The sequence below is a fragment of the Mycobacterium sp. PS03-16 genome (assembly GCF_004570325.1).
Taxonomy (GTDB): Bacteria; Actinomycetota; Actinomycetes; order Mycobacteriales; family Mycobacteriaceae; genus Mycobacterium.
Window position 1 is genome coordinate 113,545 of the sequence record NZ_SPQO01000010.1, and the last position, 55,475, is coordinate 169,019.

53 protein-coding genes (1 of these 53 running past the window's edge) are annotated in these 55,475 nt (G+C 70.6%); 29 read left to right on the forward strand and 24 right to left on the reverse strand.

Annotated features, from left to right (window positions below; translation table 11 throughout):
- Positions 1–2,299: the 3' portion of a preprotein translocase subunit SecA gene (secA, locus tag E4P42_RS11375; protein WP_135126166.1), read on the forward strand. The gene continues 524 nt to the left of window position 1, outside the view; the window shows 2,299 of its 2,823 coding nt (coding positions 525–2,823); its start codon lies off the left edge, out of view; its stop codon occupies positions 2,297–2,299.
- 1 nt (position 2,300) lies between these two features.
- Here the strand turns inward: secA and E4P42_RS11380 are convergent, their stop codons facing one another.
- Positions 2,301–2,792 (reverse strand): Rv3235 family protein, encoded by a 492-nt coding sequence (locus E4P42_RS11380; protein WP_245233978.1) that lies wholly within the window; start codon positions 2,790–2,792, stop codon positions 2,301–2,303.
- A gap of 174 nt (positions 2,793–2,966) precedes the next feature.
- On the opposite strand from E4P42_RS11380, the gene E4P42_RS11385 reads away from it, so the two are divergent.
- The 5 genes from E4P42_RS11385 to E4P42_RS11405 all read left to right on the forward strand — a co-directional run bounded on the left by E4P42_RS11385 (position 2,967) and on the right by E4P42_RS11405 (position 9,162).
- The gene (locus tag E4P42_RS11385; protein WP_135126167.1) at positions 2,967–4,373 is read left to right on the forward strand and encodes a wax ester/triacylglycerol synthase family O-acyltransferase; all 1,407 of its coding nucleotides are present in this window, start codon (positions 2,967–2,969) and stop codon (positions 4,371–4,373) included.
- A 60-nt stretch (positions 4,374–4,433) separates the two neighbouring features.
- Positions 4,434–6,173 carry a BCCT family transporter gene (locus tag E4P42_RS11390; protein WP_135126168.1) on the forward strand — a complete coding sequence of 580 codons (1,740 nt, stop codon included), beginning with the start codon at positions 4,434–4,436 and terminating at the stop codon, positions 6,171–6,173.
- A gap of 13 nt (positions 6,174–6,186) precedes the next feature.
- Entirely contained in the window at positions 6,187–6,687 is a 501-nt protein-coding gene (locus E4P42_RS11395; RefSeq protein WP_135126169.1) for a hypothetical protein, read from the forward strand.
- A 39-nt stretch (positions 6,688–6,726) separates the two neighbouring features.
- Positions 6,727–7,857 carry a ferredoxin reductase gene (locus tag E4P42_RS11400; protein WP_135126170.1) on the forward strand — a complete coding sequence of 377 codons (1,131 nt, stop codon included), beginning with the start codon at positions 6,727–6,729 and terminating at the stop codon, positions 7,855–7,857.
- Positions 7,858–7,926: 69 nt separating this feature from the next.
- On the forward strand, positions 7,927–9,162 hold the full coding sequence (locus E4P42_RS11405; RefSeq protein WP_135126171.1) for a fatty acid desaturase: 1,236 nt from the start codon (positions 7,927–7,929) through the stop codon (positions 9,160–9,162).
- 81 nt (positions 9,163–9,243) lie between these two features.
- On the opposite strand, the gene E4P42_RS11410 is transcribed toward E4P42_RS11405, so the two are convergent.
- The 4 genes from E4P42_RS11410 to aroA all read right to left on the reverse strand — a co-directional run bounded on the left by E4P42_RS11410 (position 9,244) and on the right by aroA (position 13,112).
- On the reverse strand, positions 9,244–10,092 hold the full coding sequence (locus tag E4P42_RS11410; RefSeq protein ID WP_135126172.1) for an aldo/keto reductase: 849 nt from the start codon (positions 10,090–10,092) through the stop codon (positions 9,244–9,246).
- Between the two features lie 85 nt (positions 10,093–10,177).
- The gene (locus tag E4P42_RS11415; protein ID WP_135126173.1) at positions 10,178–10,828 is read right to left on the reverse strand and encodes a class I SAM-dependent methyltransferase; all 651 of its coding nucleotides are present in this window, start codon (positions 10,826–10,828) and stop codon (positions 10,178–10,180) included.
- Positions 10,825–11,805, reverse strand: coding sequence for a ribosome small subunit-dependent GTPase A (gene rsgA, locus E4P42_RS11420; RefSeq protein ID WP_135126174.1), 981 nt, complete (start codon positions 11,803–11,805; stop codon positions 10,825–10,827). The genes E4P42_RS11415 and rsgA overlap by 4 nt, the downstream gene beginning before the upstream one ends.
- Positions 11,802–13,112, reverse strand: coding sequence for a 3-phosphoshikimate 1-carboxyvinyltransferase (aroA, locus tag E4P42_RS11425; RefSeq protein WP_135126175.1), 1,311 nt, complete (start codon positions 13,110–13,112; stop codon positions 11,802–11,804). The genes rsgA and aroA overlap by 4 nt, the downstream gene beginning before the upstream one ends.
- Positions 13,113–13,182: 70 nt before the next feature.
- Here aroA and E4P42_RS11430 point away from each other — a divergent pair, with 70 nt between their 5' ends.
- Both E4P42_RS11430 and E4P42_RS11435 read left to right on the forward strand, forming a co-directional pair.
- Positions 13,183–13,953, forward strand: coding sequence for an SOS response-associated peptidase (locus tag E4P42_RS11430; protein ID WP_167759454.1), 771 nt, complete (start codon positions 13,183–13,185; stop codon positions 13,951–13,953).
- On the forward strand, positions 13,950–15,467 hold the full coding sequence (locus E4P42_RS11435) for a class I SAM-dependent methyltransferase (protein ID WP_135126176.1): 1,518 nt from the start codon (positions 13,950–13,952) through the stop codon (positions 15,465–15,467). Before E4P42_RS11430 ends, E4P42_RS11435 begins: the two co-directional genes overlap by 4 nt.
- Here E4P42_RS11435 and E4P42_RS11440 read toward each other — a convergent pair.
- A complete protein-coding gene (locus E4P42_RS11440; protein ID WP_135126177.1) occupies positions 15,452–16,306 on the reverse strand; it encodes an NAD(P)-dependent oxidoreductase in 855 nt (284 codons plus the stop codon). The genes E4P42_RS11435 and E4P42_RS11440 overlap by 16 nt on opposite strands.
- A 10-nt stretch (positions 16,307–16,316) precedes the next feature.
- Positions 16,317–16,808 (reverse strand): aminoacyl-tRNA deacylase, encoded by a 492-nt coding sequence (locus tag E4P42_RS11445; protein ID WP_135126178.1) that lies wholly within the window; start codon positions 16,806–16,808, stop codon positions 16,317–16,319.
- 242 nt (positions 16,809–17,050) lie between these two features.
- Here E4P42_RS11445 and E4P42_RS11450 point away from each other — a divergent pair, with 242 nt between their 5' ends.
- Positions 17,051–17,677 carry a sigma-70 family RNA polymerase sigma factor gene (locus tag E4P42_RS11450; RefSeq protein WP_167759460.1) on the forward strand — a complete coding sequence of 209 codons (627 nt, stop codon included), beginning with the start codon at positions 17,051–17,053 and terminating at the stop codon, positions 17,675–17,677.
- A complete protein-coding gene (gene rsrA / locus E4P42_RS11455; RefSeq protein WP_135126180.1) occupies positions 17,674–17,967 on the forward strand; it encodes a mycothiol system anti-sigma-R factor in 294 nt (97 codons plus the stop codon). The genes E4P42_RS11450 and rsrA overlap by 4 nt, the downstream gene beginning before the upstream one ends.
- Positions 17,968–17,997: 30 nt before the next feature.
- Here rsrA and E4P42_RS27675 read toward each other — a convergent pair whose 3' ends face one another.
- Positions 17,998–18,072: a 50S ribosomal protein bL37 gene (locus tag E4P42_RS27675; RefSeq protein ID WP_011728008.1), complete on the reverse strand. Its 75-nt coding sequence runs from the start codon at positions 18,070–18,072 to the stop codon at positions 17,998–18,000.
- A gap of 153 nt (positions 18,073–18,225) precedes the next feature.
- Between E4P42_RS27675 and E4P42_RS11465 the strand changes: the two genes are divergently transcribed.
- Both E4P42_RS11465 and E4P42_RS11470 read left to right on the forward strand, forming a co-directional pair.
- A complete protein-coding gene (locus tag E4P42_RS11465) occupies positions 18,226–18,441 on the forward strand; it encodes a biotin/lipoyl-binding carrier protein (protein ID WP_059089178.1) in 216 nt (71 codons plus the stop codon).
- Between the two features lie 47 nt (positions 18,442–18,488).
- Complete coding sequence (locus tag E4P42_RS11470; protein WP_135126181.1) at positions 18,489–19,979, forward strand: sensor histidine kinase; 1,491 nt, start codon at positions 18,489–18,491, stop codon at positions 19,977–19,979.
- Positions 19,980–20,064: 85 nt separating this feature from the next.
- Here E4P42_RS11470 and whiB1 read toward each other — a convergent pair whose 3' ends face one another.
- A complete protein-coding gene (whiB1, locus tag E4P42_RS11475) occupies positions 20,065–20,319 on the reverse strand; it encodes a transcriptional regulator WhiB1 (protein ID WP_003893300.1) in 255 nt (84 codons plus the stop codon).
- Positions 20,320–20,565: 246 nt separating this feature from the next.
- Positions 20,566–21,519 (reverse strand): diacylglycerol kinase family protein, encoded by a 954-nt coding sequence (locus tag E4P42_RS11480; RefSeq protein WP_135126182.1) that lies wholly within the window; start codon positions 21,517–21,519, stop codon positions 20,566–20,568.
- A gap of 39 nt (positions 21,520–21,558) precedes the next feature.
- Here E4P42_RS11480 and E4P42_RS11485 point away from each other — a divergent pair, with 39 nt between their 5' ends.
- Positions 21,559–21,981: a hypothetical protein gene (locus tag E4P42_RS11485; RefSeq protein WP_135126183.1), complete on the forward strand. Its 423-nt coding sequence runs from the start codon at positions 21,559–21,561 to the stop codon at positions 21,979–21,981.
- Here E4P42_RS11485 and E4P42_RS11490 read toward each other — a convergent pair.
- Genes E4P42_RS11490 through E4P42_RS11500 form a run of 3 tightly spaced genes read right to left on the reverse strand, consistent with a single transcriptional unit; the run spans position 21,936 to position 24,132 of the window.
- Positions 21,936–22,415, reverse strand: a complete 480-nt coding sequence (locus E4P42_RS11490) for a GNAT family N-acetyltransferase (RefSeq protein ID WP_135126184.1) — start codon at positions 22,413–22,415, stop codon at positions 21,936–21,938. The genes E4P42_RS11485 and E4P42_RS11490 overlap by 46 nt on opposite strands.
- On the reverse strand, positions 22,412–23,536 hold the full coding sequence (locus tag E4P42_RS11495; protein ID WP_245233979.1) for an isochorismate synthase MenF: 1,125 nt from the start codon (positions 23,534–23,536) through the stop codon (positions 22,412–22,414). Before E4P42_RS11495 ends, E4P42_RS11490 begins: the two co-directional genes overlap by 4 nt.
- The gene (locus E4P42_RS11500; protein WP_135126186.1) at positions 23,521–24,132 is read right to left on the reverse strand and encodes an acid phosphatase; all 612 of its coding nucleotides are present in this window, start codon (positions 24,130–24,132) and stop codon (positions 23,521–23,523) included. The genes E4P42_RS11495 and E4P42_RS11500 overlap by 16 nt, the downstream gene beginning before the upstream one ends.
- Before the next feature lie 51 nt (positions 24,133–24,183).
- Here E4P42_RS11500 and E4P42_RS11505 point away from each other — a divergent pair, with 51 nt between their 5' ends.
- Positions 24,184–24,999: a ParA family protein gene (locus tag E4P42_RS11505; protein ID WP_167759455.1), complete on the forward strand. Its 816-nt coding sequence runs from the start codon at positions 24,184–24,186 to the stop codon at positions 24,997–24,999.
- 10 nt (positions 25,000–25,009) lie between these two features.
- On the opposite strand, the gene E4P42_RS11510 is transcribed toward E4P42_RS11505, so the two are convergent.
- Both E4P42_RS11510 and E4P42_RS11515 read right to left on the reverse strand, forming a co-directional pair.
- A complete protein-coding gene (locus tag E4P42_RS11510) occupies positions 25,010–26,227 on the reverse strand; it encodes a hypothetical protein (RefSeq protein ID WP_135126188.1) in 1,218 nt (405 codons plus the stop codon).
- A 17-nt stretch (positions 26,228–26,244) separates the two neighbouring features.
- Positions 26,245–27,720, reverse strand: a complete 1,476-nt coding sequence (locus E4P42_RS11515; protein ID WP_135126189.1) for a DEAD/DEAH box helicase — start codon at positions 27,718–27,720, stop codon at positions 26,245–26,247.
- A 264-nt stretch (positions 27,721–27,984) separates the two neighbouring features.
- Here E4P42_RS11515 and E4P42_RS11520 point away from each other — a divergent pair, with 264 nt between their 5' ends.
- Positions 27,985–28,689: a ferritin-like fold-containing protein gene (locus tag E4P42_RS11520; RefSeq protein ID WP_135126190.1), complete on the forward strand. Its 705-nt coding sequence runs from the start codon at positions 27,985–27,987 to the stop codon at positions 28,687–28,689.
- Positions 28,690–28,692: 3 nt separating this feature from the next.
- On the opposite strand, the gene E4P42_RS11525 is transcribed toward E4P42_RS11520, so the two are convergent.
- A complete protein-coding gene (locus E4P42_RS11525; protein WP_135126191.1) occupies positions 28,693–29,544 on the reverse strand; it encodes a hypothetical protein in 852 nt (283 codons plus the stop codon).
- Positions 29,545–29,803: 259 nt separating this feature from the next.
- Between E4P42_RS11525 and E4P42_RS11530 the strand changes: the two genes are divergently transcribed.
- A complete protein-coding gene (locus tag E4P42_RS11530; RefSeq protein WP_135126192.1) occupies positions 29,804–30,055 on the forward strand; it encodes a DUF3107 domain-containing protein in 252 nt (83 codons plus the stop codon).
- Here the strand turns inward: E4P42_RS11530 and E4P42_RS11535 are convergent.
- Positions 30,042–30,725, reverse strand: a complete 684-nt coding sequence (locus E4P42_RS11535; protein ID WP_135126193.1) for a TetR/AcrR family transcriptional regulator — start codon at positions 30,723–30,725, stop codon at positions 30,042–30,044. The two genes, E4P42_RS11530 and E4P42_RS11535, sit on opposite strands and share 14 nt — an antisense overlap.
- A 164-nt stretch (positions 30,726–30,889) precedes the next feature.
- On the opposite strand from E4P42_RS11535, the gene E4P42_RS11540 reads away from it, so the two are divergent.
- The 3 genes from E4P42_RS11540 (at position 30,890) to E4P42_RS11550 (ending at position 34,203) form a co-directional block, all read left to right on the forward strand.
- Complete coding sequence (locus tag E4P42_RS11540) at positions 30,890–31,963, forward strand: DUF3152 domain-containing protein (protein ID WP_135126194.1); 1,074 nt, start codon at positions 30,890–30,892, stop codon at positions 31,961–31,963.
- Between the two features lie 110 nt (positions 31,964–32,073).
- Positions 32,074–33,261: an adenylyltransferase/sulfurtransferase MoeZ gene (gene moeZ / locus E4P42_RS11545; RefSeq protein WP_135126195.1), complete on the forward strand. Its 1,188-nt coding sequence runs from the start codon at positions 32,074–32,076 to the stop codon at positions 33,259–33,261.
- Between the two features lie 87 nt (positions 33,262–33,348).
- Positions 33,349–34,203, forward strand: a complete 855-nt coding sequence (locus tag E4P42_RS11550) for a TIGR02569 family protein (protein WP_135126196.1) — start codon at positions 33,349–33,351, stop codon at positions 34,201–34,203.
- Positions 34,204–34,210: 7 nt separating this feature from the next.
- Here E4P42_RS11550 and E4P42_RS11555 read toward each other — a convergent pair whose 3' ends face one another.
- Both E4P42_RS11555 and E4P42_RS11560 read right to left on the reverse strand, forming a co-directional pair.
- Positions 34,211–34,507, reverse strand: a complete 297-nt coding sequence (locus E4P42_RS11555; RefSeq protein WP_135126197.1) for an MGMT family protein — start codon at positions 34,505–34,507, stop codon at positions 34,211–34,213.
- 2 nt (positions 34,508–34,509) lie between these two features.
- Positions 34,510–35,361, reverse strand: a complete 852-nt coding sequence (locus E4P42_RS11560; RefSeq protein ID WP_135126198.1) for an alpha/beta fold hydrolase — start codon at positions 35,359–35,361, stop codon at positions 34,510–34,512.
- Positions 35,362–35,367: 6 nt separating this feature from the next.
- On the opposite strand from E4P42_RS11560, the gene E4P42_RS11565 reads away from it, so the two are divergent.
- Positions 35,368–38,508 (forward strand): ATP-dependent DNA helicase, encoded by a 3,141-nt coding sequence (locus E4P42_RS11565; protein WP_135126199.1) that lies wholly within the window; start codon positions 35,368–35,370, stop codon positions 38,506–38,508.
- Positions 38,505–41,747, forward strand: coding sequence for an ATP-dependent DNA helicase (locus E4P42_RS11570; protein WP_135126200.1), 3,243 nt, complete (start codon positions 38,505–38,507; stop codon positions 41,745–41,747). Before E4P42_RS11565 ends, E4P42_RS11570 begins: the two co-directional genes overlap by 4 nt.
- Positions 41,748–41,751: 4 nt before the next feature.
- On the opposite strand, the gene E4P42_RS11575 is transcribed toward E4P42_RS11570, so the two are convergent.
- Entirely contained in the window at positions 41,752–42,147 is a 396-nt protein-coding gene (locus E4P42_RS11575; RefSeq protein WP_167759456.1) for a hypothetical protein, read from the reverse strand.
- 46 nt (positions 42,148–42,193) lie between these two features.
- On the opposite strand from E4P42_RS11575, the gene E4P42_RS11580 reads away from it, so the two are divergent.
- Both E4P42_RS11580 and nudC read left to right on the forward strand, forming a co-directional pair.
- Entirely contained in the window at positions 42,194–43,288 is a 1,095-nt protein-coding gene (locus E4P42_RS11580) for a TrkA family potassium uptake protein (RefSeq protein WP_135126202.1), read from the forward strand.
- Positions 43,285–44,211, forward strand: coding sequence for an NAD(+) diphosphatase (nudC, locus tag E4P42_RS11585; protein ID WP_135126203.1), 927 nt, complete (start codon positions 43,285–43,287; stop codon positions 44,209–44,211). Before E4P42_RS11580 ends, nudC begins: the two co-directional genes overlap by 4 nt.
- Before the next feature lie 15 nt (positions 44,212–44,226).
- Here the strand turns inward: nudC and mrx1 are convergent, their stop codons facing one another.
- Positions 44,227–44,481 carry a mycoredoxin Mrx1 gene (gene mrx1, locus E4P42_RS11590; RefSeq protein ID WP_135126204.1) on the reverse strand — a complete coding sequence of 85 codons (255 nt, stop codon included), beginning with the start codon at positions 44,479–44,481 and terminating at the stop codon, positions 44,227–44,229.
- Between the two features lie 82 nt (positions 44,482–44,563).
- Here mrx1 and E4P42_RS11595 point away from each other — a divergent pair, with 82 nt between their 5' ends.
- The 3 genes from E4P42_RS11595 (at position 44,564) to E4P42_RS11605 (ending at position 47,450) form a co-directional block, all read left to right on the forward strand.
- Entirely contained in the window at positions 44,564–46,678 is a 2,115-nt protein-coding gene (locus tag E4P42_RS11595; RefSeq protein WP_209305752.1) for an ATP-dependent DNA helicase UvrD2, read from the forward strand.
- 131 nt (positions 46,679–46,809) lie between these two features.
- The gene (locus tag E4P42_RS11600) at positions 46,810–47,022 is read left to right on the forward strand and encodes a hypothetical protein (RefSeq protein ID WP_135126205.1); all 213 of its coding nucleotides are present in this window, start codon (positions 46,810–46,812) and stop codon (positions 47,020–47,022) included.
- 143 nt (positions 47,023–47,165) lie between these two features.
- Positions 47,166–47,450, forward strand: coding sequence for a WhiB family transcriptional regulator (locus tag E4P42_RS11605; protein WP_135126206.1), 285 nt, complete (start codon positions 47,166–47,168; stop codon positions 47,448–47,450).
- Between the two features lie 19 nt (positions 47,451–47,469).
- Here the strand turns inward: E4P42_RS11605 and E4P42_RS11610 are convergent, their stop codons facing one another.
- Entirely contained in the window at positions 47,470–48,804 is a 1,335-nt protein-coding gene (locus E4P42_RS11610; RefSeq protein ID WP_135126222.1) for an AarF/ABC1/UbiB kinase family protein, read from the reverse strand.
- Positions 48,805–48,846: 42 nt separating this feature from the next.
- Entirely contained in the window at positions 48,847–49,692 is an 846-nt protein-coding gene (locus tag E4P42_RS11615) for a cyclodehydratase (RefSeq protein ID WP_135126207.1), read from the reverse strand.
- A 120-nt stretch (positions 49,693–49,812) separates the two neighbouring features.
- Between E4P42_RS11615 and E4P42_RS11620 the strand changes: the two genes are divergently transcribed.
- Positions 49,813–50,043 carry a hypothetical protein gene (locus E4P42_RS11620; RefSeq protein WP_135126208.1) on the forward strand — a complete coding sequence of 77 codons (231 nt, stop codon included), beginning with the start codon at positions 49,813–49,815 and terminating at the stop codon, positions 50,041–50,043.
- A gap of 10 nt (positions 50,044–50,053) precedes the next feature.
- Here the strand turns inward: E4P42_RS11620 and E4P42_RS11625 are convergent, their stop codons facing one another.
- Positions 50,054–51,457 carry a zinc-dependent metalloprotease gene (locus E4P42_RS11625; protein ID WP_371287016.1) on the reverse strand — a complete coding sequence of 468 codons (1,404 nt, stop codon included), beginning with the start codon at positions 51,455–51,457 and terminating at the stop codon, positions 50,054–50,056.
- A 73-nt stretch (positions 51,458–51,530) separates the two neighbouring features.
- On the opposite strand from E4P42_RS11625, the gene E4P42_RS11630 reads away from it, so the two are divergent.
- Together E4P42_RS11630 and E4P42_RS11635 are read left to right on the forward strand one after the other, a co-directional pair.
- Entirely contained in the window at positions 51,531–52,559 is a 1,029-nt protein-coding gene (locus E4P42_RS11630; protein WP_167759457.1) for a PDZ domain-containing protein, read from the forward strand.
- Positions 52,560–52,645: 86 nt separating this feature from the next.
- A partial coding sequence (locus E4P42_RS11635; protein ID WP_135126210.1) for a UPF0182 family protein occupies positions 52,646–55,475 on the forward strand: 2,830 nt, incomplete at its 3' end.

The following is a 55,475-nucleotide window of genomic DNA, read 5'->3' on the forward strand; positions in this document are numbered from 1 at the left end:
CAACGAGTTCGGCTTCGACTACCTGCGCGACAACATGGCCCACCGGCTCGAAGACCTGGTGCAGCGCGGCCACAACTTCGCGATCGTCGACGAGGTCGACTCGATCCTGATCGACGAGGCCCGTACCCCGCTGATCATCTCGGGTCCGGCCGACAGCGCGTCCAACTGGTACCCGGAGTTCGCCCGCCTGGCGCCGCTGATGGAGAAGGACGTCCACTACGAGGTCGACCTGCGCAAGCGCACGGTCGGTGTCCACGAGCTCGGCGTCGAGTTCGTCGAGGATCAGCTCGGTATCGACAACCTCTACGAGGCCGCCAACTCGCCGCTGGTCAGCTACCTCAACAACGCGCTCAAGGCCAAGGAGCTGTTCACCCGCGACAAGGACTACATCGTCCGCAACGGTGAGGTCATCATCGTCGACGAGTTCACCGGCCGCGTGCTGATGGGCCGCCGCTACAACGAGGGCATGCACCAGGCCATCGAGGCCAAGGAACGCGTGGAGATCAAGGCCGAGAACCAGACCCTGGCCACGATCACCCTGCAGAACTACTTCCGGCTCTACGACAAGCTCTCCGGCATGACCGGCACCGCCCAGACCGAGGCGGCCGAGCTGCACGAGATCTACAAGCTCGGTGTGGTGCCGATTCCGACCAACCGGCCGATGGTGCGCGAGGACAACACCGACCTCATCTACAAGACCGAAGAGGCCAAGTTCATCGCGGTGGTCGACGACGTCGTCGAACGCTGGGAGAAAGGCCAGCCGGTCCTGATCGGCACCACCAGCGTCGAGCGCTCGGAGTACCTGTCGCGGCAGTTCACCAAGCGCAAGGTGCCGCACAACGTGCTCAACGCGAAGTACCACGAGCAGGAGGCGAACATCATCGCCGAGGCGGGCCGGCTCGGCGCCGTCACCGTGGCCACCAACATGGCCGGCCGCGGCACCGACATCGTGCTCGGCGGCAACGTGGACTTCCTGGCCGACAAGCGGCTGCGCGAGCAGGGCCTCGACCCGGTCGAGACCCCGGAGGAGTACGAGGCCGCGTGGGAGGCCACGGTCAACCAGATCAAGGCCGAGGCCAGTGAGGAGGCCGAGGACGTGCGGGCCGTGGGCGGCCTGTACGTGCTGGGCACCGAACGCCATGAGTCCCGCCGGATCGACAACCAGCTGCGCGGCCGCTCCGGCCGCCAGGGGGATCCGGGCGAATCGCGCTTCTACCTGTCGCTGGGCGATGAGCTCATGCGGCGCTTCAACGGCGCGACGCTGGAGGCGCTGCTGACCCGGCTGAACCTGCCCGACGATGTGCCGATCGAGGCGAAGATGGTCACCCGCGCCATCAAGAGCGCGCAGACCCAGGTCGAGCAGCAGAACTTCGAGATCCGCAAGAACGTGCTCAAGTACGACGAGGTGATGAACCAGCAGCGCAAGGTGATCTACCGCGAGCGCCGCATGATCCTCGAAGGGCAGGACCTCGCGGAGCAGGCCCACAAGATGCTCGTCGACGTGATCACCGCCTACGTCGACGGTGCGACCGCCGAGGGCTACTCGGAGGACTGGGATCTCGAGCAGCTGTGGACCGCGCTCAAGCAGCTCTACCCGGTCGGTGTGGACCACCGCGAGCTGGTGGACTCCGACGCGGTCGGCGAGGCCGGCGAACTCACCCGCGAGGAGCTGCTGGACCTGCTGATCAAGGACGCCGAGCGGGCCTACGCCGAACGGGAACGCCAGCTCGAGGAGATCGCCGGCGAGGGCGCCATGCGTCAGCTCGAGCGCAACGTGCTGCTCAACGTGATCGACCGCAAGTGGCGTGAGCACCTCTACGAGATGGACTACCTGCGCGAAGGCATCGGGCTGCGCGCCATGGCGCAGCGCGACCCGGTGGTCGAGTACCAGCGCGAGGGCTACGACATGTTCAAGGGCATGCTCGACGCGCTGAAGGAGGAGTCGGTCGGCTTCCTGTTCAACGTGCAGGTCGAGGCCGCCCCGACGCCCACGGTCGCGCCCGTGCAGGCGCCGTCCGGGCTGGCCGAGTTCGCCCAGGCCGCGGCCCGGCAGCAGGGCGGTGACCAGGGCGCGGTGGCCACCAAGGAGCGGCCGGCGCCGGCCGCGGTCAAGGCCAAGGGCATCGACAACGAGGCACCGCCGCTGACCTACGTCGGTCCCGGCGAGGACGGCAGCGCAGAGGTGCAGCGCTCGGGTGGCGGGCCGCGGCACGCCGCGCCGGCCGGCACCACGCGCCGCGAGCGTCGGGAAGCCGCCCGACGGCAGGCCAAGTCGGCCAAACCGCAGCGCCGGGGCTGAGCTAGCCGATCTGCAGCGCGACCACGCGCCACCGGCCGTCGCCGCCCAGTTCGATGCGGGCGGCGATGGCCCGGACGCGTCCACCGCGGTGATAGGTGGCGTACACCTCCGCCGCGGCGGCGCCGTCACCCCGCAATCCCACGCGGCGCACCGTCGCCGCATGGGCATGCCGCACGCGGGTCAGCGCGCCGACCGTGTCGAACAACGAAGGCGCCAACACCGGACGCAACTGGGTCAGCGGCCGCCGCCGGTCGACCACCTCCAGGATGCGGCGCAACGCCACGTCGGCGAAGAGCACCGCGGCCCGCGGCGGCGGATCGGCCGGCGGGACGCGCGCCGGACGCCACGGGCGCGGGGTCGGCCGGCGCAGCGCCGCCGGCGACGGCGCCGGGCACAGCGCGGCGTCCTGGTCCCGCACCGGGGCGGGTTCGTAGTCGATGACCGGCGCGGTGAACGGGCGGCGCTCGGCGGGAACGGGCGATGAGGTGGTCACGATTGGCCTCCCAGCACGACGGAACAGTCCAGGGCCGTCTGCTGGAGAGGAACAGACCTGCCCATCTTCCCACGGGGACCGGCTGCCCTGCGCACCCGTTATGCGCGTGCACACGTCATACCGCTACCGTGACGGGGAACTCGGCGGGGACGACGGGCAAGGGGGACTGGGCGGATGGTGACCCGGCTGTCGGCGTCGGACGCCGCGTTCTACCACCTCGAGAACAGTGCGACCCCGATGTACGTCGGCACGCTGTCGATCCTGCGGAAACCGCGTAGCGGGCTGAGCTACGAGACCCTGCTGCACACCGTCGAACAGCGACTGCCGCAGATCCCGCGCTACCGGCAGAAGGTCCGCGAGGTCACGCTCGGCCTGGCGCGGCCGGTCTGGATCGACGACCGGGACTTCGACATCACCTACCACATCCGGCGCTCGGCGTTGCCGTCGCCGGGCAGCGACGCCCAGTTGCACGACCTCGTCGCCCGCCTGGGGTCCCGTCCACTGGACCGGTCCCGGCCGCTGTGGGAGATGTACCTGGTCGAGGGGCTGGCCAAGAACCGCGTCGCGATCTACACCAAGAGCCACCAGGCGCTGGTCAACGGGATGACCGCGCTCGAGATCGGCCATGTCATCGCCGACCGCACGCAGAAGCCGCCGGAATTCGGTGAGGACATCTGGATCCCGGCGCGCGAGCCCAGCGACCGGGCGCTGGTGATGGGCGCGGTGGGGGAGTGGATCACCCGGCCCGCCGAACAGCTGGCCGCGGTCCGCTCGGCGGTCGGCGAACTGACCAACGCCGAGCAGTTGATCGCGGCGGGCCGCCGCGCCGTCGACGTGGTGCGCACCGCGGCCATGGGGACCGCGCCCAGCAGTCCACTCAACACCACCGTCTCGCGCAACCGCCGGTTCACCGTGGCCGGTCACCGGCTCGAGGACTACCGGACGGTGCGGGCCCGCTACGACTGCGACGTCAACGACGTCGTCCTGGCCGTCGTCGCGGGGGCGCTGCGCAACTGGCTGCTGTCGCGCGGTGAGCCGGTCACCCCGACGGCCACCGTGCGCGCCATGGCGCCGATGTCGGTGTACCCCGACACCGAGTTCGAGTCGACGGGTCCCGGCCAGGCCATCAGCGAGGTGACGCCGTTCCTGGTGGATCTGCCCGTGGGCGAACGCAATCCGGTGGTGCGGCTGTCCCAGATCTCCCACGTCACCGAATCACACCCGACCGCGGCCAGCCTCGTCGACGCGCGCACCATCGTGACCCTGTCCGGTTTCGCGCCACCGACCCTGCACGCGATGGGCATCCGCGTCGCCACGACCTTCTCGGCCCGCCTGTTCAACCTGTTGATCACCAACGTGCCCGGCGCGCAGAAGCAGATGTTCGTGGCCGGCACGAAACTGCTGGAGACCTACGCGGTCCCGCCGCTGCTGCACAACCAGGTGCTGGCCATCGGCGTCACGTCCTACAACGGCGAGGTCTACTACGGCATCAACGCCGACCGCGATGCGATGAGCGACGTCGACGTGCTGCCGAGTTTGCTGCAGGAGTCGCTCGACGAACTGCTCGACGCCGCCCGGTGACATCCGGGTGAACACCCAGGATTGACTCACCGGCCGCCGGAGGAGTCTCATGGTCAAACCATGACGCTCAGCGAAGAGAAGCGAGAAGACGGAAAAGCGCGGCGAGCGACCGACAAGGCGCTCAAGTCGCCCACCGATGTCGCGATTCCGCACCCGGTGCTCGACGTCCCCGTGGAAGAGGAGGCGTACACCGGCTACCGCGGTGTCGACTGGGTGGTCTTCGGCGTCACCGCGGTGATCGCCCTGGGCTTCCTGGCGTGGGGTTTCGTCAGTACCGAGTCGCTGGCCACCGCCTCCGGCAACGCGCTGGCGTGGGTGATGAACTCGACCGGCTGGCTGTTCGTGCTGACCGCCAGCGGCTTCGTGGTCTTCGTGGTGTGGCTGGCGCTGAGCCGCTTCGGCACCATCCCCCTGGGTCGCGACGACGAGGAACCCGAATTCCGCAGTGTGTCGTGGGTGGCGATGATGTTCAGCGCCGGTATGGGGATCGGCCTGATGTTCTTCGGCGTCGCGGAACCCTTGTCGCACTTCGCCACCCCGCCGCCGGGCACCGGTGAGGCGGGCAACCCGGAGGCTGTGCAGACCGCCCTGGCGACCACGCTGTTCCACTGGACCCTGCACCCGTGGGCCATCTACGCCGTCGTCGGCCTCGCCATCGCCTACGGCGTCTACCGCAAAGGCCGCCTGCAGCTGATCAGTGCGGCGTTCGAACCGTTGATCGGGGCGCGCGCCAACGGACCCTGGGGCAAGGTCATCGACATGCTGGCGATCTTTGCCACCCTGTTCGGCTCGGCGGCCTCCCTGGGACTCGGCGCGCTGCAGATCCGCAGCGGTCTGGAGATCGTCAGCGGGATCGGGCCCACCGGCAACATGGTGCTGATCCTCATCATCACGGTGCTCACGGTCGCGTTCGTGCTGTCGGCGGTGTCCGGTGTCGCCCGCGGCATCCAGTGGCTGTCGAACATCAACATGGTGCTGGCGCTGGTGCTCGCGGTGTTCGTCTTCGTCGTCGGTCCGACGGTGTTCATCCTCAACTTGCTGCCGACCTCGATGGGCAGCTACTTCGCCGACCTGGCGATGATGTCGGCGCGCACCGGGGCCGAGGGTGCCGCCGTCGACACCTGGCTGCAGTCCTGGACGATCTTCTACTGGGCATGGTGGATCTCGTGGACCCCGTTCGTCGGCATGTTCATCGCGCGGATCTCCCGCGGCCGCACCATCCGTCAGTTCGTCGCCGGCGTCCTTCTGGTGCCCAGCCTCGTGTCGCTGGTGTGGTTCTGCGTCTTCGGCGGGGCGGCGATCAGGGCTCAGGACGGCGGGGTCGACCTGGCCGGCCAGGGCAGCAACGAGGAGCAGCTGTTCGGGCTGCTCGACCAGTACCCGATCGCCACCATCGCCAGCATCCTGGTGATGGTGCTGGTGGCCATCTTCTTCGTGTCCGGGGCCGACGCCGCGTCGATCGTCATGGGGTCGCTGTCGGAGCGGGGCACGATCAAGCCGACCCGACCCGTGGTGATCTTCTGGGGTGTCACGACCGGTGCGGTGGCGGCGGTCATGCTGCTGGTCGGCGGCGAGGATGCGCTGACCGGGCTGCAGACCATCACGATCCTGGCCGCGGTGCCGTTCGTGCTCGTGATGGTCGGGCTGTCGGTCGCGTTGGTCAAGGACCTGCGGCACGACCCGCTGATGGTGCGTAAGAAGTACGCGGAGGACGCCGTCGAGGGCGCCGTGATCCACGGTGTGATGGAGCACGGTGACGACTTCATCATCTCGGTGGAGAAGGATCCGGAGGCCAAGTAGCTAGTCTCGCGGGATGCGCGTGTACATCCCGATGACGCTGGCGATGCTGCAGCAGTTCGTCGCCGATCAGTCCCTGCGGCCGGTCAACGGGACCGCGTTCGCGGTCACGCCGACGCTGCGCGAGTCCTACGCCGAGGGTGACGACGACGAGCTCGCCGAGGTGGCGTTGCGCGATGCCGCGCTGGCTTCACTGCGGCTGTTGGCCGCGGACGACGGGGTGGCCGGGCTGCCGCCCCGGCGCGCGGTGCTGGTCGCCGACGTCGACGGCGCGGCGGCCCGGCCCGATCTGGACGTCGCCGTGGTGCGGCTGACCGGTCCGGTGGCGCTGTCCGAGGTGATCGCCGCCTACGTCGACAACGCCGATGCGGAAGGTGCGGTGCGGCTGGCCGTCGACGTCGTCGACATGGCCGATCTGGGCGATGAGGACGCCGAACTCACCGTCGGCGATGCGCAGGACCACGACCTGGCGTGGTACGCCCCGCAAGAGCTGCCGTTCCTGCTCGAGCTGCTCTAAGACTGGATACGGCACCGTAAGTTACGGTACCGTAGGTTCATGGCCAAGAGTCAGATCAAGGTCTCGGCCAATGTCGCCGACACCGTGCGCCCCAAAGTGACCGCCAGGCACCCCGCGCTGAACGCGATCCGCGCGGTCGCGGCGAAGATCACCACGCCGCTGCTTCCCGACGACTACCTGCAACTGGCCAATCCGCTGTGGTCGGCCCGTGAACTGCGCGGCCGCGTGCTCGAGGTGCGGCAGGAGACCGAGGACTCCGCGACCCTGGTCATCAAGCCCGGATGGGGCTTCTCGTTCGACTATCAGCCCGGTCAGTACATCGGCATCGGTCTGCTCATCAACGGCCGGTGGCGGTGGCGGTCGTACTCGCTGACCTCCAGCCCGGTGACCGGTGGCCGCACGATCACGATCACCGTCAAGGCCATGCCCGAGGGGTTCCTCTCGACGCATCTGGTCGGCGGGGTGGCGCCCGGCACGGTCGTGCGCCTGGCCGCACCGCAGGGCAACTTCGTGATGCCCGATCCGGCGCCGGCGTCGGTGCTGTTCCTCACCGGCGGCTCCGGCATCACCCCGGTGATGTCGATGTTGCGGACGCTGGTGCGGCGCGACCAGATCACCGACATCGTGCACGTGCACTCCGCGCCCACCGACGCCGACGTGATGTTCGGCGCCGAACTCGCCGCGTTGCAGCGTGACCATCCGGGATACGCGCTGCAGGTGCGCACCACGCGCACCCAGGGCCGGCTGGATCTGACCCGGCTCGACGACGTCGTCGCGGACTGGCGGGAACGTCAGACATGGGCGTGCGGACCCGAGGGCATGCTCGACAGGGCCGAGAAGGTGTGGGCCGGGGCCGGGCTGGCCGATCGGCTGCATCTGGAGCGCTTCGCGGTGACCAAGGCCGCGGCGCACGGGCAGGGCGGCACGGTGCAGTTCGCCCGCAGCGGCAAGACGCTCGAGGTGGACGCGGCCACGCCGCTGATGGACGCCGGCGAGCAGGCCGGCGTGCGGATGCCGTTCGGCTGCCGGATGGGAATCTGCCAGTCCTGCGTGGTCGGGTTGGTCGAGGGTCACGTCCGAGACCTGCGCACCGGCGACGAGTACGAGCCGGGCACCCGGGTACAGACCTGTGTGACGGCTGCGTCAGGCGACTGCGTCCTCGACGTGTGACATTTACTGGCTAGTAACCTACGGCGTCGTAGGTTACGCTAGCGTAGGTAGAGGAAGGAGGCGCCACAGATGGCAATCACAGACGTACCTGAATTCGCACATCTCACCGACGCCGACATCGAGAGCCTGGGCAACGAGCTCGACTCGATCAGGCAGGACATCGAAGACTCCCTCGGTGAGCGCGACGCGCGCTACATCCGCCGCACCATTGCGGCACAACGAGCAATCGAGGTGGCCGCCCGGCTCATGCTGGCTGCCAGCTCACGCCGGTCGGCCTGGTGGGCCGGCACCGCGACCCTCGGCGTGGCCAAGATCATCGAGAACATGGAGATCGGCCACAACGTCATGCACGGCCAGTGGGACTGGATGAACGATCCGGAGATCCACTCGTCGTCGTGGGAGTGGGACATGGGCGGTTCCTCCAAGCACTGGCGGTTCACCCACAACTTCATGCACCACAAGTACACCAACATCCTGGGCATGGACGACGATGTGGGCTACGGCCTCATCCGCGTCACCCGCGACGCGAAGTGGAAGCCGTTCAATCTCGGAAATCTGCTGTACAACACGATTCTCGCGATCGGTTTCGAGTGGGGCGTCGGCCTGCAGCACGTGGAGCTCGGCAAGATCTTCAAGGGCCGTGACAACCGCGACGACAGCAAGGTCCGGGCCCGCGAGTTCGCCGCCAAGGCCGGTGCGCAGCTCTTCAAGGACTACGTGGCCTACCCGGCCGTGACGTCGCTGTCCCCGGGCGCGACCTACATGTCGACGCTCAAGGCCAACGCGGTGGCCAACGTCATCCGCAACGTCTGGGCGAACGCCGTGATCTTCTGTGGCCACTTCCCCGACGGGGCCGAGAAGTTCACCAAGACCGACATGGCCGGCGAGTCGAAGGGGCAGTGGTACCTGCGGCAGATGCTCGGCAGCGCCAACTTCGAGAACGGTCCGGTGCTGCGATTCATGAGTGGCAACCTGTGCCACCAGATCGAGCACCACCTGTACCCCGACATCCCGAGCAATCGGCTCTACGAGATCTCGACACGGGTGCGAGCGCTCTGCGACAAGTACGACCTGCCCTACACCACCGGGTCGTTCCTGGTGCAGTACGGCAAGGCGTGGCGGACCATCGCCAAACTGTCGCTGCCCGACAAGTACCTGCGGAACACGGCCGACGATGCGCCGGAGACGCGCAGCGAGCGGATGTTCGCCGAACTCGAGCCCACGCAACGGCGGGGCCTCAAGTCGTCGATCGCCGCGGTGCGCGCCAAGCGGCGGCAGAAGAAGGCCGCCGCCCGGGCGGCCTAGTCACCTCACCCGAGACTGCGGGGAGAGCGCGATTCTTGACGGATCGCTCATCTCCCCGCAGTTTCGGCGTTTTAGGGATCGTCAGTCGGGGATGTAGTCGAAGGTGTCCGGATGGGCGCCGGTGCGGCCGTCCTCACCCTTGTCCAGGCCGGACAGCGCGTCGACATCGTCGCTGCCGAGTTCGAAGTCGAACAGCGCGAAGTTCTCCTCGATCCGCTGCGGCGTCACCGACTTCGGGAACACGATGTCGCCGCGCTGGATGTGCCACCGCAGCACCACTTGAGCCGGGGTCTTTCCCGTCCGCTCGGCGATGCCGGTGATCACCGGGTCGTCGAGCACCTGGCCCTGGGCGATCGGCGACCACGCCTCGGTGGCGATGTCGTGGCTGCGGCCGTACTCGCGGACCGTGTCGTTGGTGAAGTACGGGTGCACCTCGATCTGGTTGACCGCCGGGACGGTATCGGTCTCGCGGGCCAGCCGTTCGAGGTGGTCGACCTGGAAGTTCGACACGCCGATGCTGCGGGCGCGGCCGTCCTTCTTGAACTCCTCGAGGACCTGCCAGGTGGACACGAAGTCGCCGTCGTAGAGCGTCGGCAACGGCCAGTGGATGAGGAACAGGTCGACGTACTCGAAGCCCAGTTCGCTCAGCGTGGTGTCGAACGCGCGCCGGGCGTCGTCGGGCCGGTGGTATCCGTTGTTGAGCTTGCTGGTGACGAACACCTCGGCGCGGTCCAGCCCGGAGTTGCGGATGCCCTCGCCGACGCCGCGCTCATTCTGATACATCTCGGCGGTGTCGATGTGGCGGTAGCCGATGTCCAGCGCCGTCTTCACCGCGTCGGCGGTCTGATCCGGGTCGATCTGGTACACCCCGAAGCCGAGCTGCGGGATCCGGTTGCCGTCGTTCAGGCCGATATTGGGAACGTTGCTCAAGGTCGAGCCTCCTTTTCGATCGTGGCCCCGGGGGAGGGTGTGCCCGCTGCGGCGGCGGCGCACACCCCACGTGTCGAGCGGTTCGTCACGCCTTCCGGACCACGAGGAAGGCCTGCGGAATCGCCTCGACGCCGGATGCGGTATCGCCGTCGGGTTCGCGCTGCAGCCGGGCCACCTCGCGGAATCCGTGGCGGCCGAGCCCCACGAGGACCTCGGCGGGCCGGCGGCGGTGATACGTGAGCGCCACGGGGTGCCCCCAGGCGTCGGTGAGCTCGCGCGGACGGTCGCCCACCTGGAACGCCAGCAGCAGGTGACCACCCGGGCGGAGCACGCGGTGGAACTCGGCGAACACCCCGGGCAGCGCATCGTCGGGGATGTGGATGGTCGAGTACCACGCGCAGACACCGGCGAAGCCGGCGTCGCCGAAGTCGAGCGCGGTCATCGAACCGGTGCGGAAGTCGAGACCGGGATTGCGGCGCCGCGCCTCGCGAACCATCCCGTCGGACAGGTCGACACCCACGACGTCGCAGCCGTGCCGGGACAGGATCGCCGTCGTCGCCCCGGTGCCGCAGCCCACGTCGAGGACGTCCTGCCCGGTGCCCACCAGCGCGGCGAACGCGCCGAGCATCGCGAGTTCGAACGGCTTGTCGCCCAGATAGTCATGAAAGTGCTGCGCGTACAGCGCCGCGGTCGCGTCGTACCCGGCGCGGGTCCGCGCGAGAAAGTCTGCGCTCATGCCTCTTTGAGCGCGGCCAGCAGGCGGCGTGCGGCGGCCACCCGGTCGGCGGCCGCTCCGTGCAGGCCGTCGAGCGCGCATTCCGGGTCGGCGGGCGGTCCCATGTGCCCGCAGCCGCGCGGGCAGTCGTCGATGGCCTCGGCGAGGTCGGAGAACGCCAGCAGCACATCCTCGGGTTCGATGTGCGCCAGCCCGAACGAGCGCACGCCCGGTGTGTCGATGACCCAGCCGTCGCCGGCCAGCGGCAGGGCGACGGACTGCGTCGAGGTGTGCCTGCCCTTCCCGACCCCGCTGACCTCACCGATGGCCCGATTCGCCTCGGGCACAATGCGATTCACCAGCGTCGACTTGCCGACCCCGGAATGGCCCAGCAGCACCGTGACGTTGCCGTCCAGCAATGGCACCACAGCGTCGATGGACTCCTCTCGGCCGGCAGTGGTGACGGTCAGGTCCAGGCCGGCGAACTGTTCGGCGAACGGTTGGGCGGGGGCCAGGTCACTCTTGGTCAGGCAGAGGATCGGGTGCAGCCCGCCCGCGTACGCGGCGATGAGGGCTCGTTCGACGAATCCGGTGCGCGGTGGCGGATCGGCCAGCGCCACGACGATCAACAGCTGATCGGCGTTGGCCACCACCACCCGCTCGGTCGGGTCGGTGTCATCGGCGGTGCGGCGCAACACCGTTCGCCGCTCGCCGCGTCGCACGATGCGGGCCAGGGTGTCGGGACGTCCGGAAAGGTCGCCGACCACGTCGACGTCGTCGCCGACGACGATCGGGGTGCGGCCGAGTTCGCGCGCCCTCATCGCGGTCACCAGATGGTCCGGATCGCCGTCGAGCGCGCAGCCCCACCGGCCGCGGTCGACCGTGACCACCATCGCGGCCCGGGCGTCGGCGTGGTCCGGGCGGGTCTTGGTCCGCGGCCGTGAGCCCCGACCCGGCCGCACCCGGACGTCGGACTCGTCGTACTGGCGAGGGCTCAAGCGCCTGCCTCGGGCTCGACGGCGGTCTGCCCGGCCAGCATGCCCGACCACAGCTGCGGGAACTCCGGCAGCGTCTTGGCCGTGGTGGCGATGTTCTCGATCTCGACCCCGGGGGTGCGCACCCCGACGATGGCCCCGGCCATCGCCATCCGGTGGTCGGCGTACGAGTGCCACGTGCCGCCGTGCAGCGGTGTCGCGGTGATCACCAGACCGTCCTCGGTCTCCTCACACTGTCCGCCCAGGCCGGTGAGTTCGGTGCGCAGCGCGGCGAGCCGGTCGGTCTCATGCCCGCGCAGATGCGCGATCCCGCGCAGACGTGACACCGCTCCCGGGGCGGCCAGCGCGGCCAGCGCGGCGACCGCCGGAGCCAGTTCCCCGACGTCGTGCAGGTCGGCGTCGATCCCGTCGTAGGGCAGGCGGCCCTGCACCTCGAGGTAGGTGTCGGCCTGGCGCACCTCCGCGCCCAGCGTCTCGAGGATGCCGAGGATGGCGTCGGCGGGTTGGGTGCTCGACGCCGGCCACCCGGTCACCCGCACCGCGCCGCCGCTGACCACGGCCGCGGCCAGGAACGGCACCGCATTGGACAGGTCCGGTTCGATCATCCAGTCGCGGGTCTGGATCGGGCCGGGCCGCACGGTCCACCGCTTGGGGGTGCCGTCGTCGACCCCGACGCCGGCGTCGCGCAGCATGGCCACGGTCATCGCCACGTGCGGCGCCGAGGGCACGGATCCACCGGTGTGCACGACGGTCAAGCCGTCGCGGAACGCCGCGCCCGAGAGCATCAGCCCCGAGACGAACTGCGATGAGGCCGACGCGTCGATCTCGACGGTGCCGCCGGCCACGCCGCCGGCGCCCCGCACCGTGAACGGCAGCCCGTCGCCCTGCACGTCGACGCCCAGCGCGCGCAGTCCCGTCAGCAGCGGCGCGATCGGCCGGACCCGGGCCTGCTCGTCGCCGTCGAAGGCGACGGTCTCGGTGCCCAGCGCGGCCAGCGGCGGGACGAACCGCAGCACCGTGCCGGCCAGCCCGCAATCGACCCGGGCGCCGGCGGCCGGGGCGATGCCGCCGCTGACCCGCAATTCGGTGTCCTTGGCGTCGATGCAGTCGACCTGCACACCGAGTGTGCGCAACGCCCCGATCATCAGGTCGGTGTCGCGACTGCGCAACGCGCCACGAACGGTCGAGACACCCTGCGGGGTGGCCAGCGCGGCCAGCAGCAGCGCACGGTTGGTCTGCGATTTCGAGCCCGGCACCGTCACCGTGGCGTGCACCGGGGACGGCGTCGAGGGGGCCGGCCAATTGCTCACGGACCCATCCTGCCCTGTCCGATGTGCGCGACCAACGCCCCTGTCGGTTCGGCGTGCCACTATCGGGGTTATGTGCGGACGTTTCGCGGTGACCACCGATCCGGCCCTGCTGGCCGAGAAGATCAAGGCGATCGACGAGACCACCGTCGCGCCGAACGAGGGCGGCCCGAACTACAACGTCGCTCCGACCACCACCATCACCACCCTGGTCACCCGGCACAGCGAACCCGACGACGACGCGACGCGCCGGCTGCGGTCCATGCGCTGGGGCCTGATCCCGCCGTGGGTCAAGAGCACCGAGGACGGCAGCCCGGACAGCAAGGGCCCGTTGCTGATCAACGCGCGCGCCGAGAAGGTCACCACCTCCCCGGCGTTCCGCAGTTCCGCGGCCAAGAAGCGCTGCCTGGTGCCGATGGACGGCTGGTACGAGTGGCGGCCCAACCCGTCGGGCACGTCGGGCAAGAAGGCCGCCAAGACCCCGTTCTACATGTACGGCGCCGACGGGGAGCCGCTGTTCATGGCCGGTCTGTGGACCACGTGGCGGCCGAAGGAGGCGCCTAAGGACGCGCCGCCGTTGGTGAGCTGCACGATCATCACCACCGACGCCGCGGGGCCGCTCGCCGACATCCACGACCGCATGCCGCTGACCATCAGCCGTGACGACTGGGATCGCTGGCTGGACCCGGACGCACCGATCGACGAGGGGCTGCTGCGCGGGCACGGCGACCTCGACCGCATCGAGGTGCGCGAGGTGTCCCGGCTGGTCAACAGCATCCGCAACAACGGGCCCGAGCTCATCTCCCCCGCCGAGCCGGAGCCCGAACAGGCCACGCTGCTGTGAGCGATCCGGTCGGCCCACTGCACTCCGGCCTTGTCGTCGACGCGCTCGGCGCCGATCTGCGCTCGGCGGGTTACACCACCGACGGGGTGGTCGGCCTGTTGGGCGCCGACGCCGACGCCGCGTTCAGCCGGGGACTGTGGTGGGCGGCGCTGCGGGCCACCGACCGGGCGGCGCCGGAACGGGAGCGCCTGGCCGTGCTGATCCGGCTGTTCCTGCTCGGCGCCGACGAAGCGGCCGAGCGGGCCACCCGTGCGATGCCCGGCGCGGGGCTCGACGCGCTGGTGGCCAACGGGGTGCTCGAGAAGCGTCCCGACGGCACCGTCCGCGCCGCACTGGACATCCGCCCGCACAGCGACGGGGCCCGCGACTTCCTGGTGGTGTCGGATCAGGATGCGGCGCTGCGGTCCGGCCCGGTGCGCCACGACCACGTGCTGGGCATCGGCGGCGCCTCGGTGTCGCTGGCCCGCGCGGTGGTCCGCAGCCCGGTCGAGCGGGCGCTCGACCTCGGCACCGGCTGCGGCATTCAGGCGCTGCACCTCGATGCCCACTGCGCACAGATCGTGGCCACCGACGTCAACGAGCGGGCGCTCGCGCTGGCCGGGGCGACCGCACGGCTCAACGGCATGTCGTGGGATCTGCGCGGCGGCAGCCTGTTCGAACCGGTCGCCGGTGAACGGTTCGACCTGATCGTGTCCAATCCGCCGTTCGTGGTGGGCGCCGGCGCCCGCGACTACATCTACCGGGATTCCGGCATGGCCGGGGATGCGTTGTCCCAGAGCCTGATCGAACAGGTCGGTGCACACCTGGCACCCGGTGGTACGGCGCAGATCATGGCCAACTGGATCGTCCGCGAGGGCGAGGACTGGCGGACGCGTGTCCGGGGCTGGCTGGCCGGCACCGGCGTGCACGCCTGGGTGGTGCAACGCGAGTACGCCGACCCGGTCAACTATGTGTCGCTGTGGACCTCGGATGCGGGGGAGCCGCCGCAGGAGGCCGCGGTGCGCGGCGGTCAGTGGCTGGACTGGTTCGCCGACGAGGGCATCGCCGGGGTCGGGATGGGCATGATCGTGTTGCGCGCGCCGCGGCCGGGCGAGTGCCGGCCGCCCGAGCAGGTGCTCGAGGAGATCACCGGCGCCGACGAGGCGCTGACCGGCCCCGAGGTGGACGCGTTCTTCGCCCGCCGGGAGTACCTGCACGACACCTCCGACGAACAACTGCTGGCCACCCGCCTGTCGACGGCGCCGGTGTTCCTCGAGGAACAGTCGCTGCCCGGTCCGGACGGCTGGCAGACCGTGGGTGCGGCGGTGCGCCGCCCCGGTGGCCCGGGCGCGGTGCTCGGTGTCGACGAGGTGTCGCGCGCGCTGTTGGCGGGTTGTCGCGGTGAGGCGCCGCTCGGTGCGCTGATCGCGTTGCTGGCCGCGCACCACGGCGTGGACGCCGATGCGTTGGCCACCGCGGCACTGCCGGTGGTGCGCGAGGCGATCGGTCGCGGAATCCTCTACGAGGCCGAGTAGCCCGGCGGGTTGGCCGAGTCGACCCAGAAGTCCACCCCGAGGTCGGAACCCGGAACGCAGTCGTACACCGACAGGTCCGTGACACCGGACTCCAACAGCACGTCCTCGCACAGCAGCGTGTGGCCGGTGTAGGTCGACGGTTTGGTCAGCACGGCGTACGCGGCGTCCGAGTACACCTCCGGTTTGCGTGAGCGCGCCATCGACTCGTCCCCACCGAGCAGGTTCTGCACCGCGGCGGTCGCGACCATCGTGCGCGGCCACAGCGTGTTCGACGCGATGCCGGCCTCCCGCATCTCCTCGGCGACGCCCAACGCGCACAACGTCATTCCGAATTTGGCCATCATGTACGGCGTGGGCCGCAGCCACTGGGACTCGAGCAGGATGGGCGGCGACAGCGTCAGCACGTGCGGGTTCTCGCGGCCCTTCATGTGCGGCAGGCAGGCCTGGGTGACGGCGTAGGTGCCGCGTACCTGGATGCCGTTCATCAGGTCGAAGCGTTTGAGCGGGACGTCCTCGATGGACCCGAGGTTGATCGCCGAGGCGTTGTTGACGCACATGTCGATCCCGCCGAACTGTTCGACGGTCTTGGCCACCGCGGCGGTCACCGAGTCGCCGTCGCGGATGTCGCCGACGATCGGCAGCGCCTGACCGCCGGCCGCCTCGATCTCCTCGGCCGCGGTGTAGATCGTGCCGGGCAGCTTGGGATGCGGTTCGGCGGTCTTGGCCACCAGCGCGATGTTCGCGCCGTCGGCGGCGACGCGTTTGGCGATGGCCAACCCGATTCCGCGGCTGGCGCCTGAGATGAACATGGTCTTCCCGGACAGGGGTGTGTCTGCCATGGGGGCCAGCCTAGGTGGCCCTGATCTCGGCGGTCACCGCATCGGCGAGCCGGATCAGGTCTGCGGGGGCAACGGCGATCTCGAGTCCCCGCTTCCCGGCGCTGCACAGCACCCGCTCCCATCGCTGGGCCGAGGCGTCGACCACCGTGGGCAGGCGTTTGCGCTGCCCGAGTGGGGAAATCCCGCCGAGGACGTAACCGGTCGACCGTTCGGCGGCGGCGCGATCGGCCATTACCGCCTTCGCGGCGCCGAGCGCGGTGGCCGCGGCCTTCAGCGACAGCTTGGCCGGCACGGGCAGCACCGCCACCGCCAGCCCGGCAGGCAGCGCGATGACCAGCGTCTTGAACACTTGATCGGCGACGACGCCGGCGCGGTCGGCGAGTTCGTGCACGGCCTCCTCGCCGTAGGACCCGGCGCGCGGATCGTGCTGGTAGGCGAGCACCTCGTGCTCGACGCCGGCGGCGACGAGTGCCGCGATCGCCGGTGTTGCCGCACGCGCCATGCGCTCAAGCTTAGGAAGCGGTGGGCGCGAGAGACGCCGGTGGGCGGGAACAACCCCGCGCTCCGGTGCTGTTGTCAGTGACGACTCCGGTGGTGTGGACACGCTGCCGGGATCGTGTCGGCCACAGCCTCTAGGATCGAGCGGAAGGGGAACCCCCAGTGCCAACGGCCTGCCTTGAACGTCCCGTGGACGTACCTGGACTGTTCGGCGGCGCCGCTACAGAAGGGACGGTGTCGACCACGATGACCGACATCGACGACTCGGCGACCCAGCGGGACGAGACCGACGCCGAGCTCACCGCGCGCTTCGAACGCGACGCGATTCCACTGCTCGACCAGCTCTACGGTGGTGCGCTGCGCATGACGCGCAATCCGGCCGACGCCGAAGACCTGTTGCAGGAAACGATGGTGAAGGCCTACGCGGGCTTCCGGTCGTTCCGGGAGGGCACCAACCTCAAGGCGTGGCTGTACCGGATCCTGACCAACACCTACATCAACAGCTACCGCAAGAAGCAGCGGCAGCCGTCGGAGTACCCGACCGACGAGATCACCGACTGGCAGCTGGCGTCCAACGCCGAGCACTCCTCGACGGGGCTGCGCTCGGCCGAGGTCGAGGCGCTCGAGGCGTTGCCCGACACCGAGATCAAGGCTGCGCTGCAGGCTCTGCCGGAGGAATTCCGGATGGCGGTCTACTACGCCGACGTCGAGGGATTCCCGTACAAGGAGATCGCCGAGATCATGGATACGCCGATCGGGACTGTCATGTCCCGGCTGCACCGTGGCCGCAAGCAACTGCGCGAGCTACTGGCAGATGTCGCCCGAGACCGTGGGTTCATTCGCGGTGAAATGCCCGAGGAGGTGTCGTCGTGAGCGACGAAGAGAGGTGGACCCCGCCGGTCGGACCGGTCGACCCGGAACATCCGGAGTGCGCGGCCGTGATCGCGGAGGTCTGGACGCTGCTCGACGGGGAATGCACCCCCGAGACGCGGGACAAGCTCAAGCATCACCTCGAGGAATGCCCCGCATGCCTGCGCCACTACGGGGTCGAGGAGCGCGTGAAGCGGCTGATCGCCACCAAGTGCAGCGGTGAGAAGGCGCCGGATCGGTTGCGTGAGCGGCTGCGCATCGAGATCAGCCGCACCACGATCATCCGGGGGTAGGACCGCCGGCGCGGCGGCCCCGGACACTACTCAGGCGTTGGGCCGCTTGCCGTGGTTGGCCTTCGAGTGCTTGCGGTCACGCTTCTTACGGCCACGCTTGGCCATGGGATTCCTCCGTTCGTCGGTGCTGTCGTCCCATTGTCTCATGGCGCGACGACACCTTTTCCGCACCGCTGACGTCCACGCTGGCACCTCACCACCGCGGCGTGTGGTTCGATAGACCCCGAAGGCAGCCGCCGAGACGTGAGTGGGGTGAAGATGGCCGAGGACGTTCGCGCCGAAATCGTGGCCAGTGTGCTCGAGGTCGTGGTTCACGAGGGCGATCAGATCGGCGAGGGGGACACCCTGGTGCTGCTGGAGTCGATGAAGATGGAGATCCCGGTGCTGGCCGAGGTGGCGGGCACGGTGACCAAGGTCAACGTCGCCGAGGGCGATGTCATCCAGGCCGGCGATCTGATCGCGGTGATCTCCTGACCGCGGCCGCGCTCGCGTCCTCTCACCTCTCCCTCTTCTAGGCGTTCATGTCGACACTCGGTGATCTGCTCGCCGAGCACACGGTCCTGCCCGGCAATGCCGTCGACCACCTGCACGCGGTGGTCGGCGAATGGCAGCTGCTCGCCGATCTGTCCTTCGCCGACTATCTGATGTGGGTCCGCCGCGACGACGGCGTGCTGGTGTGCGTCGCGCAGGTGCGGCCCAACACCGCGCCGACGGTGCTGCTCGCCGACGCAGTGGGGACCACCGCGATACCCGAGACCATGCCGCTGGTCGGCGCGACGTTCGCGTCGGGCACGATCGGCCGCGAGGGACCCACCGCGCACCACGATTCGCCCGGGCTGAACGTCGAGGCCGTGCCGGTGCGCTACGGCGACCGGGTGGTGGCCGTCCTCACCCATCAGACCGCGCTGGCGGCGCGGCGGACGGCGAGTCCGCTGGAGAACGCGTACCTCGACTGTGCGGGTGATCTGCTGCTGATGCTCTCGGAGGGCACGTTCCCGAACGTCGGGGACCTGGCGATGTCCCGGTCGAGTCCCCGCGTGGGCGACGGGTTCATCCGCCTCGACGGCTCCGGTGACGTCGTGTTCGCCAGCCCCAACGCGATCTCGGCCTACCACCGCATGGGCCTGACCGCCGAGCTCGAGGGGCACAACCTGGTGGCCGTGACCCGTCCGTTGATCTCGGATCCGTTCGAGGCCCAGGAGCTGGCCACCCACGTCCGCGACTCGCTGGCCGGTGGGTCCAGCATGCGTATGGAGGTCGACGCCGGCGGCGCCGCGGTGCTGCTGCGCACGCTGCCACTGGTGGTGCACGGTGCGGCCGTGGGCGCGGCGGTGCTGATCCGCGACGTCACCGAGGTCAAGCGGCGCGACCGCGCGCTGCTGAGCAAGGACGCCACGATCCGCGAGATCCACCACCGGGTGAAGAACAACCTGCAGACGGTGGCGGCGCTGCTGCGACTGCAGGCACGGCGCACCAACAACGCCGAGGGCCGCGAGGCCCTGATGGAGTCCGTGCGGCGGGTGTCCTCGATCGCTCAGGTGCACGATGCGCTGTCGATGTCGGTCGACGAGGAGGTCAACCTCGACGAGGTGGTCGACCGCATCCTGCCGATCATGAACGACGTGGCCAGTGTCGGACCGCCCATCCGGATCAAGCGGGAAGGTGACCTCGGTGTGCTCGACGCCGACCGGGCTACCGCGCTGATCATGGTGATCACCGAGTTGGTGCAGAACGCGATCGAGCACGCCTTCGACGCCAAGACCGCACAGGGCAGCGTCACCATCCGCGCCGAGCGTTCCGCGCGCTGGCTCGATGTCGTCGTGCACGACGACGGACGCGGCATGCCGGCCGGGTTCAGCCTGGAGAAGTCCGACCGGCTGGGGTTGCAGATCGTGCGGACGCTGGTCTCGGCCGAGCTGGACGGATCACTCGGCATGCACGATGTGCCCAGCGGCGGAACCGATGTGGTGCTGCGGGTGCCGATCGGACGCCGCACTCGCGCCCCGCAATAACGCCGGCCTGCAACGGATTACACGTCCACACCAGTGACGGCCCCGGCTTTCGCCGGGGCCGTCACTGGTGAAATCGTCGGGCTGATCAGACTCCGGTGCGAGCCTTGGTGCGGGCGTTGCGACGCTTGAGGGCGCGACGCTCGTCCTCGCTCATGCCGCCCCACACACCCGCGTCCTGGCCGGACTCGAGCGCCCAGCTCAGGCACTCGGTGGTGACGGGGCAGCGGTTGCAGACCAGCTTCGCGTCAGCGATCTGCGCGAGCGCGGGCCCGCTGTTCCCCACGGGGAAGAACAGCTCCGGGTCCTCGTCGCGGCAGACGGCCTTATGGCGCCAATCCATTTGATGTAACTCCTCACTATGTGCGCAGCAGGGCGCACGAGCTTTTCTTCGGCTGTTAACGCGTGCGCACGAATTGTTTCTGCGCTGTTGCATCCGATGCTTTCACAGGCTCGACGGATGTCAAGGGAAGCGCGTTAACACGTGGGCAATGTCACTGCGGAACCGCGTTAGGGGTCCGCTTACCCGTTTGTACTACACTCAACACACTTACGCTCAAAATAATTCGGCCGAATGTGTCGCCGCACGTCAGAGCGATTTCGGCGGCGGGGCGACCACGCCCAGAGCGTCCGGCACCGAGGTGAACGTCATGGTTTCGCGCCGCCCGATGTAATCCCCGTCGATCTGGCAGGCGACCGGTGCCTCGGCGGTGATCCGCACCCACGGCAGGTCGTCGTCGCGGACGAGATGGCGGGCGGCGGGATTGGGTTCGCGGGCGAACATCTGCCGGGCCAGCAAGAGGTTCGCCCAGGCGTTCATGCTCGTGGTGGCGAAGACGCCGAGGCCCGTTTCGAACGTGGTGCCGGGGTTGGTCCAGATGGGCCGCCGGTTGGCGTAGGTCCACGGGCTGGAGTTCGACACGAACGCGAAGTGCACGCCGCCGAGCGCATCGCGGTCGGGCAGGTGCAGCGTGAGCGTGGGTTCCTTGCGGACGCTGGCGAGCATCTCGCGGACCGCCACCCGGATGTAGCGCGAGGACGTCACCTTGCGGCCCTTGGCGCGCTGGGCCTCCACGGCCGCCACGACGTCACCGTCGACGCCCATGCCCGCGGTGAACACCCCCCAGCGCTCACCGCAGTCCATCAGCCCGATCCGCCGGCAGGTTCCCCGGCGCCGGTAGTCCCCGAGCAGGTCGACCAGCTGATTGGTGGCCTCGATCGGGTCGGCGCTGATGCCCAGTGCGCGGGCGAAGACGTTGGCCGAGCCGCCGGGGACGACGCCGACCGCGGGGGCGCCGGCGTCGCGTCCGCATTCGGTGAGCACGCCGTTGACCACCTCGTTCACGGTGCCGTCCCCGCCGTGCACGATCAGCACGTCGACGCCGTCGCGGGCCGCCTCGCGGGCGATCTCGACGGCATGACCGCGGTGGTCGGTGTGGGCGATGGTCAGCTCGACCCGGCTCTCCAGCGCGTGAGCCAGCAGGTCGCGGCCTGCCGCGGTGGTCGACGTGGCGTTCGGGTTGACGATCAGCACGGCACGCACGAGGCAAGAGCCTAACGGCGAACCTCTAGGCTCGACGGCGTGACCGTATCCGCGCCGCCGTCCGTGCGCCGAGCCGCCGTCCTGGTGCTGGCAGAAGGCGCCGCCGGGCTGGTGGCCGCCGTGGTGTTCGTGGTGCGGGGGTTCCTCGGCGCCGATCAGCACATCGTCAACGGGTTCGGCAACGCGGCGTGGTTCGCGATCGTCTTCGGCGGGGTGTTCGCCGCGGGCTGGGCGCTGTGGACGGGCCGGCGGTGGGGCCGCGGCCTCGCGGTGTTCACGCAACTGCTGTTGCTGCCGGTGACCTACTACGTCGCCGTCGGATCCCACCAGTGGTTCTACGGCATCCCGGTCGCCGTCGTGGCGCTGACCGCGCTGGCGCTGCTGTTCAGCCCGTCGACGATGCAGTGGGTCGGTGGTCAGGACCCGGCCAGCGCCGACAATTCGGGACCCGACACCCGGTAGGTGATCCAGTCGGTCTGCGGTGTCCCGCCGACGCCGTCGTAGAGCGCGATCGCGTCGACGTTCCAGTCCAGCACCGCCCACGACAACCGGCTGTACCCGTTGTCGACGCATTCGCGGGCCAGCGTGGACAGCAGCCGGCGCGCCAACCCGCGGCGGCGGAACTGCGGCCGCACGAAGAGGTCCTCCAGGTAGATCCCGGCGACGCCGTCCCAGGTGGAGAAGTTGTAGAACCACAGCGCCCCCGCGGCGGGTCGGCCGTCGACCTCGACGAGGTGCCCGTTGACCACCGGCCGGTCACCGAAAAGCGCATTCCGCAACTGACTTTCGGTCAGGCGGCACTCGGCGGCGGCGTGTTCGAACTCGGCGAGCTCGTGCACCATCGCGGTGAGTTCGGCCTCGTCTCCGGGAGTCACCCGGCGGATCTCGACGGTCACGGTGTTACCCCCAGTGCGGACAGGATAGTGGTGAATTTCGTTGTGGTCTCGTCGAGTTCGTCGTCGGGGTCCGATTCGGCGACGATGCCGCCGCCGGAGCGCGCCTGGGCGGTGCGCCGGTCGGCGGCCAGTTGTGCGCACCGGATGGACACCACCCAGCGGCCGTCGCCGGCGGCGTCGCACCATCCCACCGCGCCCGCGTAGAAGCCGCGGTCGCCCTCGAGTCGGTCGATGAGCGCGGCGGCGTCGGCGGTGGGCACCCCGCCGACCGCGGGCGTCGGGTGCAGCGCGACCGCGAGATCCAGTGCGGTGGTGGTGGTGTCGCGCAGCCGGCCGGTGATCGGGGTGCTGAGGTGCCACACCGCGGAGGTCGCGCTGAGTTCGGGTTCGGGAGCGATCCGGACGTCGACGCACAGCGGGTCGAGCGCTCGGCGCATCTCGTCGATGACGACGGCGTGTTCGTGCCGGTTCTTCGCCGATGCGGCGAGCGCCGCGCCGCTGCCCGCATCGGCGGCCGGATCGGTGAACCGCGGTGCCGAACCGGCGAACGGCCGGCAGGTCACCACGTCGCCGCGGCGGGCCACCAGGAGTTCGGGGCTCGCGCCCACCAGCGCGGCGCCGCGGTAGCGCGCGCCCGCGGCGCTCAGGTCCGCCAGGTAGGAGTTCGCGCCGGCGTCGTCGTCGACCAGCCGGCGCAGCACCCCGACCGGGTCGATCGCCCCGTCGGCGGTGAGCTGCAGGGCCCGGGCGAGCACGACCTTGTGCAGGGCGGTGCCCGGTTCGTTGAGGAGGCGTACCGCCTCGGCCACCCGGTCCCGGTGTTCGGCAGGGGGCGGCACGAACGCCGCGATCCGCACGCTCGGCAGCGGCACCGCCGGCCAGGGCGGCAGCACGTCGGGGAAGGCGATCGACTCCGGCCGGAACAGCGCCGTCGGCGCCGACAGGTCGAACGGGAGCGCGCCGACGACGACCGGGGTCCGGCGCGAGGCCAGCGCGGCCTGCGCGTCGGCCAGCGCGGGGTAGGCGGTGTGCACGCCGTGGGCGATCACCGCACCAGCCGGGCCGGTGAGGACGAACGTCGGCTCGGGGTCGGGGACGCCTGCCGTCACGTCGGCGCGCACGAATGCGGGTATCCGGTCAGCGCCAGCGCACTGATCTGGCGCACCCCGTGCTCCCATCCGCACACCGCGATGGACGCCGCGACCATGGCGAACCGGATGCCGTCGGACAGCGGCAACTCGACCCAGCGGCTGAGCACGGCGCGGGAGAAGTGGCCGTGGCCGACGAAGATGACGTCGCGGGTCTCGAGATGGCCGAGCGCCAGCTCGACGGCGCGGTCGGCGCGGGCGCTGACCTGCCCCACCGATTCCCCGCCCGGGGCGCCGTGTGTCCAGATCAGCCAGCCGGGGTCGGATTCGCGGATCTCGGGGGTGGTGCGGCCCTCGTAGTCGCCGTAGTCCCATTCGACGAGCACATCGGATTCCTCGTCGACGGTCAGGCCGGCCAGCTTCGCGGTGTCCAGCGCGCGGCGGCGCGGACTGCTGATCACCAGCGGGTTGTCCAGAACCAGCCGGCTCAGCGCGTCGGCGGTCTGCGTGGCCTGTTCGCGGCCGGTCTCGGTGAGGTCGAGGTCGGTGCGGCTGGTGTGGCGGCCCGAGCGCGACCATTCGGTCTCGCCGTGCCGGATCAGCAACAGTCGATGGTCGGTCTGGCCCACGTTCACCGATTCTGCCGCACGCCGCTGTGCCGGGCGGGTGTGCGTGTCAGGATGGCACGTGTGACGCGGGTACTTGCGGTCGCCAATCAAAAGGGTGGGGTCGCCAAGACGACGACGGTGGCGTCGTTGGGCGCGGCGATGGCGGAGAACGGCAAGCGGGTGCTGCTCGTCGATCTCGACCCGCAGGGGTCGTTGACGTTCTCGCTGGGCCACGACCCCGACAAGCTGCCGGTCTCGGTGCACGAGGTGTTGCTGGGGGAGGTGGAACCCGATGCCGCCCTGGTCGACACGCCGGAGGGGATGTGGCTGCTGCCGGCCAACATCGACCTGGCGGGCGCGGAGGCGATGCTGCTGATGCGCGCTGGGCGCGAACACGCGCTCAAGCGGGCGCTGGGCAAGCTGGCCGGCACCGTCGACCCGTTCGACGTGGTGATCATCGACTGCCCACCGTCGCTGGGGGTGCTCACCCTCAACGGGCTGACCGCCGCCGACGAGGTGATCGTGCCCCTGCAGTGCGAGACGCTGGCGCACCGCGGGGTGGGGCAGTTCATGCGGACGGTGTCCGACGTCCAGCAGATCACCAACCCGGACCTGAGGTTGCTCGGCGCGCTGCCCACCCTCTACGACTCGCGCACCACGCACAGCCGCGACGTGCTGTTCGACGTCGTCGACCGCTACGAGTTGCCGGTGCTGGCGCCGCCGATCCCGCGGACGGTGCGCTTCGCAGAGGCCAGCGCGTCGGGGTCGTCGGTGCTGGCCGGCCGCAAGAACAAGGGTGCGCAGGCCTACCGGGAACTGGCCGAGGCGCTGCTGCGGCACTGGAAGAGCGGGAAGGCGATGGCCACGTTCACCCCGGAAGTCGGTTAGTCCGGGCCGCTCACCCGCCGCCCACCGCCACCAGTTCGCCGCCGCGCTGTTCGAGGATCACCTCGCCGGCGACGGCGGGGACCACCGCGTCCTGCAACGGCGGTCGGGGCAGCGCGATGTGGCGCTCGCCGGTACCCGTTTCGGGATCGAAGACGTCGTAGCCGTCGGTGACCGGCACCAGCAGCCGGTCGGCCATCTCGGTGGCCGGCCCGACGGGACGGTGACCGCCCGACGGCGTGACCGTGTACTTGTACCGCAGCCCGGCCGCCTCGAACACCATCACCGCGTCGCCGCTCCACCAGGTCACCAGGTCACCGGCGCGCGAGGCGGTGGCCGCGGGCGAGGCAGGCGCGTTGACCAGTGTGCTGGCCACCGTGGTCCCGGTCTCGTCGATGACGTTGACCGTGGGCTGCGGCGTCGGCAGGTAGACCGCCGTCGTCGTGTCGGACACGGCGATGACGCGGGCGTCGGAATCCGCGGCCACCCCCGGCAGCTCGACGATCTTGATGTCGGGCGTGTCCTCCTCATCGGACGGCCGCAGCAGGGTGAGGCGCAACTCGGGTTCGTTCGGGCAGGCCTCGAGCACCGATACGGCGGTCGAACTCGCGGCGGCCGAGGTCAGCCGGCACAGCGGGGCGGCGGGCACGTCCGGTTTGATGCGCGCGTCGAGTGCGCCGTAGCTGAGCATGCGCACCATGTCGGAGCGCCACAGCTCGAGCCGCGTCGGACCGGCCGACAGCACGGTGGTGCCGTCGGCGGACAGCGTGACCTGCGGGTCGGCGTAGGCGGTACGGGCGTTGCCGCGTTTGCCGGTCCGGCCGTTGATGGTCATGACCTGCCCGCAGCCGCGGCTGTCGGGGTAAACGGCGACCGCATAGTGGTACACCGACGTCACGCCGCACAGGTCGACGTCACGGGTGTAGCTCCACAGCGTCGCGCCGGTCGCCGGGTCGCGGCCCTCGACCGTGCGGCCGTCGCCGACGGCGACGGCGCCGCCCACGACGACAGGCCGGGTGGTTTTCGGGCTCGCGGCGCTCCACAACTGGCGCAGGGCCGCGGGCACCGCGGTGGCGGCGGGCGGATCGGGCACCGCGGTCTGGGCGGGCCGGCTGATCGTGGCCCTGGCGTCGCTCGTCCACCACACCAGGCCCGCGACCACCGCGAGCACGGCCACGATCGAGACGGCGGCCAGTACGTCGCCGCGGGTGCGGCGTTCGGGTGGGACCACTGGAGGCCGGCGAGTGGTCAGCTGGTGGCGGTGGCGGCCTTGCGCGGGCGGCGGCGCCGCCGCCGGCGAGCCGTCGACTCACCGGTGGGCGCGTCGTCGCCGTCCTCGGTGACCGGCGGCTGGGCGTCGGCCGTGGCGTCGGCGTGCCCGCTGACGGGCTGGCCGCCGCGGGTGCGACGACGGCTGCGGGTGCGGGTGCGGGCCGGCTTGTCGGCCGGGTCGCGCTCCTCGCGCTTGGCCGTCGACTTGACCCGGGACGGGCCGACGTTGCCGGTGGCGTCGGTGGGGATGCCGAGTTCGGTGTACAGGTGCGGTGAGCTCGAGTACGTCTCGGCCGGGTCGGGGCACTTCAGGCCGAGCGCCTTGTCGATCATCTCCCAGCGGGCCAGCTCGTCCCAGTCGACCAGGGTGACCGCCACACCGGTGCGCCCGGCGCGGCCGGTGCGGCCGATGCGGTGCACGTAGGTCTTCTCGTCTTCCGGGCACTGGTAGTTGATGACATGCGTGACGTCGTCGATGTCGATGCCGCGGGCGGCGACGTCGGTGGCGACCAGCACGTCGATGTCACCGGAGCGGAACGACTTGAGCGACTTCTCGCGGGCGATCTGCCCCAGGTCGCCGTGGACCGCGCCGACCTTGAAGCCGCGCTCGGACAGTTCGTCGGCGACCTTCTGCGCGGTGCGCTTGGTGCGGGTGAAGATCATCGTGGCGCCGCGGCCGTCGGCCTGCAGAATGCGGGTGACCAGCTCGACCTTGTCGAGGGCGTGTGCGCGATAGGCGAACTGCTCGGTGGTGTCGTGCGTGGCGGTGGCGTTCGGCGCCTCCGCGCGGATGTGCGTCGGCTGGTTCATGAACGTGCGGGCCAGCGTGATGATCGGGTCCGGCATGGTCGCCGAGAACAGCATCGACTGCCGGGTGTCCGGCGTCTGCCGCAGGATCCGCTCGATGTCGGGCAGGAAGCCCAGGTCGAGCATCTCGTCGGCCTCGTCGAGCACCAGCACCGACAGGCCGCCGAGCTGCAGGTGGCCCTGCTGGGCGAGGTCGAGCAGGCGGCCGGGGGTGCCGACCACGACGTCGGCGCCCCGGCGCAGCGCCTCGATCTGGGGTTCGTAGGGGCGTCCGCCGTAGATGGAGACCACCGACAGCTTGCGGTCACCGGCCGTGAGGTACTTCGCGGCGGCCTCGAGGTCGCCGTGCACCTGCATGCAGAGCTCGCGGGTCGGCACCACGACCAGGGCCCGCGGAATCCCGGTCAGGGCTTTGTCCTCGTCGGTGGCGACACGGTGCAGCAGCGGCACGCCGAACGCGTAGGTCTTGCCCATACCGGTGCGGGCCTGGCCGATGAGGTCTTCGCCGTCGAGGGCCAGCGGAAGGGTCAGTTCCTGGATCGCGAAGGGTTCGTGGATGCCGGCCTCGTCGAGCGCGCGGACGATCTCGTCGCGAACGCCCAGGCTGGCGAAGGTGATGGTGGCAGGTGTGATTAGAGGTGTCATGCGGGAAAACGTGGCCTTTCATGGTCAGACATCGTGTTTTCACGCGCACACGAGTCTGACGATGAAGCGGCTTCGTCGCCCGAAGGGCGGTGCCGATCCGCTGGGCCCTGCGCTGTCGGAGGCGGGCCAACTGCGTGCACGCACATTTCTTCGGAGGCGGCCCGGTCTCTTCTGAGCCCTCTTCTCTGCCGCCGCCTGCTGCCATGATACCCCGGGCCGCTTTGCCGGCGGGGCACGGCGGCTCGCGGCGTTTAGAGTTGGGCCATGAATTCGACGCAGCCTGCCGCCGCCGGAGAGCAGACGGCGCCGCCGTCCGACGCAGGTCTGTCGCCTGATCATCCCGGTGTCGACGAGCTGTTCGCACTGCTGGCCTACGGCGAGGTCGCGGCCTTCTACCGGCTCACCGAGGAAGCCCGGATGGCGCCCAATCTGCGCGGGCGGATCAACATGGCCAGCATGGCGGCCGCGGAGATGAACCACTACGAGCTGCTGCGCGACGCCCTCGAACGCCGGGGGGTGGACGTGGTGCCCGCGATGACCCGCTACGCGTCGGCCCTGGAGAATTACCACCGCCTCACCACGCCGAGCACATGGCTCGAGGCGCTGGTCAAGACCTACATCGGTGATGCGCTGGCCGCCGACTTCTACTCCGAGATCGCCGCGTCGCTGCCCGAGGAGGTGGCCGCGGTGGTGCGCGGGGTGCTGGCCGAGACCGGGCACTCGCAGTTCGTCGTCGCGGAGGTGCGGAGCGCGGTGACCGCCAGCGACCGGCAGCGCCACCGGTTGGCGCTGTGGTCGCGGCGGCTGCTCGGCGAGGCCATCACGCAGGCGCAGTACGTGCTGGCCGACCACGACGAGCTGGTCGATCTGGTGATGTCCGGCGGTGAGGGCCTGACGCAGATGGCGGAGTTCTTCGACCGGCTGCAGCGCACCCACCAGGCGCGCATGCAGGAGCTCGGCCTGGCCTGAGCGCTACTGCGTGCAGGTCGCGATCATCGAATTGTTGTTCTGCGCGACCAGCGTGGTGCCTGCCGCATCGGTGACCGAGCAGTTGAGCTGGCTACCGACGCTCGTCGCGGTCACCGACTTGAGCTCGACCCCGGGGTCGAGCACGACGGTCTTCGACCAGGGCAGCGCGACATTGACCTCGGTCTGCAGGGCACCCTGCCGGTCGGTGTAGATCACCGTGACCAGGTCGATCAGCGGCCGGTTGCCCGTCACCTGGTAGGTGATGGTGCGCGGGTCGGCCGCCGGTGGCGGCGGCGGGGCGGCCGCGCCGGGCGCCGGATCGACCGGAGGTGCCGCGCTGGGTTCCGGCGCGGGCGCCGGGGCGGACGGCGTCACCGTGGTGATCGTCTCGGGCGACAGCGACGGGGGCGGCGGGAGTAGCGGCGCGGCCGCATCCTGCCGCGGGGCCGCGGTGGCCGGGGGTTGGCTCTGGGCCGGCGAGGCGACGGTGGCCGACACCGATCCGCTGTCTCCGCCGCCGAGGATCGCGACCGTGAAGAGCACCGCGATGAGCAGCGTCGCGCCGGCCACGCCGGCCACCCACAGCCACCGGCGGTCCAGCGCCACGGCGTAGGACTCGTACTCGACGTAGGCGTCGTAGTCCTCGTCGTAGGGGTGGTCGTCACCGTCGCCAAGTCGGTCACCGGTGGTGTCATGGCCGTCATGGCCGCCATACGCGTGATAGCCGCGGTCGTCGCGGTGCTGGTGTCTGCGCGACCGCCGGCTGCCGTATCCCGCGGCGTCGGCGGACAGGCGGTCCAGGGGTTCGGTCCGCTCCGACGAGGACGGCGAATAGGGCGTATAAGGCCTGGTCATGACGGCTTTCGGGTCGACTACGGCGGTCCGGTTCCGATGCTAGCGGGGCCAATGTGACAGATGAGGTTCGGCGAGCGCGCAATTCGATCACGGTCCGGCGTCGGTTCGATCGCCGGCCGTGACGGCGGAGTGACCGGTTCGGCGGCCGGCTTCGCGCAGCGCGTAACGACCGCGGCGGCGCGCCGGGCCCCGCTTCCACTAGCCTTTCGGGCGACGGGCCGGCACGGCCCCAGCGACGGTACGAAGGGAAGTGTTCAGCGTGGAGGTCAAGATCGGTGTCATGGACAGCCCGCGCGAGCTGGTCCTCAACAGCGCACAGACCCCCGGTGAGGTCGAGAAGCAGGTGACCGACGCCCTGTCGGCGGGTTCGGGCGTCCTGGCGCTGACCGACGACAAGGGCCGCCGGTTCCTGGTGCAGACGACCCGGATCGCCTACGTCGAGATCGGCGCCGCCGACGTGCGCCGGGTCGGTTTCGGTGTGGTGGGCGCGGAGGCCGTCAAGAACGCGTGAGCGGCACGTGGGACAGCCCGCCCCACGCGAACTGCACTGTGCCGTCGACCGCGTCGTCCTTGGAGATGGGGCGGTCGGCGTGCAGCCAGTAGCGGGCACAGTCGACGCTGATGGCCACCAGACCGACCGCGATCATCCGGGCCCGGTGAGCCTCCAGCCCTGAATCACGGCTGATCAGGTCGAAGACCGCATCCGTGCAGGCCTCGGTGGCGACCTTCACCGCGGCGGCGACCTGCGGCTCGGTGGTGTAGTCGTTCTCGAAGATCAGCCGGTAACCCTGGCTGTCGTGCTCGATGAAGTCGAAGAACGCCTGCACGGCCGCGCGCAGCCGCTGACGGTTGTCGGTGGTGGTGCGCAACGCCTGGCGCACCCCGGAGACCATGTTGTCCACGTGCCGCTGCAGGACCGCGAGATACAACTCGAGCTTCGACGAGAAGTGTTGATAGAGAACCGGTTTGCTCACCCCGGCGCGGTCGGCGATTTCGTCCATGCCTGCGGCGTGGTAGCCGCGATCGACGAAAACCTCGCTCGCAGCGATCAGTAACTGGCCGCGGCGCTCATCACGGGGCAGCCTATTACCGCGCCGGTTGTTGCCCGACGACCCGGAAGCCCCGGAGCCTCCGGCCGGCTTGTCGCCTCTCCTCTCAGCGGTATTGGCGAGATCGCTCATCAAGTCCTCAATCTGGATTCATCTGGCGCCCATGGTGGTGCTCGGCGCAGGCGCCCATCGCTCGACCCTACTACCGATCGTCGGGCCGGTGCGCCAGGACACCGGCCGCAGACCCGGTGGCGCGCCGGGGACGTCGGGACACGGGTCTGTGCCATTCTGGTCCGGTGACCTACGACCCCCGCGCGCGAGGAGGGCCCACGGGTCCGGATCGTCGCGGGAGCGGACGGGTGCCCGCGCTGCGCAGCGAATGGCAGGAACCGCTGCGTGCCCAGCGTGATCCGCTGCGCGCGCAACGCGATCCCCTGACCGCGGACGCCGGCCGGGCCCGGTCCAACCGCGACGACCGGCGGCAGTGGCGCAAGCAGACCTGGCTGGGCCGGTTCGTCTCCACCTACGGCTGGCGGGCGTACGCGCTGCCGGTGCTCGCCGTGCTCACCGTCGTGGTGATCTACCAGACGATCACCGGCACCAGCGTGCCGCAGCAGGTCGTCGACGAGGGCCCGGTGCAGGGGCCGCCGACCATCGGCGTGCCGAGCACCTCGATCGTCGGCGCCCCGCCCAAAGGGCTCACCCAGTTCGACGCCAACCTGCCGACCGGCATCCTGCCCGCCGGCGGGCCGTTCACCGAGGCGGGCGCCAAGACGTGGCACATCGTGCCCGGGACCACGCCGCAGGTGGGTCAGGGCACCACGAAGAACTTCACCTACACCGTCGAGGTCGAGGACGGCCTGGACACCACCGGCTTCGGCGGCGACGAGGGTTTCGCGCGAATGGTGACCGAGACCCTGGCCAACCCGAAGAGCTGGACCCACAATCCGCAGTTCGCGTTCACCCGCATCGACACCGGTGTGCCGGACTTCCGGGTGTCGCTCACCTCGCCGATGACGATCCGGGAGGGCTGCGGATACGACATCCAGCTCGAGGCGTCCTGCTACAACCCCGCCTACCTCGGCGACCAGCCGCGGGTGTTCGTCAACGAGGCCCGCTGGGTCCGCGGCGCGGTGCCGTTCCAGGGCGACATCGGTTCCTACCGCCAGTACCTGATCAACCACGAGGTCGGGCACGCCATCGGCTACCAGCGTCACGAGTCGTGCGCGGAGAACGGTGCGCTGGCGCCGATCATGATGCAGCAGACGTTCTCGACCAGCAACGACGACGCCGCCCGCTTCGATCCGGGCACCGTGCGCGCCGACGGCCTGACGTGCCGCTTCAATCCCTGGCCGTATCCGATCGCCTGAGGCGGGAAGTTCACGGGCTCCGCGACGGTTATGCGGGGTGCCTATTGTGAAGGTGAACGACGGTCGCTGCCCAGGGGCCGACGCACACCGCTCGAGTGGAGGAGATACCGGTGTCCGGGACTTCGTCTTCGTTGCCGCCGCTGGTCGAACCGGCGGCAGAACTGACCCGCGACGAGGTCGCGCGCTACAGCCGTCATCTGATCATCCCGGACCTCGGCCTGGACGGGCAGAAGCGGCTGAAGAACGCCCGCGTGCTCGTCATCGGCGCGGGCGGGCTGGGTTCGCCGACGCTGCTGTACCTCGCCGCCGCCGGGGTGGGCACCATCGGCATCGTCGAATTCGACGTCGTCGACGAGTCGAATCTGCAGCGCCAGATCATCCACGGCCAGTCCGACATCGGCCGCTCCAAGGCCGAGAGCGCACGGGACTCGATCCTGGAGGTCAACCCGCTGGTCGAGGTGCATCTGCACGAGTTCCGGCTGGAGCCCGACAACGCGGTCGACCTGTTCGCGCAGTACGACCTGATTCTCGACGGCACCGACAACTTCGCCACCCGCTACCTGGTCAACGACGCCGCCGTGCTGGCGGGCAAGCCCTACGTGTGGGGGTCGATCTACCGGTTCGAGGGCCAGGTCTCGGTGTTCTGGGAGGACGCCCCCGACGGTCTGGGCCTCAACTACCGCGACCTCTACCCCGAACCGCCGCCACCTGGCATGGTGCCGTCGTGCGCCGAGGGTGGGGTGCTGGGCATCCTGTGCGCGTCGATCGCGTCGGTGATGGGCACCGAGGCGATCAAGCTGATCACCGGTATCGGCGAGACGCTGCTGGGCCGGCTGATGGTCTACGACGCCCTCGACATGACCTACCGCACGATCAAGATCCGCAAGGACCCGTCGACGCCGAAGATCACAGAGCTCATCGACTACGAGGAGTTCTGCGGCGTGGTGTCCGACGCCGCCGCCGAGGCCGCCGCCGATTCGACGATCACGCCGCGCGAGCTCAAGGAACTGCTGGATTCCGGCAAGCCGCTGGCGCTGATCGACGTCCGGGAACCGGTCGAGTGGGACATCAACCACATCACCGGGGCCGAGCTGATCCCGAAGGGCGCCTTCGAGAGCGGTGAAGCGCTGGCCAAACTGCAGGTGGACCGGACGCCGGTGTTCTACTGCAAGACCGGCGTGCGCTCGGCCGAGGTGCTGGCCATCGCCAAGAAGGCGGGTTTCTCCGACGCCATGCACGTGCAGGGCGGGATCGTGGCGTGGGGCAGGCAGCTCGAACCCGACATGGTGATGTACTGACGCGCCGAGGTCTCAAGCCCGCATCGGCTCGGTGACACAGCAGGTCAGCGCGTCAATTGTCGGGCCGCCGCCCGGTAGCCTGAGCCGGTGACCACCGAACGTCCGCCCGAACATGTCCTGGCCGCGTTCGGGTTGGTCGGCGTGCGTCCGGTGCCGCTCGGGTCGAGCTGGGAGGGCGGCTGGCGCTGCGGCGAAGTGGTGCTGTCGATGGTCGCCGACCACGCCCGCGCCGCCTGGTCGGCGAAGGTCCGCGAGACGCTGTTCGTCGACGGGGTCCGCCTGGCCAGGCCGGTCCGCTCCACCGACGGCCGCTACGTGGTGGCCGGCTGGCGGGCCGACACGTTCGTCGCCGGCACCCCCGAGCCGCGGCACGACGAGGTGGTGTCGGCCGCGGTGCGGCTGCACGAGGCGACCGCGACGCTCGAGCGTCCGCGGTTCCTCACCCAGCCGCCGGTCGCGCCGTGGGGGGATGTGGACGTGTTCATCGCCGCCGATCGCGCGGCGTGGGAGGAACGCCCGCTGCACTCGCTGCCGCCCGGTGCGCGGGTGGCGCCCGGATCCACCGACGGTCAACGTTCGGTCGAGCTGATCAACCAGCTTGCGACGCTGCGCCGGCCCACCAAGAGCCCGAGCCAGCTGGTGCACGGCGACCTGTACGGCACGGTGCTGTTCGCCGGGACCGCTGCCCCCGGCATCACCGACATCACGCCCTACTGGCGGCCGTCCTCATGGGCGGCCGGGGTGGTGGTGGTCGACGCGCTGTCGTGGGGCGAAGCCGACGACGGCCTCATCGAGCGGTGGGCTTCGCTGCCGGAGTGGCCACAGATGTTGTTGCGCGCGTTGATGTTCCGGTTGGCCGTCCACGCGCTGCACCCGCGGTCGACGGCGGCCGCGTTCCCGGGTCTGGCCCGCACCGCCGCGCTGGTCCGCCTGGTGCTCTGACCCGTCGTCAGAACCGGTGACGCAGCTCGGCCAGCGGGATTCGCCCGTCGACGGCGAGAACGCCTTCGGCGCGCAGCAATTCGAGCTGGCGGGTGGCCAGATGCGGGGCTGGGCGTCCGGACGCGGTGATCACCCGGTGCCACGGCAGGTCGGACGAATCGGTGCGCATGATCCAGCCGACGATCCGCGCACTGGACAGGCCGGCGGCCTCGGCGATGTCGCCGTAGGTGCTGACCCGGCCGGCCGGGATCGCCGCGACCAGGGCGCGCACGGCCTCCACCTGCTCGTCGGTGATGGCCGCCACGGTCAGCGCCGGTCGAGGTGGCCGCGGATCACCTCGGCGGTCTGGGCCGGCATCGCGTGGGCCACCATGTGGTCGCAATCCCACTGCAGCACGGTCAGATCGGAGCCCAGCGCGGCGTCGAGGGCGCTGAGCAGCTCGTCGGTGGCGTAGGGCGGCTGGGTGCGCGAGGCCCGGATCAGCGTGGTGGGCGTCCCGTCGCGGGGCGCCGCGACGGGGCGGGCCAACTCACTCCAGTACGACATCATCGCGGGCACGCTGATGCGCCAGCCGCTGCGTCCGTTCGGCAGGGTGATCAGGTGCTCGTCGAGTTCGCGGTCGAGTTCGTCGGCGTCGACCTCACCCCAGGACCCCGAGACCTTCTCGGCCCGCGCCTCGTCCCGGTCGGTGTAGTCGGGCGAGGCGAACATCTCGTCGGCGATCTCGCGCATCCAGTCCCCGTCGAGGGCCACCGCCGGGTCCAGCAGCACCAGACCGGACACCAGGTCCGGACGTGCGGCGGCCAGCGCCAGCGCGACCGCCCCGCCGAACGAGTGACCCGCCACCACGACCGGCGGCCCGCCGTCGGCGTCGAGCAGCGCGGCCAGCGCCTCGGTGTTGGCCTCCAGCGTCCACGGCGCCGCCCACGACGACCGGCCGTGACCGATCAGGTCCGGTGCGGCGACGCTCACCCCGGGCAGGTGCCGGGTCGCCAGGGTCTGCCAGCGCTGACCGTGGCCGGTCAGCCCGTGGACGGCCAGCAGGTGCGGGGGCCCGTCGGGGCCGTAGCGGTGCACGTGCAACTTCACGTGGTCATGGTGCCAGTCGACGGTCCCGGCCTGCGCCGACGGGGGCTTGTCGGACCCCCGTGGTGTCATGCCCTCATGACCGCACCGGACGTCGCGCCCAGCACGCGCACCCCCTTGGGCGCCGAGCACCTCGAGCCGGGTTCGGACGGCGTGGTGCGCGTGCTCGGCGGCCCCGGCACCGGCAAGACAACCGCGCTGCTGGACACGGCGGCCGCGCACATCGCCGCGGGCGTCGCACCGGATTCGGTTCTGCTGCTGACCGGTTCGGCGTCGCTGCGGGACGCCGCGCGGGCCGAGATCACGCGCAGGCTGCTGCGCGAGGGCGGGCGCACGGTCGTGCGGGAACCGCTCGTGCGGACCGTGCACTCGTATGCGTTCGCCGTGCTCCGGTTGGCCGCGCAGCGCAACGGTGATCCGCCGCCGCGGCTGATCACCGGCGCCGAACAGGACGGCATCATCCGGGAGCTGCTCGCCGGCGACGTCGAAGACGGTGACCGCTCGCCGGTGGCGTGGCCGGCCGACCTGCGCCCGGCGTTGACCACCGCCGGCTTCGCCACCGAACTGCGCGATCTGATGGCGCGGTGTACCGAACGTGGGGTCGATCCGGTTGGGCTGCAACGCCTGGGCCGGCTGTCGGGACGGCCCGAGTGGTCGGCGGCCGGCCGCTTCGCCCAGGCCTACGAACAGGTCATGCTGCTGCGCTCGGCGGTCGGCATGGCCGCGCCGCAGGCGACGGTGCCCGCACTCGGCGCGGCCGAACTGGTCAGCGCCGCGCTCGAGGCGTTCGCCGTCGACGCCGATCTGCTTGCCGCCGAACGTGACCGGCTCACGCTGCTGCTCGTCGACGATGCGCAGCAGCTCGACCCGCAGGCCGCGCAGCTGGTGCGGGTGCTGGCGGCGGGTGCGCGGCTCACCGTCATCGCCGGCGACCCCGATCAGGCGGTGTTCGGCTTCCGCGGCGCCGATCCGGCGCTGTTGCGCACCGACCGTGACGAGGCCGTGCTCACCCTGACCCGGTCACACCGCTGTGCCCCGGCGATCGCCGATGCGATCGCGGGGCTGGCCGGCCGGCTGCCCGGGCGGCCGGCCGGTGAGCTGATCGGATCCGGGCCCGAACACGGCACGGTCGCGGTGCGGCTCGCTGCGAGCACCCACGACCAGTCGGTGCTGATCGCCGACGCGCTGCGACGGGCGCACCTCGTCGAGGGGGTGCCGTGGTCGCAGATGGCGGTCGTGGTGCGGTCGCTGCCGCGCACCGGGACGCCGTTGGCGCGGGCGTTGAGCGCCGCCGGGGTGCCGGTGGACCTGCCCGCCGTCGCCCCGCTGGCCGACGAGCCGGCGGTGCGCGCACTGCTGACGGTGCTCGACGCCACGGCAGGGGAACTGACCGGCGCACAGGCCGAAGAGCTGCTGTCCGGGCCCATCGGCCGGGTCGATCCGGTCACCATGCGCCAGGTGCGGCGGGCCCTGCGCCGGGCCGACGGCAGCCATCCGCCGCGTGGCTTCGCCGACCTGCTGGTGGCCGCGCTCACCGGGGCACTGCCCGATCTCGCCCCGGACCTGCAGCGGCCGCTGCGGCGGGTGCGGGCGGTGCTGACGGCCGCGCGGCGCAGCGCCGCCGACGGCCTCGATCCGCGGCACACCCTGTGGCAGGCCTGGCACCGCAGCGGCCTGCAGCGCCGGTGGCTGACGGCCAGCGAACGCGGCGGCGCGGCGGGGGAGCAGGCCGACCGTGACCTCGACGCCGTCACCGCGCTGTTCGACGTCACCGAGCAGTACGTGACGCGCACCGCGGCCGCGTCGCTGCGCGGTCTTCTCGACCACGTCGCCGCGCTCGGGTTGCCGCCCACCCGGCGCACCGGCCGGCGGTCCACCCCGGCCGTGGCGGTGCTCAGCGCACATGCCGCGCTGGCGGGCGAATGGGATGTCGTGGTGATCGCCGGGCTGCAGGAAGGTCTGTGGCCCAATACCGTTCCGCGCGGCGGCATCCTGGGCACCCAGCGCCTGGTCGATGTGCTCGACGGCGTCACCGCGTCGGCGGACGAGCCGGTGTCGACGCGGGCCCCGCTGCTGGCCGAGGAGCGGCGTCTGCTGATCGCCGCGCTCGGCCGCGCCCGCCGCCGGGTACTGGTCACCGCGGTCGACGGCGACTCCGGTGACGACGCGTTGCTCCCGTCGGCGTTCTGCCACGAACTCGCCGCGCTGGCCACCGGCGGGGGTGACGACGATGCGCCGCCCGTGCGGGCGCCACGGCTGCTGGCGCCCGCCGCGATGGTCGGGCGCCTGCGGGCGGTGGTGTGCGCACCCGACGGCGCGGTCGACGACGCGGCCCGCCGGTGCGCCGCGGCGCAACTGGCGCGGCTGGCGGCGGCCGGTGTGCCCGGCGCCGAGCCCGCGCAGTGGCAGGTGATGACGCCGCTGTCCAGCGACGAACCACTGTGGCCCGACGACCAGGCCGTGCTCACGCTGTCGCCGTCGACGCTGCAGACCCTCACCGACTGCCCGCTGCGCTGGGTGCTCGAACGGCACGGCGGCCGTGACGGCCGGGACGTGCGGTCGGCGGTCGGTTCGCTGGTGCACGCGCTGGTCTCCGACCCCGGCCGCACCGAGAGCCAGCTCGTCAACGACCTCGAAAAGGTCTGGCCGCAACTGCCGTACGACGCGGCCTGGCATGCCGACAACGAGCTGACCCGCCACCAGGCGATGCTCACCGCGTTCGCGCAGTGGCGCGCCCAGACCCGCGGGCAGTACACCGAGGTGGGCACCGAGGTCGACGTCGACGGTGTGGTGGCCGGCGGTGCGGACGGGCCGTCGGTGCAGGTGCGCGGCCGGCTCGACCGGCTGGAGCGCGACGCCGAGGGACGGCTGGTGGTGGTCGACCTCAAGACCGGGAAGAGCCCGGTCACCAAGGACGATGCGCAGCGGCACGCACAGCTGGCGATGTACCAGCTGGCCGTCGCGGCCGGTCTGCTCCCCGACGGCGACGTCCCCGGCGGCGGCCGGCTGGTGTACCTCGGCAAGAGCGGTGCCGCGGGGCCCACCGAACGAGAACAGGCTGCGATGACACCCGAGACCGTCGCGCAGTGGCGCGACGCGGTGGCCCAGGCGGCGGCCGCCACTCAGGGCCCGCAGTTCGTGGCGCGGGTCAACGACGGCTGCGCGCACTGCCCGGTGCGCAGCAGTTGCCCCGCCCAGGCCGCGGGAGAGCGCTCGTGAACGCGCGCTACAGCCCTGAGGAACTGGCCTCGGCGCTGGGCCTTTTCGCGCCCACCGAGGAACAGGCCGCGGTGATCGCCGCGCCACCGGGTCCGCTGGTGGTTATCGCCGGTGCGGGGGCGGGCAAGACCGAGACCATGGCCGCGCGGGTGGTGTGGCTCGTCGCCAACGGCTACGCGACGCCGGGTCAGGTGCTGGGCCTGACGTTCACCCGGAAGGCGGCCGGTCAGTTGCTGCGCCGCGTCCGCACCCGTCTGGCCCGCCTGGCCGGCGCCGGTCTGGTCGCGGGTGCCGACGCACTCGAGGACCCGCCGACGGTCAGCACATATCACGCATTCGCCGGCGCCCTGCTGCGCGAGCACGGCCTGCTGCTCCCGGTCGAGCCGGAGACCCGCCTGCTGGGGGAGACCGAGCTGTTCCAGCTGGCGCACCGGGTGGTGTGCGAGTACCCCGGCCCGCTGGAGGTGGAGAAGACCCCGGCCGCGGTGACGTCGATGGTGCTCAAGCTAGCCGGTCAGCTGGCCGAACATCTCGTCGACACCGACCAGCTGCGCGATTCGCACCTCGAGCTCGAACGCCTGGTGCACACCCTGCCCGCAGGCCCACGCCAACGCGACGGCGGGCCCAGCCAGTGGCTGCTGCGCATGCTGGCCACCCAGACCGAACGCACCGAGCTGATCCCGCTGATCGATGCCCTGCATGCCCGGATGCGTGACGAGAAGGTGATGGACTTCGGCATGCAGATGGCGGCGGCGGCCCGGCTCGCCGCCGGTTTCCCGCAGGTCGGTGCCCAGCTGCGGGAACGGTTCCGGGTGGTGCTGCTCGACGAGTACCAGGACACCGGCCACGCCCAGCGGGTCGCGCTGTCGGCGTTGTTCGGCGGCGGTGTCGACGATCAGCTCGCGCTCACCGCGGTCGGTGATCCGATCCAGTCCATCTACGGCTGGCGCGGTGCGTCGGCGACCAACCTGCCCCGGTTCACCACCGACTTCCCCCGCTCGGACGGCAGCCCGGCACCCACGCTGGAGCTGCGGACCAGCTGGCGCAACCCGCCCAGCACCCTGCACCTGGCCAACGCGGTGTCCGCCGAGGCGCGGCAACGGTCGGTGGCGGTCCGCGAGTTGCGGCCCCGCCCGGGTGCGGAGCCGGGCACCATCCGGCTGGCGTTACTCGACGACGTCGTCGTCGAACGCGAATGGGTCGCCGACGAGGTGGCGCGTCGCTACCACGCGGCCCGGGTGGGTGGCGAGTCACCGCCGACCGCGGCGGTCCTGTTGCGCCGCAACGCCGATGCGGCACCCATGGCCGAGGCGCTGACGGCCCGCGGCGTTCCGGTGGAGGTGGTCGGGCTGGCGGGTCTGCTCGGCGTTCCGGAGGTGGCCGACGTGGTCGCGATGCTGCGGCTGGTCGCCGACCCGACCGCCGGCGCCGCCGCCATGCGCACGCTCACCGGCCCGCGGTGGCGCCTCGGTGGCCGCGACCTCACCGCGTTGTGGCGGCGGGCGGTCGACCTCGACGACGTGCCGGGCGCCGGCGCGCAGGCGAGCGCCGAACAGATCGTCGCGCAAGTCGCACCCGACGCCGACGCCGCGTGCCTCGCCGACGCCATCTGCGATCCCGGCCCGGCCGAGCGCTACTCCTCGCAGGGGTACCGCCGCATCACCGCGCTGGGGCGTGAATTGACCGCGCTGCGAGGCCATCTGAGCGTCCCGCTGCCGGATCTGGTCGCCGAGATCCGCCGGGTCCTCGGTGTCGACGCCGAGGCCCGCGCGGGCCGCTCGGTCGCCGCGGGCTGGTCGGGGTCCGAGCATCTCGACGCGTTCGTCGACGTCGTCGCCGACTACGCGGGCCGCCCCGGTGCCTCGGTCACCGGCCTGCTGGCGTACCTGGACGCGGCGATGGAGGTGGAGAACGGGCTGGCCCCGCCCGAGCTCACCGTGTCGACCGATCGGGTGCAGATCCTCACCGTGCACGCCGCCAAGGGGTTGGAGTGGCAGCTGGTGGCCGTCCCGCACCTGAGCGGGCGGATCTTCCCGTCGACCGCGCAGACGCGGACCTGGCTCACCGATCCGGCCGATCTACCGCCGCTGCTGCGTGGCGACCGGGCCACCACCACCGACCACGGTGTGCCGATCCTGGACGGCTCGGACATCAACGACCGCAAGATGCTGTCGGACCGGATCAACGACCACAAGCGGCGTCTCGAGCAACGGCGGGTCGACGAGGAGCGTCGGCTGCTCTACGTGGCGCTGACCCGCGCCGAGGACACCCTGCTGCTGTCCGGTCACCATTGGGGCGGCACCGAGGGCAAGCCGCGCGGCCCGTCGGAGTTCCTCTGCGAGCTCAAGGACATCATCGACGCATCGGCCGCGGCCGGGCGGCCGTGCGGGGTGGTCGACCAGTGGGCCCCCGAGCCGCCCGAGGGTGAGTCGAACCCCTTGCGGGACAACGTCACCGAGGTGATGTGGCCCGCCGACCCGGCCGGGCACCGGCGCGCCGACGTCGACCGCGGCGCCGCGCTGGTGGCCCACGCCATGGCCGCCCCCGAGGCCGACGTCGACGACATCGAGGGCTGGTCGGCCGATGTGGACGCTCTACTGGCCGAGCGGGACCGGGTGGCGCAACCGGCGCCGCCGTCGCTGCCGGGACAGCTGTCGGTCAGCGCGCTGGTCGACCTGAGCGGGGAGCGGGACGCCGCCCTGGCCCGGCTGAGCCGGCGGATGCCGGCCCGACCGGACCCGAACGCGTTCCTGGGCACCGCCTTCCACGAGTGGGTGCAGCGGTTCTACGGCGCCGAGCGGCTCTTCGACCTCGACGACCTGCCCGGTGCGACGGACAGCGATGCGCGACGCGCCGAGGGTGAGCAGCTCGCGCGGTTGCAGGAGGCGTTCATGGCCTCGCCCTGGGCGGCGCGCACGCCGGTCGACGTGGAGGTCCCGTTCGACATGGTGATCGGCGAGACGATCGTGCGGGGCCGCATCGACGCGGTGTTCGCCGACGACGACGGCGGCGCCACCGTCGTCGACTGGAAGACCGGCGCACCGCCGGACACGCCGGAGGCCGCCGAGCGCGCCGCGGTCCAGCTCGCGGTGTACCGGGTGGCGTGGGCGGCGCTGCACGAGTGCCCGGTGGAGCGGGTCCGGGCGGCGTTCCACTACGTCGCCACGGGTCAGACTGTGTGCCCCGCCGACCTGCCCGGCCCCGACGACCTGGCGGCGCTGCTGGCGGCGGCCGCCTGAGAACCTAGGAGGCCCGGTAGATCTTGAGCGCCTGGGTGATCATCGGCACCTGCAGCGGCAGCCGGGCGATCGCCAACGCCCGCATCGGCCACGGCTTGTCCCACCACAGCCGCACCATGTTGACGTTGCCGGGGAACACCGCGAGATACAGCGCGACGGCGGCCAGCGCGCCGGCCTTGCGGGTCTTCGGCGCGGCGAGCGCGGCGGCCACGCCGAGTTCGGCCACTCCCGAGGCGTAGGTGTAGAACCGCGGGCTGCCGGGAAGTTCGGCCGGGACGATGCTGTCGAACGGCTTGGGTGCGACGAAGTGCAGCACACCGATGCCGGTCAGCAGCGCCGCCATCCGGGCAGCGAGCGTCGACGCGGCGTTGCGCCGCCCTGCGGCTGAGGGAGGGGTCATGATTACATTGTGCTGGTGCGGCAGTCCCATCCGGTGACGGACCCTCGTGGCTAAAGGACGTCTGCGGCGCCGGCTCGCCGCGATCGAGCAGGATCTCACCACGCAGCCCGATGCGGCGCTGACCGATGTGCTCCGCATCCCCGAACCGTTCGTCAGCCCGACCCAGCGCATCATCCGGCGCATCATCTACGCGGCGAGCGCGCTCTTCGCGGCCGTGATCATCGTGTATCTCGACCGGCACGGTTACCGCGACATCGAGAGCAGTCCCGAGGCCAGCGATCCGCTGTCGTTCCTGGACTGCGTGTACTACGCGACGGTGTCGCTGTCGACGACGGGCTACGGCGACATCACCCCGGTCACCGAATCGGCCCGCCTGGTCAACGTGCTGGTGATCACGCCGCTGCGGGTCGCGTTCCTGATCGTGCTGATCGGTACCACGGTCGAGACGCTGACCAGCCAGTCGCGCCAGGCGTTGAAGATCCAGCGATGGAGGAGCAGAGTGCGCAACCACACCGTCGTCATCGGCTACGGCACCAAGGGCCGCACCGCGGTCGCGGCCATGGTCGGCGACGAGGTCCACCCGGCCGACATCGTCGTCGTCGACGAGAACGCCGCGGCGCTCGAACGCGCGCGCGGCGCCGGTCTGGTCACCGTGCACGGCGACGCGACGAAGTCCGAGGTGCTTCGCCTGGCGAGCGCGCAGCACGCCAAGTCGATCATCGTCGCGACCGACAACGACGCGAGCGCGGTGCTGGTCACGCTGACCGCCCGCGAACTGGCGCCGAAGGCGAAGATCATCGCGGCGGCCCGCGAGGCCGAGAACCAGCACCTGCTGCGGCAGTCCGGCGCCGACAACACCGTGGTGTCATCGGAGACCGCGGGCCGGCTGCTCGGCATCGCCACCCAGACCCCGAGCGTCGTGGAGATGATGGAGGACCTGCTGACCCCCGACGCCGGCTTCGCGATCGCCGAACGAGAGGTCACGCCGAAGGAGGTGGGCGGTTCGCCGCGCCACCTGCACGACATCGTGCTGGGAGTGGTGCGCGACGGCGGGCTGGTCCGCGTGGACGCCCCCGAGGTCGACGCCCTGGAGGCCGGCGACCGCCTGCTCTACATCCGCAGCGCCGACGCCGAACGATGAGCGCCTTCGAAGCGCTGCGCAATATCCCGCTGCTCTCCCGGGTGGGCGCCGACCGCGCCGACGCGCTGCGCACCGACCTCGACGCGGCCGCCGCCGGCTGGCCCGATGCCCTGCTGCTGCGGGTGGACCACCGCAACCAGGTGCTCGTCTCCGGTGGCCGGGCGGTGCTCGGCCGCGCCGCCGCGCTGGGCGACGCCCCACCCACCGGCGCGGTGTTCCTCGGCCGGCTCGACGACGGCCGCCACGTGTGGGGTGCGCGGGCCGACCTGGAGCCGCCCGAGGACGGCGCCGAGGCGGAGGTGCTCGACCTGCGCCGGGCCGGCCAGATCTTCGACGACACCAGCGCGCAGCTGGTCGCGACCGCCACCGCCCTGCTCAACTGGCACGACCGCGCCCGGTTCAGCCCGGTCGACGGCGCGCCGACGAAGCCGATCAAGGCGGGCTGGTCGCGGGTCGACCCGGTCACCGGGCATGAGGAGTTCCCGCGTATCGACCCGGCCGTGATCTGTCTGGTGCACGACGGCCACGACCGCGCGGTGCTCGCCCGTCAGACCGTGTGGCCCGAGCGGCTGTTCTCGATCCTGGCCGGCTTCGTCGAAGCGGGGGAGTCGTTCGAATCCTGTGTGGTGCGCGAGATCGCCGAGGAGGTCGGCCTGACCGTCACCGATGTGCGGTACCTCGGCAGCCAGCCGTGGCCGTTCCCGCGCTCGCTGATGGTCGGCTTCCACGCCGTCGCCGACCCGGAGCAGCCGTTCACGTTCAACGACGGGGAGATCGCCGAGGCGGCGTGGTTCACCCGCGCCGAGATCCGCGAGGCGCTCGAGGTCGGCGACTGGAACAGTCAGTCCCCGTCCCGGCTCCTGCTGCCGGGCTCCATCTCGATCGCCCGCGAGATCATCGAATCCTGGGCGGCGCTGGACTAGCGGCGCCGGTAGAGATCAGCGGCCGAGTTTGGCCTTGACGTCCTTGATGCTCGGGTTCGTCAACGCCGAGCCGTCGGGGAACTTCACCGTCGGCACCGTCTGATTGCCGCCGTTGACCGACATCACGAAGTCCGCCGCGGCGGGATCGCGTTCGATGTCGACCTCGGTCCAGGCGATGCCCTCGGCCTTCAGCGCCTTCTTGAGCCGGACGCAGTAGCCGCACCACGTGGTGGTGTACATGGTCAGTTCCGCGGTGTCAGCAGCACTCATAAGACCTGCAACGTATCCGATGGCCGCGACATGCCCGACACGGACCGGGCGCTTGTCGGACGTGCCTGCCAAGATGGGTCGCATGTCGGTCGAGGTCCCCACCTCGTCGCGGGAGCGGCTGCTTGCCGACCTCGACGAGGAGCAGCGCGAGGCCGTCCTCGCGCCGCGCGGCCCGGTCTGCGTCCTGGCCGGCGCCGGCACCGGCAAGACCCGCACCATCACCCGCCGCATCGCCCACCTCGTCGCGGCCGGTCACGTCGCCCCCGGGCAGGTCCTCGCGGTCACCTTCACCTCGCGCGCCGCGGGGGAGATGCGCGGCCGCCTACGCGCGCTCGATCAGGAGGCCGGCGGCGTCGGCACCGGCTCGGTGCAGGCCATGACGTTCCACGCCGCCGCCCGCCGGCAGCTGCGCTACTTCTGGCCGCGGGTGGTCGGGGACACCAGCTGGCAACTGCTCGACAGCAAGTTCGCCGTCGTCGCCCAGGCCGCCAACCGGGCCCGCGTCCAGGCCTCCACCGACGACGTCCGCGACCTCGCCGGCGAGATCGAATGGGCGAAGGCGTCGCTGATCAGTCCCGAGGCCTACGGCGCCGCGGTCGCCCAGGCCGGCCGCGACATCCCGATGGACGCCGCCAAGGTGGCCGCGGTCTACGCCGGCTACGAGAAGCTCAAGGCCCGCAACGACGGCACCACGCTGCTCGACTTCGACGATCTGCTGCTGCACACCGCCGCTGCCATCGAGAACGACGCGGCGGTGGCCACCGAGTTCCGGGACCGCTACCGCTGTTTCGTCGTCGACGAGTACCAGGACGTCACGCCGCTGCAGCAGCGTGTGCTCGACGCGTGGCTGGGCCCGAGGGACGATCTCACCGTCGTCGGCGACGCCAACCAGACCATCTACTCGTTCACCGGCGCCACCCCCCGCTACCTGCTGGACTTCTCCCGCCGGTTCCCCGACGCCGCGGTGATCCGGCTGGAACGCGATTACCGGTCCACGCCGCAGGTGGTGTCGCTGGCCAACCGGGTGATCGCGGCCGCCCGCGGGCGCATGGCGGGCAGCAAGCTGCACCTGGTGGGCCAGCGTCCGCCGGGGCCGGCGCCCACCTTCGCCGAGCACCCCGACGAGGTGGCCGAGGCCGCCGCCGTCGCCAAGGACATCGCCCGGCTGCTCGAGGCCGGCACCCCGGCCGCCGAGATCGCGGTGCTCTACCGCATCAACGCCCAGTCCGAGGTGTACGAGGAGGCGCTGACCGCCGCAGGCATCGCGTTCCAGGTCCGCGGCGGCGAAGGGTTCTTCAGCCGCCAGGAGATCCGCCAGGCATTGGTGGCGCTGCAGCGCGCCGCCGAACGTGACGTCGAGGCCGAGCTGCCCGCGGTCGTGCGGGCGGTGCTCGAACCGCTCGGGCTCGCCGAGGAGCCGCCCGCGGGCACCCGCGCACGGGAGCGCTGGGAGGCGCTGACCGCGCTGGCCGAACTCGTCGACGAGGAGGTCGCGGTGCGTCCCGGCCTCGACATGCGCGGCCTGGTCGCCGAACTGCGCCAGCGCGCCGACGCCCGGCACCCACCCGTCGTGCAGGGCGTCACGCTGGCGTCGCTGCACGCGGCCAAGGGGCTCGAGTGGGACGCGGTGTACCTGGTCGGGCTCGCCGACAACACCCTGCCGATCTCGCACGCGCTCTCGCACGGTCCGGACAGCGAACCGGTCGAAGAGGAACGCCGCCTGCTCTACGTCGGAGTCACCCGCGCCCGAGTGCATCTCACGCTGAGCTGGGCGCTGGCCCGCGCGCCCGGCGGCAGGCAGAGCCGGCGCATGTCGCGCTTCCTCAATGGCGTCGCCCCCAACTCGGGCGCCGACACCGCACCGGCGCGGCCACGCCGCCAGCGCGGCGCGACCCCGCGGTGCCGGGTGTGCAACGGCCCGCTGACCACCCCACCGTCGATCATGTTGCGGCGCTGCGAGACCTGCCCGTCCGACATCGACGAGGAGCTGCTCGCCGAGCTCAAGGACTGGCGGCTGCGCACGTCCAAGGAGCTCAGCGTCCCGGCGTACGTGGTGTTCACCGACAACACGCTGATCGCGATCGCCGAAACCCTGCCCACCGACGAGGCGGCGCTGGTGGCGATCCCGGGCATCGGCGCGCGCAAGCTCGAGCAGTACGGCGCCGACGTCCTCGCCATGGTCAGATCCCGGCGCTGACCAGAACCGCCAAACATCGCAAAGATCGCGCCAAAAGCGCTGGTCAAAAATAAGTTGTGCCGTTTCGCTGCTACGCTCTAACCTCAAGATCACACGTTGGGCGGAGAGTTCGGAAGGAGGGTGCCCTGATCATGGACAGCAATGTCGCGTTCACCGGCGTAGCCGTCGCCGGCCTGCTGCGCACCTTCCGTGCCGTCGCTCCGACCTCCGTCGCAGCGGCGCATGTCGCGTTCGCGGTTCCGGCCGACATTCCGGCGATGCCTGCTGCCGCCATTGCGGCGCAGCGCAAGCGCCGCGCCGCCACCGCCGCGACCCGCGCGTCCGTGAAGCGGGGCACCTACTAGGTAAGCCCCCCAGCCGATTGGCCACGGACCCGCAATCACCGGATCCGTGGCCAGATTACTTTCGGGACACCCCCGAGACCTGGTCGCCGATCCAGCCAAGACAGATGGCCGAGGAAACAACGACCAGGAAGCAGGAAATTCTGATGTCTCTGGGGACGACGACCCTCGAGAAGAAGGTTCTCCCGTCGGTACCGTGCCATGTCGGTGATCCCGACCTCTGGTTCGCCGAGAGCCCCGTCGACCTCGAACGCGCCAAGGCGCTGTGTGCGGACTGCCCGATCCGCCGCGCCTGCCTCGACGCAGCCTTGGAGCGGCAGGAACCGTGGGGTGTCTGGGGCGGCGAGATCCTCGAGCGCGGCACCGTCATCGCGCGCAAACGGCCGCGCGGCCGCCCGCGCAAGAACGTCGCGGACCCGGCAGCCGCCTAGCTGCCGGGTTCGCCCGGCGTCACGCCGCCGGTTCGGCGAAGCCCGGAATCAGTTCGGTGGCAAGCGATCTGGTCGGGATGTAGGCGTCGAGCTGACACGAGATCGCGACGTTGGACGCGATAACGCGCATCGGGATCGCCAGCTTGGCGGGCACGTCCATCTGGCGCACCGTTTTGATCTGCTGCACCGACCGGTCCATGTTGGCGGCGGCCATCTTCTGCAGCCACTTGCGGGTGTAGTGGAACACCTCGACCTCGAGCGGTTCGACGTACTGACGCAGCATGTCGTCGATGTCGTCGGCGGACACCTGCTGACCCTTCTGGATGAACCCGATCTTCTCCAGCGTGGGCAGCAGCTTGTCGTAGTCGTCGTTCATCGCATAGCGCACCGCCATCCCGAGTTCTTCGGGAATGCCGCCGGGCAGCGGCGCCACCGCGCCGAAGTCGATGACGCCCATCCGGCCGTCGGGCAGCAGCATGAAGTTCCCGGGATGCGCGTCGCCGTGCATCATCTCCAGCCGCCGCGGCGCGTCGTAGGTCAGCTCGAACAGACGGGTTCCCATCAGGTCGCGCTGCTTCTGGGTGCCCTCGCGGATGATGTGCGACATCGGGATGCCGTCGATCCACTCGGCGATCACGACCTTCGGCGCGCTGGCCACCACCGCGGGCACCGCGAAGTGCGGGTGGTCGCGGTAGGCCTTGGCGAACGCCCGCTGGTTGTCGGCCTCCAGCCGGTAGTCGAGCTCCATCTCGGTGCGCTCGATCAGCTCGTCGACGACGCCTTCCACGTCGGCGCCGGGGGAGAGTTGCTTGAGCACCCCGACCATGCGCTGCATGGTCTTCAGGTCCGCGCGCAGCGCCTCGTCGGCGCCCGGGTACTGGATCTTGACGGCGACCTCGCGACCGTCCGACCACACCGCCTTGTGCACCTGGCCGATGCTGGCCGAGGCGATCGGCGTGTCGTCGAAGGAGGCGAACCGCTCCCGCCACCGGGTGCCCAGCTGCGCGTCGAGCACACGGTGCACCTTCGCGGCGGGCAGGGGCGGGGCGTCTTTCTGCAGTTTCGTGAGCGCCTCGCGGTACGGCTTGCCGTACTGCTCGGGAATCGCGGCCTCCATCACCGACAGCGCCTGGCCGACCTTCATCGCACCGCCCTTGAGCTCGCCCAGGACCGTGAACAGCTGCTGGGCCGCCTTGTCCATCAGTTCGGCGTTGACCTCGTCGCGCGACTTGCCCGTCAGCCGTTTGCCGAAGCCCAGCGCGGCCCGGCCGGCCATACCGACCGGCAGGCTCGCCAGCTTCGCGTTACGGGCGGCGCGCCCGCGTTTGATGTCAGCCACCAGACCATCATCCACGACGGCGCTGAACACCAGCGAACCAACTGGCAACGACGGTTTTCAACAATCGCACCGCGGGTGCCGCGACCAGCGGCGGACCACGGTGCGGCAGGTGGCGACGTCGAACTCCAGCGTGGTGTCGGTGTTCGGCAGCACCTCGGGTGCGCCGTCCGCCGCGCCGGTGGCGCGCACCGCCCGCAGCACCCGGTCGATCTGGTCGAGCGCGAGGGCGGCGGTGGCCAGCACCGTTGGCCGGTCGGCGTTGCCGACGGTGCCGCGCAACTGGGCGGCGACCGCGGGCCAGGCCGCGTCCCGGTCGGTGCGGTGCAGGTCGGCGCACCCCAGACAGCTGGTCTGACCGGGAAAGACCAGCGGGCCGACCAGGCCGGAGCCGTCGCGGATCCGGACCGGGAGGTGCGGCACCCCGGCGGCGTGCAGGTCGCGCAGCACGCGCGGCTCGGTGGCCAGGTAGTCGGCGAGCACCACCAGATCGGTCGCCTCGGGCGGGGCGGCCGCCTTCACCGTGCGGGTGTGGCTGACCCGGGCGCCGGAACAGCGCAGGCTGGTGACCAGCAGGTCCGACAGTGGGCCGCGGCCGTGGATGCGCACGCTGGCGGTACGGCCGCCGCGGCGGGAGTCCACGCTCAACACCCCGGCCCGCGTCAGCGCCGCGATCAGGTCGGCGAGATCGCCCGGGTCCGCGGCGCCGTGCCGGTCGGCCGCGGCGCGCAGCTCGGCCATCGCCATCCCGGTCTGCAAATTCCGGAGCAGGTCGGCCAGTGCGGCCGCGGTCAGCCCCGGCGGCGGCTGCACCAGCACGGCGCGCCGCGGATTCCACCCGATCTGGACCGCGCCGTCGGGCCGTAGCAGCACCGGTAGGGCGGCGTTGAGCAGATACCGGGTCATGGGTGGACTGTGCCACGAAACCGCGCACCTGCCCGGCGGTTGTCCCAGGCCTGTGGACAACCAGCTCACCGACCTTCCGGGCGGCCTAAAATCGAGGCACTCCCAAAGGAGGTGTGTGCCATGAAGAAAATCCTCGTCACCGTGGCCACGCTCGCGGTGTCAGCCGGAATCGCACTTGTCGGAGCCGGAAACGCCCACGCCAACGATGACCCCGGCTTGTGCTGGAACGGCTGGATCTGGAGCGCCTGCGTATCAGGACCGGGCTGGGTCGACTGGAATCCGGGGCACATCTGGAATCCCGGACATGGGCCCTTCGACTGGCGTCACGGCGGCAAACACTGGTGGAAGTAGCCGAGTGTAATCAGCTCTTCGCGTCGCCTTTGCCGTCGTCGTCGGGCTCGCCGAGGTTCTTTTCCAGGTCGGCGATCGCGTCGGCGATGGCGCTGTCGATCCCGCTGGTGTCGCCGCCGACCATGCGGTCGATGAATGCGGCCGGCTCGTCGAGGTCGTCGGACGAGGGCAGAAGGTCGGGGTGCTGCCACACCCCGTCGCGGGCGTCGGCGCCGACCGCGTCGGTCAGCCGCTGCCACAGCACGGCCGCCTCCCGCAGTTTGCGGGGACGAAGTTCGAGCCCGACCAGGGTGGCGAAGGTCTGTTCGGCGGGTCCGCCGGTGGCGCGGCGGCGGCGCAGCGTCTCCGACAGCGCGCCGGTGCCCGGGATGCGGTCGCCGAGGGCGGCGGTCACGACGGTCTGCACCCAGCCCTCGATCAGCGCGAGCAGCGTCTCGAGCCGTTCCAGCGCGGCTTCCTGCTCCGGGGTGGCCTTGGGTTCGAAGATGCCCTGGTTGAGCAGCTGCTCCATCTGTGACGGGTCGGTCAGCGCGGCCGGGTTGATGCCCTGGGCCAGATCCTCGATACCGCTCATGTCGACCTTCATCCCGCGGGCGAACGCCTCGACCGCGGACAGCAACTGGCTCGCCAGCCACGGCACGTGGGTGAACAGCCGGTGATGGGCCGCCTCGCGGGCGGCCAGGAAGGTCAGGATCTCGCTGCGCGGCTGCTCCAGCCCCTCGGACAGGGTCTCGATCGCCTCGGGCATCAGCGCGGCCACACCCTTCGGGCCGAGCGGCAACCCGATGTCGGTCGAGGTCAGCACCTCGCGTGACAGCGTGCCGAGCGCCTGGCCGAGCTGGGAACCGAACGCCATGCCGCCCATCTGCGACATCATCGCCAGCAGTGGCCCGGCCATGGCCTTGGCCTCGTCGGGCAGCGCACCGGCCCACACGGTGGAGATCTGCTCGGCCACCGGGTCGCACAGCCGCTTCCAGGTCTCGAGCGTGTTGTCGAGCCAGTCGCTGGGCGTCCACGCGACGGTCCGGCTGGTGCCCGCGGGCAGCGGGGTGACGCCGTCGAGCCAGGTCTCGGCGAGCCGCACGGCGTCGGAGATCGCCGACGCGGTCTGCTCGGGCACCGGGGCGACGAATCCGATCGCGTTGGAGGCCAGCTGGCGGGCCAGGTCGTAGTTCACCGGCCCGGACTGGCGGCCGCCCATTGCGCCTGCGCCGCTGAACATCTCGCCGAGTTTGGTGAAGATCTGGCCGAGGTCGGACATGTCGAACCCGGCCCCGCCCATGCCGAACGGATCCGACGGCGAACCGCCCGAACCGGATCCCGCGTCGGGGTCCTTCTTGCGTTTGTCGCGCTCGGGGTCGTCGCCCGCAGAGAAGCCGAAGGGCAGGTCAGCCATGCCTTCAACCGTACTCACCGACCTGCGGGCGCGCGGTGGGGCCGGTCACGCTGTCAGAGAACAGGCGCGGCGCTACCTTACTGTGGGCGGCGTGAACAGGCGGATTATGACGCTGCTGGTCGCGCTGGTGCCGATCGTCGCGTTCGGTGTGCTGCTGTCGGCCGTGACGGTGCCGTTCGTCTCCCTGGGCCCCGGGCCGACGTTCAACACCCTCGGCGAGGTGGACGGCAAGGAGGTCGTCGACATCGAATCCGACGAGGTGAAGCCCACGTCGGGGCATCTGAACATGACCACGGTGTCCCAGCGCGACGGGCTGACGCTCGGGCAGGCGATGACGCTGTGGATGTCGGGCCGCGAACAGCTGGTGCCGCGGGAACTCGTCTATCCGCCCGACAAGAGCAAGGACGAGATCGACGAGGAGAACACCGCCGACTTCCGCAACTCCGAGGACGCCGCGGAGTACGCCGCGCTGTCCTACCTGAAGTACCCGCGCGCGGTGACCGTCGACAGCGTGGTCGATCCCGGCCCGTCGGCGGGCAAGCTGCGCGACGGGGACGCGATCGACGCCGTCAACGGCAAGCCGGTGGCCGACGTCGCCCAGTTCCAGGACGTCCTCAAGACCACGAAACCCGGCGATCGGCTGGTGGTCGACTACCGGCGCAAGGACGCCGAGAGCCCGGTCGGCACGGCGACCGTCGAACTGGGCAGCAACCCCGACCGCGACTACGGCTACCTCGGCATCGGCGTCATCGACGCCCCGTGGGCGCCGTTTCCGATCGAGTTCAACCTCGCCAACATCGGCGGCCCATCGGCCGGTCTGATGTTCAGCCTGGCGGTGATCGACAAACTGACCACCGGCGACCTCAACGACGGCAGGTTCGTCGCGGGCACCGGCACCATCACCCCGGACGGTGAGGTCGGCTCGATCGGCGGCATCACCCACAAGATGCTCGCCGCCCGCGAGGCCGGGGCGACGGTGTTCCTGGTGCCCGCGGACAACTGCACCGAGGCCAGATCGGACCCGCAGGACGGACTCGAGCTGGTCCGGGTCGGCACGCTCACCGACGCGGTGGACGCGCTGAACAGGATTTCCGCTGGTGGCGAACCACCCCGCTGCTGATCGAGCCGCCGGCCGGCCAATGCGTAGAGTTGTCTGCACGTCGGTGACGACGTTCCCTTCCCCGTGAGCAAGACTGGAGACATCAAGTGGCTATGCGGCCCGCGGCGAGGATGCCGAAGCTGACGCGACGAAGCCGGGTTCTGATCGGGGTCGCCCTCGCCGTGGTGGTGCTGCTGCTGATCGGGCCGCGCTTCATCGACACCTACGTCAACTGGCTGTGGTTCGGCGAGCTCGGCTACCGGTCGGTGTTCACCACGGTGCTGCTGACCCGCGTGGTGGTGTTCCTCGTCGTCTCGGTGCTGATCGGCGCGATCGTGTTCGCCGGGCTGGCGCTGGCCTATCGCAGCCGGCCGGTCTTCGTGCCGACCGCCGGACCGAACGATCCGGTGGCCCGCTACCGCACCACGGTGATGAGCCGGCTGCGCCTGTTCGGCCTGGGCATCCCGGCCTTCATCGGCATCCTGGCCGGCATCGTCGCCCAGACCTACTGGGTGCGCATCCAGCTGTTCCTGCACGGCGGCGAATTCGGCGTCACCGATCCGGAGTTCGGCCTCGACCTCGGCTTCTACGCCTTCGAGCTGCCGTTCTACCGGCTGGTCCTCAGCTACCTGTTCGTCGCGACGTTCCTGGCGTTCGTCGCGAACCTGCTCGGCCACTACCTGTTCGGCGGCATCCGGCTGTCCGGGCGCACCGGCGCGCTGTCCCGCGCGGCGCGCATCCAGCTGGTGTCGCTGGTGGGCACGCTCGTGCTGCTCAAGGCGTTCGCATACTGGCTGGACCGCTACGAGCTGCTGAGCAACACCCGCGGCGGCAAGCCGTTCACCGGTGCCGGCTACACCGACATCAACGCGGTGCTGCCGGCCAAGCTGATCCTGCTGGCCATCGCGCTGATCTGCGCGGTCGCCGTGTTCTCCGCGATCTTCCTGCGCGATCTGCGCATCCCGGCGATCGGTGTCGTGCTGCTGCTGTTGTCCTCGCTGGTGGTCGGCGCCGGGTGGCCGCTGGTCGTCGAGCAGTTCAGCGTCAAGCCGAACGCGGCGCAGAAGGAGAGCGAGTACATCGCGCGCAGCATCACCGCCACGCGCCAGGCCTACGGGCTGACCGACGAGACCGTCACCTACCGCAGCTATCCGGGTAACTCACCGACGAATGCCCAGCAGGTCGCGGCCGACCGGTCCACCACGTCGAACATTCGCGTGCTCGACCCCAACATCGTCAGCCCGGCGTTCACCCAGTTCCAGCAGGGCAAGAACTTCTACTTCTTCCCCGACCAGCTCAACATGGACCGCTACCGCGACGACAACGGCAATCTGCGCGACTACGTCGTGGCCGCGCGTGAGCTCAACCCCGACCGCCTGATCGACAACCAGCGCGACTGGATCAACCGGCACACCGTGTTCACCCACGGCAACGGCTTCATCGCCTCGCCGGCCAACACGGTGCGCGGGGTGGCCAACGACCCCAACCAGAACGGCGGCTACCCGGAGTTCCTGGCCAGCGTCGTCGGCGCCAACGGCAACGTCGTCTCGCCCGGCCCGGCCCCGCTCGACCAGCCGCGCATCTACTTCGGGCCGGTCATCGCCAACACCGCCGCCGACTACGCGATCGTCGGCGAGAACGGCGCCCCGCGCGAATACGACTACGAGACCAACACCGAGACCCGCAACTACACCTACACCGGGTCCGGTGGTGTGCCGATCGGTAACTGGCTGGCGCGCAGCGTGTTCGCGGCCAAGTTCGCCGAGCGCAACTTCCTGTTCTCCAACGTCATCGGCGAGGACAGCAAGATCCTGTTCAACCGCGACCCGGGCGACCGGGTGGAGGCGGTGGCGCCGTGGCTGACCACCGACACGGCCACGTACCCGGCGATCGTCAACAAGCGGATCGTGTGGATCGTCGACGGCTACACCACCCTGGACAACTACCCGTACTCGGAGTTGACGTCGCTGTCCTCGGCGACCGCGGACTCCAACGAGGTGGCGGTCAACCGGTTGGCGCTCAACAAGCAGGTGTCCTACATCCGCAACTCGGTGAAGGCCACCGTCGACGCCTACGACGGCACGGTGACGCTCTACGCCCAGGACGAGCAGGACCCGGTGCTGCAGGCGTGGATGAAGGTGTTCCCGGACACCATCAAGCCCAAGAGCGAGATCTCCCCGGAACTGCAGGATCACCTGCGCTACCCCGAGGATCTGTTCAAAGTGCAGCGCGCGCTGCTGGCGAAGTACCACGTCGACGATCCGGTGACGTTCTTCTCGACGTCGGACTTCTGGGACGTGCCGCTGGATCCGAACCCGACGGCCAGCAGCTTCCAGCCGCCGTACTACATCGTCGCCAAAGACCTCGCGATGGAGGACAGTTCGGCCTCCTTCCAGTTGACCAGCGCGATGAACCGGTTCCGCCGCGACTTCCTGGCGGCCTACATCAGCGCCAGTTCCGATCCGGACACCTACGGCAGGCTGACGGTGCTGACCATCCCCGGTCAGGTCAACGGTCCCAAGCTGGCCTTCAACGCGATCAGCACCGACACCACCGTCAGCCAGGACCTCGGTGTCATCGGTCGCGACAACCAGAACCGGATCCGGTGGGGCAACCTGCTCACGCTGCCGGTCGGCCAGGGCGGTCTGCTCTACGTGGCGCCGGTGTACGCGTCGCCGGGCACCAGTGACGCGGCGTCGACCTATCCCCGCATGATCCGCGTGGCGATGTTCTACAACGACCAGGTGGGGTACGGCCCGACCGTCCGCGATGCGCTGATCGACCTGTTCGGGCCCGGCGCTGACGCCACCGCGACCGGACCGGCGCCGACGAATCTGCCCGAGGGTGAGGCGCCTGCCGCGCAACCGCCGAACGGCGAGCAGCCGCCGGCCGCGCAGCCGCCGGCCAACCAGGCCGGCCGGGCGCCGGCGCCAGATC

Coding starts and splice junctions, on each gene's coding strand:
- E4P42_RS11385 (WP_135126167.1), top strand. CDS start 2,967: ATGGTGACCCGGCTGTCGGCGTCGGACGCCGCGTTCTACCACCTCGAG.
- E4P42_RS11390 (WP_135126168.1), top strand. CDS start 4,434: ATGACGCTCAGCGAAGAGAAGCGAGAAGACGGAAAAGCGCGGCGAGCG.
- E4P42_RS11395 (WP_135126169.1), top strand. CDS start 6,187: ATGCGCGTGTACATCCCGATGACGCTGGCGATGCTGCAGCAGTTCGTC.
- E4P42_RS11400 (WP_135126170.1), top strand. CDS start 6,727: ATGGCCAAGAGTCAGATCAAGGTCTCGGCCAATGTCGCCGACACCGTG.
- E4P42_RS11405 (WP_135126171.1), top strand. CDS start 7,927: ATGGCAATCACAGACGTACCTGAATTCGCACATCTCACCGACGCCGAC.
- E4P42_RS11415 (WP_135126173.1), bottom strand. CDS start 10,828: ATGAGCGCAGACTTTCTCGCGCGGACCCGCGCCGGGTACGACGCGACC.
- E4P42_RS11430 (WP_167759454.1), top strand. CDS start 13,183: ATGTGCGGACGTTTCGCGGTGACCACCGATCCGGCCCTGCTGGCCGAG.
- E4P42_RS11440 (WP_135126177.1), bottom strand. CDS start 16,306: ATGGCAGACACACCCCTGTCCGGGAAGACCATGTTCATCTCAGGCGCC.
- E4P42_RS11445 (WP_135126178.1), bottom strand. CDS start 16,808: ATGGCGCGTGCGGCAACACCGGCGATCGCGGCACTCGTCGCCGCCGGC.
- E4P42_RS11450 (WP_167759460.1), top strand. CDS start 17,051: ATGACCGACATCGACGACTCGGCGACCCAGCGGGACGAGACCGACGCC.
- E4P42_RS11465 (WP_059089178.1), top strand. CDS start 18,226: ATGGCCGAGGACGTTCGCGCCGAAATCGTGGCCAGTGTGCTCGAGGTC.
- E4P42_RS11470 (WP_135126181.1), top strand. CDS start 18,489: ATGTCGACACTCGGTGATCTGCTCGCCGAGCACACGGTCCTGCCCGGC.
- whiB1 (WP_003893300.1), bottom strand. CDS start 20,319: ATGGATTGGCGCCATAAGGCCGTCTGCCGCGACGAGGACCCGGAGCTG.
- E4P42_RS11505 (WP_167759455.1), top strand. CDS start 24,184: ATGGCACGTGTGACGCGGGTACTTGCGGTCGCCAATCAAAAGGGTGGG.
- E4P42_RS11515 (WP_135126189.1), bottom strand. CDS start 27,720: ATGACACCTCTAATCACACCTGCCACCATCACCTTCGCCAGCCTGGGC.
- E4P42_RS11520 (WP_135126190.1), top strand. CDS start 27,985: ATGAATTCGACGCAGCCTGCCGCCGCCGGAGAGCAGACGGCGCCGCCG.
- E4P42_RS11525 (WP_135126191.1), bottom strand. CDS start 29,544: ATGACCAGGCCTTATACGCCCTATTCGCCGTCCTCGTCGGAGCGGACC.
- E4P42_RS11535 (WP_135126193.1), bottom strand. CDS start 30,725: ATGAGCGATCTCGCCAATACCGCTGAGAGGAGAGGCGACAAGCCGGCC.
- E4P42_RS11560 (WP_135126198.1), bottom strand. CDS start 35,361: ATGACACCACGGGGGTCCGACAAGCCCCCGTCGGCGCAGGCCGGGACC.
- E4P42_RS11565 (WP_135126199.1), top strand. CDS start 35,368: ATGACCGCACCGGACGTCGCGCCCAGCACGCGCACCCCCTTGGGCGCC.
- E4P42_RS11575 (WP_167759456.1), bottom strand. CDS start 42,147: ATGACCCCTCCCTCAGCCGCAGGGCGGCGCAACGCCGCGTCGACGCTC.
- nudC (WP_135126203.1), top strand. CDS start 43,285: ATGAGCGCCTTCGAAGCGCTGCGCAATATCCCGCTGCTCTCCCGGGTG.
- mrx1 (WP_135126204.1), bottom strand. CDS start 44,481: ATGAGTGCTGCTGACACCGCGGAACTGACCATGTACACCACCACGTGG.
- E4P42_RS11595 (WP_209305752.1), top strand. CDS start 44,564: ATGTCGGTCGAGGTCCCCACCTCGTCGCGGGAGCGGCTGCTTGCCGAC.
- E4P42_RS11600 (WP_135126205.1), top strand. CDS start 46,810: ATGGACAGCAATGTCGCGTTCACCGGCGTAGCCGTCGCCGGCCTGCTG.
- E4P42_RS11605 (WP_135126206.1), top strand. CDS start 47,166: ATGTCTCTGGGGACGACGACCCTCGAGAAGAAGGTTCTCCCGTCGGTA.
- E4P42_RS11615 (WP_135126207.1), bottom strand. CDS start 49,692: ATGACCCGGTATCTGCTCAACGCCGCCCTACCGGTGCTGCTACGGCCC.
- E4P42_RS11620 (WP_135126208.1), top strand. CDS start 49,813: ATGAAGAAAATCCTCGTCACCGTGGCCACGCTCGCGGTGTCAGCCGGA.